The organism is Cryobacterium sp. Hb1, from assembly GCF_004403585.1.
Classification (GTDB): Bacteria; Actinomycetota; Actinomycetes; order Actinomycetales; family Microbacteriaceae; genus Cryobacterium; species Cryobacterium lyxosi.
The window spans coordinates 1-47,781 of record NZ_SOHI01000025.1; the positions used below are offsets into that span (position 1 = coordinate 1).

Consider the following 47,781-nt stretch of genomic DNA (forward strand, 5'->3'; position numbering starts at 1 on the left):
CGCACCTTTGGGGTACGTATAGATACATTACGGCCACCACACCCACCCGTCAAAACGCCCCCCACCCGGGCGTGTCGCACCACCAGCATCCGCTCCCCCGCACGTGAAAAACCGGGCCCACGTTATGAACGTGGGCCCGGTTTACATCCTGGGCCCAGGGACGGGGCCCAGGCCCCGTCCCTGAAAACAGGGGCTAGTAGCGGTAGTGGTCTACTTTGTAGGGACCTTCTACCGGAATGCCCAGGTAGCCAGCTTGCTCGGGAGTGAGCACGGTCAGCTCGACGCCGAGAGCGTCGAGGTGCAGGCGGGCAACCTTCTCATCCAGCAACTTCGGCAGCACGTACACGCCAACAGGGTACTTCTCCGGCGAAACATACAGCTCAATCTGCGCGAGGACCTGATTGGTGAAGGAGTTGCTCATGACGAACGAGGGGTGACCGGTGGCGTTGCCCAGGTTCATCAGGCGCCCCTCCGACAGCACGAGCACGCTACGCCCGCTCGGCATGCGCCATTCGTCGACCTGCGGCTTGATCTGCACCTTGACCGCCCCCGGCAGCGACTCGAGCGCGGCCATATCGATCTCATTGTCGAAGTGGCCAACGTTGGCGACGATGGCGAGGTGCTTCATACGCAGCATGTGGTCGACACCGATGACGTTGAAGTTTCCGGTGCCACTGACGAAGATGTCGACCTGTTCGACGACGGAATCGAGGCGGGCGACCTGAAAACCGTCCATCGCGGCCTGGAGCGCGTTGATCGGGTCGATCTCGCTCACGATCACCCGAGCGCCCTGACCGCGCAGTGCTTCGGCGGCTCCCTTGCCAACGTCACCGTAGCCAGCGACGAAGACGACCTTGCCGCCGATCAGCACGTCCGTGGCCCGGTTGAGTCCGTCCGGCAGCGAGTGTCGAATGCCGTACTTGTTATCGAACTTGCTCTTGGTGACCGAGTCGTTCACGTTGATAGCCGGAAACAACAGTTGTTTGCCCGCGGCAAGCTCGTAGAGTCGGTGAACACCGGTGGTGGTCTCTTCGGTGACGCCCACGAGGTCGGCGGCCACCAAGGTCCAGCGGTCGCTCGATTCCGCGAGCGAGTGACGGAGGGCGGCGAGGATGACTCCGTATTCGTGGCTGTCCTCGGCAGCATCCGCTGGTACGGCGCCGGCCAGTTCGAACTCGCGACCTTTGTGTACGAGCATGGTGGCGTCGCCGCCGTCGTCGAGGATTAGGTTCGGGCCGGTCCACGCGGCTCCGGCCGCAGCCGCTTCGGCGCTCCAGTCGAAGATCTGCGACGTGCACCACCAGTAGTCCTCAAGGGTCTCCCCCTTCCAGGCGAACACGGGAACACCGGCCGGGGCATCGGCTGTGCCGGTGGGGCCCACCGCGATCGCGGCGGCCGCGTCGTCTTGCGTGGAGAAAATGTTGCAACTGGCCCAGCGCACTTGAGCACCGAGTGCAACGAGTGTCTCGATCAACACGGCGGTTTGCACGGTCATATGCAGCGATCCGGCGATGCGGGCGCCGGCCAGCGGCTTGGTCTCACCGAATTCGGTGCGCAGAGCCATCAGCCCGGGCATCTCGTTTTCGGCCAGGCGCAACTGGTGGCGGCCAGCCTCGGCTAGCGACACATCGGCGATCTTGTAGGTGAAGGTGGAGGGCACGGTGGGTGCGGCGACAGTCATGCAGCTATCTTGCCATTTCTCTCTGAACGACCCCCACATTGTTCGGCTGGTGCGTGGGCAGTCCACCCAGCGAACGGATGCCACCCCCACCAAGAATGTGTCACGGCAGCGTCGGGCTTTCGATGTCGGGATCGTCGGCCAGAAGCCGGTGTCGTATGAGGTGCCAGCCACGCGGAGCACTCGTCCGCTCCGCATGTCGAGAGCACAGGTCAAAGCTGTGTGGTTCCGCTTGAACGGAGAGCGGGCCGAGTACTGCCAGGGACTCCCCATAGTCAAAGGTGAGCGTGGCCACCGAGGGTTCGAGGCAGGCGACACGAGAACACGGGCGGAATGTCATTGCCTGTAAGGGTAGCCGCTTCCCGGCCGCCGTAGGATGGCAGCATGTCTCGATCCCGTCGTTCAGCAGCGCCCGAACCGACGGTGCGCGGTCGCGGACGCGACCGGCACGGCCGCGGCATCCGTAGTTCGGCGACCGGCCCGTTCCTGCCGCCACTGCGCACCCGCATCGACCTGTTTGACATGACGATCGCCAGCACAATCGAGTATTTGCGCGGCGTCTGGCCCGAAGAACTGGGCAAATCCGTGTTCGAGGTCGCCTCCGGACCGCCCTCGGTCATACCGGGCATTGGCGTGGAACGCTGGATGGTGACGCCGGAGACGAACCGCGTCGTGTTCTACCGCCTGCCGATCCAGCGACTGTCACGCCTGCACGAAAACGATGAGATACACCAGCGCATGATGATCGAGACCTGCGTCTTTCGCGGCGTCGCCGAACTCCTCGGCAAAGACCCCTGGGACCTCGCGCCGGATCGCTTCCGCCACTTCTAGGTATCGGTCCACGACCGGCGACCACCGTACGGGCGTCGCGGCACGTGTGCGAGATGGTGACCCGTGATCGAATCAGTGCCACTTCTGCATTGCCTGCCGCGAGCAGCAATCCGGCTCGACCGGCATCCGCTTTTCGGACCGATCCTTGCCATGACTGGGATCGCGGCCTGTCGACGCGATTAGCCGGCGTGTCCGCGTGTCTGGACGTTTGCTGTATTTAGTAACAGAAAGGTAACAGATCGGGGCAATTCCAAACCGATTCCGGGACGGAGCCGAACACCATTCAGACCCCAACACCACCTGCTCGATCTACGGAAAAGGATTCATCCCATGCGTATCTTCACCAAGGCCACCATCGGTTTCGCCTCTGCTGGAATTCTCATCGCCGGCCTCGCCGGCTGCTCGTCGGACGCCGGCACGACGACCCCGGCGCCCGCTTCGAGCTCAAGCTCGTCCAGCTCGGCCGAAGCCACGCCGACGCCGCTCGCCTCGATTCCCAGCCTCTCCGGTGTGGACACCGCCGTGCTGCTCGACGCCGACTTCGGCGCTGCACTGACGAGCCTCGGCCTGGCCGCTGGCACCGTCGGAACGGCCACCCTCGAAGAGGGCAGCCTGCACTTCCCGATCACCGGTGGCAACGTGGACTACTACGACCCGGCCGAAAGCTACCGCCCCTTCGTTCAGGGTTCCATTCAGCACGAGGGATCCGGATTCTCGCTGACCGCCGGCGACACCGTCGTCGAGCTGACCAACTTCACCATCGACCCAGGCACTTCGGAGCTCTTCGGTGACGTCTCGGTCAACGGGGAGTCCGCCGCGACCCAGGCCCTGCTGTTCGACCTCTACGGTTCCACCCTGGAGCCCCTCAAGATGGAAGGTGACAATGCCATCCTCACCGGCACCACGGTTCACATCTCCTCCGTCGCCGCCGGCCTGCTGAACTCCACGTTCAGCACCGACGCCGTCACTGACCAGATGCTCGTCGGCATCGCGACCATCACCGCCGCGACCAAGTAGTGGCTCGGCTCGTCACGAGCGAATAAACAGCACACAAAGATCGGGGCCCGCCACACGGCGGGCCCCGATCTTTGTGTGCGTAGGGCGGCTTACGGTTCGCGGCACGTAGTAGGAAAGCGGGCACCCGTTCGTACGAGTGCCCGCTTCCCTACCGAGTGCCACGACACGATTGGGCCACGACATGATTGGGCCCGACACGGCTGGGCCACGACACGATCAAGCCGCGGGATGCGCCAACGGGCGCTCAGCGCATCAAACGGATGCCGCCACCCGGCTGCGCAGCTCGTCGCGCACGCTCACGGCAAGGTCGGGGTGGTCGACGAAGACCCCGTCGATTCCGCTGCCCATGACCGCCGCGAACTCGTCGCGCCAGTGGCCGAAACTGGCCGGCTGATCCCCCCGGCGACACGACGCGGTAAGAAAAGCATTCTCGGGCCGCAGGGTCCAGCAGAAGATGTCCAGCCCGGCCGCGTGGGCGTCAGTAACGAGAGAAGAAATCACCAGGTCGCCGACGGCATCTGCCTGGATGATCAGGGATTTGTCTACGCTGATGCCGTCGACGGTGCTACTGAGGGCATCGAGACCGGTTGCGGTGAGGTAATCGGAGTAATACGGCGCTCCGGCGCCGAGACGGGCGACCTGATCGAGCGGCTGACCGGTTGCGGCGATCAGGAACACGCCTCGAGCGGTCATGCCGCGTGCCGCAATCTGCTCAAGCACGGTCGCTTCGAAGCTCTCGATGATGAGGCGGTCGTCGTCGGCGTTCCAACCGGCCGCGCGCACCTCGGCGACGAACAGCTCGTCGAGGGGCAGGCCGATCGAGGCGAAATAGGCGGCGTCCTTAATCTCCGCGACCATGCCGAGGGGGCGCCGACAGGTGTGTGATGCCTCGTCGATAAGCTCAAACAGGTCGCTCAACCTCATGATCGGGTATCGGTCGTCGTGCTGCGCATTCTGCGGGCGCACGTGCGCAAGACGCTCCCGGGCGCGCAGAGTGGCCAGTTCGGCCCAGGTGAAGTCTTCGGTGAACCAGCCAGTGAGGGTGTGACCGGCGAACTCCTTGGTCGTGCGGCGGCCGGTGAACTCGGCGCGAGAAGCGACATCCGTGGTGACGGAAATGTCGTTTTCGTGGCGCAGCACCAACACTCCATCTCGGGTGGCGACGATGTCGGGTTCGACCGAGTCGGCGCCGAGCTCGAACGCGAGGGCGTAGGCGGAACGGGTGTGTTCGGGGCGGTAGCCGCTGGCTCCGCGGTGACCGATGACAAGAGGGGACATCTGCACACCGTAACGCCGACGAGTGACGCCGACGGTCGGTCCAGGTGAACACCCGCTGAAGTTTTGACGCGGTGCAGGCGAACGCCACGCGACAACTGCGCGCATACGCGTAAATCGACCGATCGGCTATCGATACGTTGCCTAACCTGACAGAGTCTGCTGCTTGGCCGACGGCACTTTTCAGGGGGATTTACGCGCATGCCCACCATCGAGGACCTGCACCGCGGCACTGCGTCAGCGGTAGCGGCCCCGACGAACGTCACGACCCCGGCGCCGCGCCGCGCATTCACCCCGCGCAAGAAAAAGAAACCGTGGAAATCGTGGTTGCTGTTTCTTCTGTTCGCCGGGCCGAACGTGGCCCTGCTCATCGTCTTCACCTATAAGCCACTCCTGCAGTCGCTCTATTACTCGACCCTGCAGTGGAACCTAGGTTCGGCCTCGGCAATTCCGGTGGGTCTTGGCAACTACGTCACCTGGTTCAACGACCCCGGCACGGCTCGGGTCGTCACGGTCACCCTGATCTTCACCGTCGCGACCGTGGGCGGCGGCATGGTGATCGGCCTGCTGTTCGCGGTGTTGCTCAACCGCAAGCTGCACGGCCGCGGCGCCGCCCGCACCGTTATCGTTGCGCCGTATGTGCTCTCCGGGGTCGCGGTCGGCCTGCTTTGGCTGTTCGTTTTCGACCCGAACTTCGGCATCACCGCGGCGCTGCTCGACGCCATCGGCGTGGCCTCACCGCCCTGGTACAACGATCCTCAGTGGGCCCTGGTCATGGTCATCATCGTCTACCTCTGGAAAAACGTCGGCTACGTTGCGCTCATCTATCTGGCGGCCCTGCAGTCGGTGCCTCGAGACTTGCTCGAGGCGGCGTCGCTCGACGGCGCAACGCCGGTGCGCGCATTTCGCAACATCGTGCTGCCGCTGCTCGGCCCGACGACTTTCTTTCTGTCGATCACGACGCTGCTGAGCTCGTTGCAGTCTTTCGACATCATCCAGGCGATGACCAAGGGCGGACCGCTCGAGGGCACCACCACGATGATGTACCAGATCTATCAGGAAGGCTTTCAGGCCGGTCGAGCCGGATATTCTTCCGCGGTCGCGACGATTTTGTTCGCCGTCTTGCTCGTGGTCACTCTGATTCAAATGAAGTACGTCGAGAAACGAGTGCACTACTGATGTCCACGCCTACCTCGACCTCGCGTCGACGTACACCGCTTCAACTCGGCGGCTACCTCGGTCTGATCCTGGCCATCGCGATCATGATTCTGCCGCTGGTCTGGATGTTCCTCGCCGGGTTCAAGGAACGCGACGAGATTTACACGGTGCCGATCCAATGGCTGCCCGACAGCTACGACCTGTCGAACTATGCCGCAGCCCTGGCCGCCGTGCCGTTTGCGAACTTCTTTCTCAACAGCACCATCACCACGGTGATCGGTGCCGGGCTAAAAATGCTGCTCGGCCTGACCACCGCGTACGCTGTCGTCTTTCTGGAGTTTCCGTTCAAGAAGTTCGTCTTCGGTTTGGTGATCTTCGCCCTCCTGGTCCCGCAGCAGATCGTGATGATTCCCAACTTCACCCTTGTGGCCTCGCTCGGGTGGATCAACACATATCAGGGCATCATCGTGCCTGGTCTCGCCAGCGCCTTCGGCACCTTTCTGTTTCGCCAGCACTTTCTGACCCTGCCGATCTCCATTCTCGAAGCCGCAGCACTCGACGGAGCCAGTCACTGGACCCGCCTCTGGCGTTTCATCGTGCCCATCTCGGCACCAACCATCGCGGCGGTGGCTTTGATCTCGATCGTCTCCGAATGGAACGAATACCTCTGGCCGCTGCTCGTCGTCGACCGCTCCGACATGATGACACTGCCGGTAGGACTGACCCTGCTGCAAAACAACGACGGCGTCACCAACTGGGGCGTGCTGATGGCCGGAACCGTGCTGGTCACCGTGCCGGTGCTCATCGCGTTTTTTGCGCTACAAAAACGCATCATCGCCGGGCTGACCGCCGGCGGCGTAACCGGCTGACGCATCGGCATCCGGTTATTCAGCGGATGCCGCCCCTCAATTTTCCACTCGAGACCACCCCCACCAGGAGAGTTCTATGAACACGACGCCCTCGTTCACCATCAACCGCCGGCAGATCTTGAAGCTCGCCGCCGTGTTCGGCGCCACGGCCACCCTTGCCGCGTGCAGCGGACCGTCGCTGGGAGCGGGGGCCGGTGCCGCTGACGTCGCGGTAATGGACTGGACGGGCATCACACCAGCCAAGGAGATCACGTGGTGGAGCAACCACCCGGGAACCTCGAAGCTGATCGAGGAAGAGATCATCAAGCGCTTCCACGCCGAGAACCCGACGATCACGGTGAACCTGGTCACGGCCGGCGCCAACTATGACGAGATCGCGCAGAAGTTTCAGGCGGCGTCGGGCACCAACAGCGTGCCCGACCTCGTGCTGGCCAGCGATGTGTGGTGGTTTCGCTACATGATCAACGGGCAGATTCTTCCGATCGACGATCTTGCCCGGCACCTCGAGATCGACACCGCCGACTTCAACAAAACCCTGTACGACGACTACACCTTCACCGGCAATCACTGGGCCATCCCCTACGCCCGCTCGACGCCGCTGTTCTATTACAACAAGGCCGTCTGGGCCAAGGCCGGGCTGCCCGACCGCGCGCCCAAGACCTGGGACGAATTCGATGAGTGGGCACCGAAGATGCAGGCCGATGGCGGCGTGACCCCCCTCGGCCTCGGCAAGGGTGCGTCCTGGGCTGCGTGGTGGTTCTGCAACATGCTGTGGGGACAGGGCGGTGCCTACTCTGACGAGTGGACGATGACGCTTGACACCCCCGAAGCGATCGCCGCAGCGGACTACCTGCAGTCACTGATTTATGACAAGAAGGTCGCCACCGTAGCGGCTGTGGACCAGGTCGCCGACTTCGGCGCCGGCCTGACCGGCTGCATCATGGGCTCGACCGGCTCGCTCACCGGCATTTTGGAAGCCGCCACCTTCGAGGTCGGCACCGGCTTCCTGCCGGAAGGGCCCGAAGGCCAGGCCTGCCCGACCGGTGGAACCGGCATCGCCATCGCCGCCGACCGCACCCCGGAGCAGCAGTTGGCCGCAGGCATGTTCTTGAAGTTTCTGACCAACTCCGAGAACACGGCGTACTTCTCCTCGAACACCGGCTACATGCCGGTACGTACCTCCGCCCGCGACGGCGAGACGATGACCAAGGTCTACGCCGAGTTCCCGCAGTTTCGCACGGCCGTCGACCAGCTCGAGACCACCCGTTCACAGGACTGGGGCCGCGTCTTCGTGCCGAACGCCGACAAGGAGCTCACTACAGCGCTGGAGAAGATCATGCTGCAGCAGACCGACCCGGCCGAGGCTTTCGCTGTCGCGAGCACGGCGATCGCGACCTCGTTCGACGAGAACGTGAGCGCTTACCTGTAGTTTCGGAGTTTTGTGGAAGCGGGTCCGCCGAGCAGGCGGGCCCGCTTTTGTACATGTGGAGATGGTTTCCGGGCGTTCGGTGCTGATTTTAGGGTCGAAACTCACTGGGTCAGCAGAGCGACTGGCCCGCGATGCCGGTCAGGGCCTTCAGCGCCCGGCCGCCGTAGACGGCGCGAGTTCGGCCAGTTCCGCGTCCAGATCGTCGGCGAGAAGGAAGTCACGTTCTGTATCCGCGCCATGGCCTGTCACTCCGATGGCTCGATAGAATTCCGCAACCGCCCGGCGTCCATACGCCTCATGGTCGAAAGCGCTCGCGACGACATCTCCACGCAAAAAAGCGGTGAGGCCGGCCGCGAGACCTGCGTCGGTCTGCGGAACGATGAGACCGGCGGCCTGCGGCAGCGCATCGTGAACGGATGCGAAAGCCACGGTCACCACCGCGCGCCCCAAAACCAGCGCTTCCAGAATCACCATCGGGGCGCCCTCGTAGTCGCTCGACAGCACGAAGCAGTCCGCTGCCGCGAGCACAGGGTAGGGATTGGCGAGTGCTCCGGTCAGGGTGACCGCGGCCGACAGCTCCAGATCGACGATCAGCGCTGTGAGTTCGGCTTTCAGTGGCCCCGAGCCGACAATGACGAGCCGGGTGAACGGATTCCGAGCGTGCACGAGGGCGAACGCCCGAATCAGTCGGGTCTGGTTCTTCTCCGGAGAGAGGCGCCCGATGGTGACGAACGTGGTCGTGGCGGCGCTGCCCGCCATATTTTGGCGAGGCTGGTCGGCGGGGCAGCTGCCAGCGCCTGCCCAACCGTCGATCGGCCGGCCGAACGCATCCAGGTCAGCGGCAGACAGACCGGCGACGGGCAAGTCGACGGGTAGGACGACGCTGCTCAGATCGGCGGTCGTCGGCGACTCGATGCACGGCTGGGACACGTCAGCCGCGCCGCGCAGGATTCGTTCAACGTCGACGGTGTTGTGCGCGACGGTGAACTTGGAGCGCGGCGCATAAGCGGCGAGCGCTTCGGCGTTGATTTCGGAAAGCGCCGGCGACACGGAGACCAGGTGGTCGTACCGGTCGTAGCGGGCGAAGGTCTCGGTGAGGCCGCGCAGCATCCGCTTGACTCCCCCGATAGCGCGGTGGGCGTCGGCGCCGAGGTCATTGTGCAGCCAGATCGAGCGCACGGCGGGAGGCGAGTGCAGCAGTAATTCAGCCCAAAATGGACCGTAGCCGCTGAAATCCACGACGTGATCGAAACGGCTGTCGCCAAAGCAGCGGGTGAACTCCGCAGCGAAGTCGGCGTCAGCCGCGGAGGTAGCACGGGCGCCGGACGTGATGCGCGCTCCGAGCGCACCAGCCACGCGGTGGGCGTCGGCCCGGGCCGCGCGGCGACGAGCAAGCCGCTGCCTCACTCCGCCATTCATGCCGCCGATACGGGCGAACTGTCGCACTCGAGGGTCGATCAGGCGCTGGTTGGCACGGCGGGCCGGAGCGGCACTCTTCGCGAAGGTGACCGAGATGTCAAACCGGTCGTGGTCGATGGCGCCGAGCAGGTTGAGCGCGGCAGAGGTGATGCCGTTGGGCTTCATGCCGCCGAGATAGATGAGCACGGAGGTGCGGCTGGCGGCGGACGGCACGCGCAGCAGCGGACTGGGGTCGGCACCGCGAAAGACGATGTCGATCACGCGGGCACTCGCAGCGCCGTCATCCTGGCCGACATAGTCGTGTTGGGCGATTCGATAGCGCTCGGTGAAGGCCGGCAGCCTTCCATGGTCCGCGATTTGGCCAATGACCGCGACGACCTCCGCTACCGTGCGACAGACCGGGCCGGGCAGCTCAGTCGGCGCCAGGTAGAGCCCCCGGGTCTGCTCGAAGTCGGTGAGGTCGGGCGTGAAGAACACGATCGGCAGACCGGTCGCGAGAAAGTCGAAGAAGATGCTCGAGTAGTCCGTGACGAGCATGCCGGCGAGCCCGAGCACGACGTTGGTGGGCAAATCGTTCGGCACCAGAATCTGGGCGAGGTCCGCGCGGCCGGAGGCGAGTGCGTGCACAGCCTGGTGAGTTTTCAGCAACACGATATAGCGACTGCCGTCGATTCCGGCTTCGATTTGCCGAACGCGCTCGAGCAGGGCGTCGAGGTCGTCGTCGGGGTGGGCGAAGGAGGCGCCCTTCCACGTGGGGGCGTACAGCACGATCTCGCGGCCACCGGGGTTGAGCTGCGCGAGCCGGGAACGGGCGCTTTGGGATTCCGCCGCGTTGAGCGTCTGCCGGTCGATGCGGGGGTAGCCGGCCAGCAGCATCCGTCCGTGAAAGATGCCGTCGAGTTTGTAGGCGCGCTCATACATTTGACGGGCCATGAACGGGTTGGCAGCGAGCAGATAGTCGGCACTGACAAAGTTGCGCACGATGTTGGCGGTCCCGAAAGCGCCGTCGGCCATGTCGTAGCCCATGTGTTTGAGCGGCGTGCCGTGCCAGGTGTTGAGGTAGATCTGGCCGACTCGTTTGGAAAACTGCGGTGGAAAAGTGGCGTTGCTGATGAGGTAGCCGCTCGTGGCGAGTGCTCGGTAGTAGGCGGGTGAGCCGCTTTTCACAAAGCGCACCGTGCGATCGTGGCGAAATTCCCGGCGTGCCAAGCGCGGGTCCTTGAGCGCCCAGACATGCCGTAAGTGCCCCTGATCGGGCGTATTACGCAGTTGCCTGAACAGGGCCTCTGGGTTGCAGAGCAGCCCGGATCCGTTGAACGCTTCGTACAGCACGTGGTGCGGGCGGATCGGGCGGGTGCGCCAATAGGCGTGGACTTCGTAGCGTACCGCCCGACGGATACGGCCAACCAGCCTGGTGAGGCGGCGACGCGGCCCATCGCTCCAGCGTGACAGAACGGGCGCGAAGAGCAGCACGAGCATGCCCAGTTTGGCGGCGAGGCTTGAAGCAGGGGGCCCAGCGAGTTGGAAGGCGACGGGTTCAGTGTGGGGCCGGGGCGGCAGTGCGGGCACGGTCACAGCGCCGGGTACGCTGTCGGGAGGCTGAGGCCGCGCTCGGTGAGCACGGCGCGCAGCCGGGTGGGATAGTCGGTGATGATGCCGTCGACGCCCAGGTCGACGAGGGTGTGCATGAGCGCGGTCTCACTGACCGTCCACGGGATCACGGGCAGTCCGGCGGAATGGGCCTCGGCCATGAGCTCGGGCGTGACCGTCTTGAACACCGGCGACAGCGCGTCATAGCCCTTCGCGGCAGCTGCCCGGGCGACGGAGCCGTCGTAGTCGTCGATATCGATCCCACCGAGGTGCACGCTTCTGCCAGGCTGGCCCACTTCGAGCCAGTCGTCGTCCTGGGCAAGGGCGACAAGTCGCAGCTCGGGCGATATTCGCCGCACGAGGTCGAGGGAGGCCCAGTCGAAACTCTGCACGGTGATTCGGTCGGCACGGCCTGAGACCGCAATCGCGGCGACGACGGCGCGCGTGAGCGCCATCATTTCCCCTTCACCGGTTGGGCCGGGGGTTTCGATCTTGGTCTCGATGTTGAGCTGCACGGTGTCGGCCTGGTGAGCGTCGACGAGCGCGAACACGTCGGCCAATTCAACGATCATGTTGCCGGGCACGTTGTGCTGCTCCGGATAGCCGGGCAGCTGCTGGTATCCGCAGTCCAGCGTCTGAATCTGGGCAAGGGTCAGTTCACGCACGCGCGTGCCTGCATAGGGGAAGGCGGGGTCTTGGCGGAAGGCGGCCTCCGTGTCGCGGCATTTGCTCGTGGTGAGCACATCGTCGTGCCAGACGACGACGGCGTCATCGCGGGTGAGGTGCGTGTCGAGTTCGAGCGTGCTGACGCCGAGTTCGAGCGAGGCGGCGAAGGCGGCGAGGCTCTCCTCGGTGTGTTCGCCGCGCCCCCCACGATGGGACTGCAGGTCGAAGGCGGCGCTATCGTCGAGGGGCGCAGCTGCCCTGGCCGGTTCGGCGAGCGCCGACTCTCCCTGCGCCGCCACGACAGCCCCGCCAACCAGAACCGTACTGAGGGCGGCGGCCGCCGCGATGATCAAAATCTTGCGCATGCCGGCACTCTTTCGTGGATCGCAGTACGCCGAAAAGGCGCGCTGCTGCTCACGTTATGGAGCCGAGGTGACCGGCATCCGCCGCGCAGCCGTCAGGCGGATGAACTCTGTGTGAACACAAACGGGTGGCGCATCCGTTTCAAAACTCCGGGGCCGGCGCGACGCAGTGACATGGCGACGATCACGATGACCGCGATTGCGATCGACACCCGGGTGAGCTCTGGGTTCGGCACGAGCAGCCGCAGAGTGAGCGCCATCGGAACGAGCAGCCATTCCCAGCGGCCGCTGAGCGCCACGAACGGCAGCAGCAGCAGCGCATACCAGGGGTAGCGGGGGCTGAGCACGAGCAGGGTCACGCCGATCATGACCAGTTGCCCGACCCAGGGCCGGTTCTGGTCGGTGGTGAGAATCACCAGCACGGCGACCACGGCCAGGATCAGGCCGGCCACGATAATAGCGGATGACCCCGGCGCGACCAGAGACACCAGCGCGAACCGAGAGCCGTCCTGGTAACCCTCCTCGCTCAGGTAACCGGGCAGGTAGCCCAGCACCCCGATTCCGGTGGCCAGCACATAGGGCACATACAGCAGCGCAAAGCTGAGAACGGATGCCGCCACCATGCGCCAGCCACCCCGCTTGAGCAGGGCCGGCGCCGCCAGTACCGGGATGAGTTTGGTACCGATCGCTATTCCGAGCATGATGCCGCCGCGCCAGACCTTTCTGGTCGAGACCAGAAAAACGGCTGCGACGACGAAGATGACGCCGAGCATGTCGACGTGCGAGTTGGTGACGGCCTCGGTCGCCACGAGCGGACACCAGGCCCAGAGCGCCGCATTTTTTTCATCGAGGCCGCGGCGGCGCATTCCCACCAGCAGAATGACGGTGGTACCGAGGCTCAGCAGCAGCCCGGCGAGCTGCAACGGCCAGTAGGCGGGGCCGGGACCGGTGAGAAAACGTACACCGGCGAAGAAGATCTCGCTGGCCGGCGGGTAAATCGTGGGCACGGCCGTGCGGTTGAGGGCTGAGCAGAGCAGATCGCCGTCGGTCGTGCGGGCGCGCACAATGCGCTCGCCGATGCAGACTTCCGTGCCGGTGGCCGTGGTCTGGGGCGCCGGGAAGAGCCAGTCTGGTCTCAGGGAATCGAGGCGGGCATCCGCTGGTGTGAAGGCGTAGGGGCTGATGCCATTATTTTGTACGATGCCGTCCCACGCATAGCGAGCCGAGTCGGTGCTCGTGTTGGGTGGACCGACCATAGCCGCGCCGCCGATCAGCGCGGAGCCAGCCAGGATCAGAGCAACCACAGCCCTACCGTTGACGCGACGCAGCAGCCACCAGGCCAGGCCGAACAGGAGCCAGAGCGCACTGGTGACCAGCACGAGTGATATCTCGTCGCGGTCGGGTGCGAACAGGTGGAGGGTGCTGACGCTGAACGCGGTGAGGGCAGCGCTGAGCACGAGCAGTCCCGAGATCAGAATAAGTCGCACCAGACCATCCTCACCTACCTCTGCCCAATCGCGATATTTTCAAGGAAGCGCGAGGGAGAAACCTGCAGACTGTAAGACCTTTCGAGTGAACGCTCATCGCCCCCGGTGACGGTAGAGCAGGTCGAGATTCTGCGACCGGACAGCGAGGACGCTGCTTAGCCCCACCCTTCGGGTTCAGTGAGCACGATCAGCGAACTGAGGCAGCGGCCCACGAGAGTGCCGGAGGGCAAGCAACCACCGAAGCTGATCAGTTCGTCGATCACCGCGTCGACCGGCCGCGCCGTGCAACCGGGGCACCAGCCTTTGGCGACAAAACTGGCGCGCAGGGCTTCGATATAGTCATCTCGCGACAGACCGACAATATCGGCGACGATCGCCGTCGGTGTGCGGCCGTCTGAACTCATTCCAGTGAATGTGCGCCCACAGTCGCACGGCCCGTTGGGGTTGCGCTGGCTGACGGGGCAGGGATCGATCATCCAGACCAGCTCACCGGCGATGCACGCGTCTGGCTGGCCCGTGCTGGCCCGTCGTGCCGCTCTTTTCGCTCTGCTCGGAACCATCTCCGTCGCGACCAAAACCTTCATCGTGCTTCTCCTTAGTCTCGGCACGAGCCTCAGCGAGTAGATACCCATCACGCTAACGACACCCACCGACAGTGCGGTGGGTCAGGGAGCGAAACCTCCCGGCAATGGCCTCGATGCGCCCGGCCAGCCCGGCCAGCCCGAGGAAAAAATGATCCCAACCAGCGACTTTTCTGGGAAAAAGTTTGGCCATGTGCACACTGTAAGAAATTCACAGCGGTTTTAGGGACTGTGTGATGGTGAAATAGAGGTATGCGGCGATTGATGTATGAGGCCCAGCGAGCGCTGGCATCGCCGGTGCGCAATCCGCGGATGGCGACAGTGATCGGGCGGCTGCTCGGCGCCGCTTTTCTGATCTGCTTCGGCACCGGTCTGTACAGTCATTTTTTGCAGGAACCCCTCGACTGGATGCGATTTCCGACCCGACCGGAGTTTCTGTACCAGGTGACGCAGGGCACGCACATCATCGCGGGAATCGCCTGTTTTCCCCTGTTGCTGGCCAAGCTGTACATCGTTTTTCCCAAACTGTTCGCCTATCCCCCGGTACGCGGGCTCGTTCATTTTCTGGAACGGGCCTCGATCGCCCTTTTTGTAGGCGCCTCGCTCGTGCAGATCACGATGGGGCTGCTCAACACTTTCCAGTGGTATCCGTGGCCGTTTCCGTTTCGGCAGGTGCACTTCGCGCTCGGCTGGGCGCTGATCGGGTTGTTGGTTATTCATATCGGGGTGAAACTCCCGGCGATCACGCGGTACTGGAGCAAGGGTTCCTTAGACAGCGACCATCCGGAAGATGCGGTCTCGGTCGACCGGGCTTCCGACGCGGAGGCCGTGCGATTGTGGGGCAGCAGCCGGACCGGCGGCGTGACCGGACGCGTACTCGATTACATCGACGCGACGCCGCGCACCCTTACCGATAGCGTCAGTCGGCGCGGATTCCTCACGACGGTCGGCGTGGCCACCACTGCCGTCGTGGGCCTGACCGCTGGCCAGACCTTCACGCCGCTGAACGCAGTCAACCTCTTCGGGCCACGCAAGAAGGGCGTCGGCCAGCAGGGCGTTCCGGTGAACCGCACGAGCGAGCAGGCCAAGGTAGCGGATGCCGCCCTGGCTGCTGGGTGGACCCTCACCGTGGCGGTGGCCGGCACCGAACGCTCCTTCACCCGTTCCGAGTTACTGGCGCTGCCGCAGACCGAGGTTCAGCTTCCGATCGCCTGCGTCGAGGGTTGGAGCCAGATGGCTCACTGGCGCGGCGTGCGACTGAGCGACTTGGCCGATCTGCTGAGCGCCGACCCGGACACCTCGTTTCGTCTGATCAGCCTTGAAGAACGCGGCAGCTTCAGCAAAACCCAGATGGGTCGCGAGTATGTGCGGGACCCCCTCACCCTCGTCGCGCTCGAACTGAACGGTGAGACGCTCGACCTCGAGCACGGGTATCCTGCGCGCATGATCGCGCCGGGCCGCCCCGGCGTACTGCAGACCAAATGGCTCAGCCGAATCGAGGCGATCTGATGACGACGAGTAGAACGGGGCTGAATCCTCCGCCGGCCGGAATCCCGGCGTCGACCAGCCGACGGATGCGCAGCATCCGCCTGGCTCTGCTGGGTGTCGGCGTGCTGCTACTCGCCTGGGGCGCGTTTGTGATGTTCGATTCGGTGCGACTAACCCGCATACCGGGGGTCGCACTGTGGATTGCGGCGGCGATTGTGCTGCACGACGCGATTCTGGCGCCGATCGTGTTCGCGTTCGGGATCGCGCTTCGGCGTGCCGGTCGGCGCGTAACCGGCACGGTCATTGCGATCGTTCAAGGCGCAATAGTAGTCGGATCGATCGTGTCGCTGATCGCGGTGCCGACGCTCGTAGCGAAGAATTTCGCACCCGCGAATCCGACCGTGCTCCCGCTGAATTACGGACTGAACCTTGCGATCTTCTGGCTCCTGCTGGCCCTGGTCACCGTGGGGCTGTCGGTATGGGCGTTCCTGCGCTGGCGGAGCTCGGTCGAGGCCTTCCCGGATGACTCCGGGCGGTGACGTGTCGAGCTCCGGGCCCACCCTGTGGCCGTGGGCCAAGTTTATAGACCGGGCCCATGGACGGGGCCCAGGCCCCGTCCATGGGTGCAGGCCCCGTCCATGGGTGCAGGCCCCGTCCATGGGTGCGGACCCCGTCCATGGGTGCGGACCCCGTCCATGGGTGCAGGCTGGCAGCTAGGAGCGGGCCAGGCGGGCGAAGGAACGGCCGCCTCTGGTCCATTCGGCGACCTGCACCAGTCCGACCTTCGCGGCCCGACGGCACAGGGCGCTGACTCCGATTTCGGCCCACGGGAACGCGTCGCTCGTGTGTCCGGCGGCGTCGTGCAGGGTGCCTTCGTAGGCGAGGTCGTGCTCGGGGTCGCGGTGCACCTCAACGACGAGCACACCGTCGACGGCGAGCAGCGCCGCGCATCGGTCGAGCAGAACATCGGGATCGCCACCGATGCCGATGTTGCCATCGACGAGCAGCAGGGTCGCCCAGGTTCCCTCCAACGGAATGTCGTCGAAGACGGAGCGTTGCAGAACGGCGAGACCCGCCGCGAGGGCGATTCGCACGGCGGTCGGCGAAACGTCGATTCCGAGGGCGCTGAGTCCCGCGTCGAGGGCGGCTTGAATCATGCGGCCCGGTCCGCAGCCAATATCGAGCACCGGTCCGGCAGCCCCGTCAAGCAGGGAATGGTCGATCGGATCGGCTCCGGCGCTCCAGCGCCCGGCGTGCATTGTCGACACGCGCATCGGCGTGCCCGGGTCGGCACCGGCCCGATTGCCGTGGAGGTAGAGCACGTTGTCGTCGCTCTGCAACGCCTGGGCGTACGGTTCGGACCCGCCAGCTCCGAACGTGCTCGGGCGGCGAAAGCGTTCCGCGGTCGCGCGGTCCACGTTTTCGACTGTTCCGCTTGCCCACTGCTCCCACAGGCGAGGCGACACGAGGGTCACGAGCGCGCCCCGCTCAGGGCTGCTGGCAGAAAATCGGCGTTCTGCAGGCGAGCGGATGCCCGCACCCCCGCGAAAGCACGCGCGAAGCGCGTGCGGGGGGCGACCGAGGCGACGATGTGAGCATCCGTTATGGTGTCGATATCGGTGAGTGTCGGCAAAAGGCGCACGCTGAGCCCGGCCTCGTCGAGGCGTCGCAGCTGGTGGGCGCCGGTGTCGGAGCGGCTCATCGGGACACCCCGGAGCAGCGTTCCACTCGGGCTTTTCAGGGCGAGCGCCCAGAAGCCGCCGTCGTCGGCCGGGCCGAACCAGGCATCCGTTTCGTCGCCCCAGCCCGTGAATACGGGGGCGAGCAGCTCAGCACTGATCTGGGGGGTGTCCATTCCAAGCAGCAGAGTGGGCTCGGCGACGGTGTCAAAAATGGCAGCGAGGCGTTCGTCGAGGCCTCCAGCGCTCTGCGGCAAAATTTCCCACGCGGAGGCCTCCACGGGCGCAGTCACGCCATCAAACGCCAGAATGTGGCGCGTTGCCGGCAGTTGTGACGCAACGGCGAGAGTGTCAGCGAGGCTGGCAGCGGCGAGTTCAGCCGCCTGCTCGAGCGAGAGCGGCGGGTGCAGCCGAGTCTTGACTTTGCCGGGCAGGCATTCCTTGGCAATGACGACGATCGCGGTCATGAGCGGGCCTCGTTCCGGATGCTGGGGTCGATGTTGGCGGCAGCGGCTGGTCTTCTGCGGTCGGTACTGAGCAGCGCGGACATGTCTTTGATGGCGGTGAGGGTGCCGCGCACGGTTCCGGTCACTTTGCTGCGGCCGACGCGCGGTGCATAAGGCGTATCGACTTCACGGATGCGCCAGTTGGCCGCTGCGGCGCCGAGAAACATCTCCAGCGGATACCCGCTACGGCGATCGATGAGGTCGAGGGCGAGAAGGTGGTCTCGGCGCGCCGCTCGCATAGGGCCAAGGTCATGAATATTCACACCTGTTATTCGGCGCAGTCGCCAGGAAAGATAGGTATTTGCTAGACGGGCATGCGGAGGCCAGGCGTTGCGGGTGGTGGGGCGGCGGCGTCCAAGCACGAGATCAGCCTCGTCAGCGCTGATCGGGTCGACCACGAGCGGCAGGTCGCGGGGATCCATCGAGGCGTCGGCGTCGCAGAATGCCACGATCGGAGCCGTGGCCGCCAGGAGACCGGCGTGGGCGGCGGCACCGAATCCGCGGCGATTTTCGTGCACGACCTGCGCGCCGAGACTACGGGCGATTGCGGCCGATCCGTCGGTCGAGCCGTTGTCGACAACGATCGCGCGGTAGCCGACCGGCATGCGTTCGAGAATCCACGGCAGGGCATGCACTTCGTTCAGGCAGGGCAACACAACGTCCACCCGAAAATTGATCATTAGGCGAACTTAGGCGGGATGTCTGGGTTTGCGGGGTGAAAGATATTACGAAGCACGGAAGAAAGCTGGGGAACCCGTCTGGAGAGTGTTCCTCGGCGGGCGGATGACAGTGCCGGGTGGGCGCGAAACGCTTGCGCCCACCCGGCGACCGAGCCCCGGTTCCAAATTCGGGCTCGCCCCAGTGCGTTCCAAAGGCAAAGGCATCCGCTCGGCTGGTGCGCGCGCGTCGGCAGCGCGCTTAGTCTGGGGGGGTGCCTCCCACCCAACATTTCGCACCACCCCAAACGGATGCCCCCGCTGGCCGCCGCGTGCTCGTCATCGAGGACGACCCGATGGTATCCGAGGTGGTCGGGCGGTACCTGCGCGCCGCCGGATTCGTCGTGGATGAAGCCACCGACGGGCTCGCCGGCCTGCGTCAGGCCGAAATCGCCCTGCCCGATCTGGTGGTGCTGGACCGTATGCTGCCGCTGCTGGATGGTATCGAGGTGTGCCGGCGGATCCGCGTGAACTGGGGCGCGTTACCGGTGATCATGCTGACCGCGCTCGGCGAAGAGGAACACCGCATCGAGGGCCTCGAAGCTGGCGCCGATGACTATCTGGTCAAGCCGTTCTCGCCGCGGGAACTCGTGCTGCGGGTGGAGTCGGTGCTGCGACGAAGCAACACCGAGTACATTCCGGAGGGGATTCTCGATGTCGGCGAATTCTCGCTCAACCTGGCCGCGCACGATATTCGACTGCGCGGCCAGCCGCTCGTGCTCACCGCCCGCGAGTTCGATCTGCTCGCCTATCTCATCTGGCGGCCGTCGAAGGTACTGACCCGCGAGGAGTTGCTCCGGTCGGTCTGGGGTTGGGAATTCGGCGACCTGTCCACGGTGACCGTGCACGTGCGGCGGTTGCGGGAGAAGATCGAGGCCGACCCGGCGCATCCGCTTCTCGTCACGACGGTGTGGGGGGTCGGATACCGGTTCGATCCGGTTCCGCTCGGCGCCAGCGAAAGCAGCGTTGACGAGAGCAGCGTTGACGAAGGGTCTCGATGAGCGCTGAGATGTTTGCGACCGTCGTTGGCATCGCACTCGGGTGCGCGCTCGTCGTGGGGGCGCTCGCCCTGCTGACACTGCGCCTGCTGTCGCGGGGGTCGCTCGTGATTCAGGTGGTCATTGTCGCGTTCGCGACCATTGTGTCGGTGGTCAGCGGAACGTCCGCGGTGGCGTCGCTGATGTATATCTCGGCGCACGACCTGAACATGTTCTATACGGTGGCCGTCGTCGCCGGGATCGTGTCGCTCGTGATGGCCGCGGTGCTGGGGCGCTCACTTGCGCGCGACAACCAGTATTTTCGGGCCGCGGCAGCAAGCATCGGCCGCGGCGAAGCCGTCACATCCCCGGAGCGGCATACGAGTACGGAGTTCGCCTCGCTCGCCGGGGAACTGGCCGAGACGGCCGATCGACTGACCGAATCCCGCAAGCGGGAGGAACGCATGGAGGCGTCTCGCCGTGAAATTGTGGCGTGGATCTCGCACGACCTCCGCACGCCCCTCGCCGGTATTCGCGCCATGGCCGAGGCCCTCGAAGACGGCATGGCGCCAGACCCCCAGCGCTACTACGTGCAGATCCGGGGGCAGGTCGACCGGCTCAGCGGCATGGTCGATGACCTGTTCGAGCTGTCCAAGATCCACGCCGGAACCCTCCAGCTCCACCTCGAACGGGTCGCCCTGTATGACTTGATCAGCGACACAATCGCCGATCTCGCGCCGGTCGCCCTCGCAAAATCCCTCCACCTGCGGTTCGAAGGCGAGCGCGGTCTCACGCTGCAGGCGGATGCCCGCGAGCTCGCCCGCGCGGTCGGTAACCTGGTCATGAACGCTATTCAGCATTCCCCGGCCGGGAGCGCTATCGTCGTCTCGGTCACCGCGCACGTCGACGGGCGGGCGGTGATCTCGGTCGTCGATGCGGCCGGAGGTATTCCCGAGCGGGACCTTGGCCGGGTGTTCGAGGCCGGCTGGCGAGCGAGCGAGCCGCGCACCGCGTCCGGGGCCGGCGCCGGCCACAGCAGCGGTGCCGGGTTGGGCCTTGCGATCGTCGAGGGAATCGTGCGAGCTCATGCTGGGCAGGTGACCGTGACCAATGTTGGGAACGGATGCCGGTTTGAGCTGCTGTTGCCGCAGCATCCGTTGGGGTGACGGCGTCGGTTGCTCATGCAGCCAAACGAGGTGCGACGCACTCGGGTACGCCCGAAAAAATGAGCGACAGCCTGTGAAAATCCCCCGGATTGCCTGAATCGGCCCCCGGGTGCATTTGCGGGCCGCGGTCAGGGGCGCACTGCTGCGCGCAGCGGAGCCGTGGCAAACTCCCGCATACCGTCTTCGAACGAGACCTGAGCCGACCAGCCGAGTTCGGTGCGCAAGCGCTCGGAGGACGCGGTGATGTGCCGCACATCGCCGAGCCGATACTGCCCGGTCACGATCGGGGCCAGGCCGCCCGCCGTCGCAGCAGCGAGGGCGGTGGCCATGTCGCCGATGGTGTGCACAATTCCGCTGCCCACGTTGAATGGGCGCACACCTCCGGAATGCGCGGATCCCTCCCAAGCGGTGAACTCCAGCGCGGCCACGTTGGCCGCGGCAACATCTCGCACATGCACGAAGTCGCGGCGCTGGCGCCCGTCTTCGTAGACCCGCGGGGCCTCACCGCGCTCGATCGCCGACCGGAACAGTGACGCAACTCCCGCATAGGGCGTGTTCTGCGGCATGCCCGGACCATAGACATTGTGGTACCGCAGGGCGGCAACACGCCCGCCGGTCGATCGAGCCCAGGCCGTGGCGAGGTATTCCTGGCCGAGTTTGCTGCTCGCGTAAACGTTGCGCGGGTCGAGCGGATCAGTTTCAGTCACCAAAACGGGTTCGAGCGCCTGCCCGGTCTCGGGATCGAGGGGGTCGAAGCGTCCGGCGTCGAGGTCGCTCGCGAGGCGCGGGCCCGGCCGGGTGGGTCCGTTCGGACCACGGTAGCTGCCCTCGCCGTAGACCACCATGGACGAAGCCAAAACCAGGCGAGAGATGCCACTCTCGGTCATCGCGGCCAGCAACACCGCCGTTCCGACCTCGTTGCTGTGCACATAGTCGGGGGCATCGGCAAAGTCGACGCCGAGGCCCACCTTGGCGGCTTGGTGGCACACCACGTCGATGCCGGCGAGGGAGCGGGCGACCGTGGCAGGGTCGGTGACATCGCCGTGCACGAACTCCACGCGCGGGTCGAGCCGCGCCGGCCGAGCGTTCCCGGCCCCGAGCCCACGTTCCGAACCCGGAACGTGGGGAAGCACCGAGGCAGGGCCGTGCACGTCGGCGCGCAGGGAGTCGAGCACGCGCACCGTGTAGCCGTGGGCAAGAGCAGCATCGACGATCGCGGACCCGATGAAGCCTGCGCCCCCGGTGATGAGCACGACGGTCACGCGATCTCCGATGCCACGCCACGTGCCAGCACGGCGTCGACCTCGGCCGGGTCGATGAGCTCGCGCGGGATGAAGTCCGTCGGCAGGGCACGCAGGATCCCGTCGATCGCGGCCAGGATGCGTGGCTGGGCGTCGTGTAGGCGACGGAACACGGCCGACGCGGTGACGGCATCCGTCTCGCTGGAGGTTGTGATGACGAACGGCGTGGGGCTGCCGGCGTCGGCGTCGGCGACCGGGGCCAGACCGGCGTCGGCGTCGGTTACGAACGACAGGTTGACCGTGGCCATGTTGAGTTCGCCGGCCAGCACGATCTCGGGGTAGGCGGTCATGTTGACGATGTCCGCGCCGATCGACCGGAACCAGACCGACTCGGCCCGGGTCGAGAAGCGCGGGCCCTGAATGACGACGACGGTTCCGGTCGGCGCGAAGTTCTCGTCGAGGTCCTCGAGCGCGCGCACGGCATAGCCGCGCAGCGACGGGTCGAACGGGTCGGCGGCGGGGAGGTGCTGCACCGATTCCCGGTCGTAGAACGTGTCGGGGCGACCGCTCGTGCGGTCGATGAACTGGTCGGTGACCACGAGCAGCCCCGGCGCGTACTCCGGAGTGACGCCGCCGACGGCCGACGAGGAGATGATCGCGCGCACTCCGATCGAGGCGAGGGCCCAGATATTGGCACGGTAGTTGATCCGGTGCGGAGCGACACTGTGGCCACTGCCGTGCCGCGGCAGGAACGCGACGCGGCGACCGGCGCGCAGGCCGATCGTGACCGGAGCGGTTCCGTAGGGCGTCTGCACCTGGTGCGTCACGGCGCCGGATGGGTCGATGAGTTCGTAGAGTCCGGAGCCGCCGATCACGGCGATCTCCGCCCGGGCGGTCGGGTCGGCCACAGGGTCAGCCAAAGAATCGACCACGGGGTCGACCATTGAGGCAGTCGGGTCAAGCGTCACAAGCGGCTCCCAGCGGGTTACAAGTCGAGTGTTCAGTGTGCCATCGAAAGCTGCATGCCGCGGCAGCCCGCCGCTGCCACACAGGCTCCTCACACGTTCCGGGCCTGGGCCCCGTCCACGGGCCCAGGTTATAAACTGGGCCCGCGGTCCGGGCCCAGGCCCCGTCCACGGAAAACTAGTGCGTGTAGACGCGGATCGAGGACGCCAGCGGCCCGGGCGGGTTGAGCGCGAAGGACGACAGCACCCCGTCCCCGGAATAGTCCACGAGCGCCCAGAGTTCCGAACCACCGCTCACGACGTAGGTCGCTCCGCTAGACACCGGTACCGTGGCGCTGGATCNATAGTCCACGAGCGCCCAGAGTTCCGAACCACCGCTCACGACGTAGGTCGCTCCGCTAGACACCGGTACCGTGGCGCTGGATCCGGCGTCGATCTGGAGGTCGACCGGGGTGCCTTGGATGGGCGTGAGGGTGAGTGCGGCATCCGCTGCCCCGCCGTTGACCAGGTGCAGGGTCGGCGATGGACCGGCGGCCACGGCTACGGCGAAGGAACCGATCAGCGGTGCCGAGGCAGAGAACCAGCCGAAGTCCTTTCCGCCGGCACTGTCGGTGGCGGTGCGCGCGGCCGCAACGATCGGCTCGTCGGAGCGCAGGTGCACGGAGAAGCTGCCCACAGCCAACGGCGCTAGCGGAATCTCGGTGGCGATGCCGGGTTCGACGTCCACCTGGGTCGACGTTCCCTCTGTAGAGCCATCGGCACTCGTCACTCCGATCTGCACCGTCGCCGCGCTGGAGCCCGGCACGAATACCCGAATCGACGGGGTGTCGGCGTTGAAACCCTCGCCCGTCGTGACTGTCTCAGCGCTGACGGCCGCCATCACGCGCACCCCGGCAATGATCTGGTTGGTGGCGGGCGTCGCGGTGACGCCGACGATCTCGACTCCGCCCGGTTCGATACCCTGGATGCTGCTCTGCTCCAGTGACGCAGCCACCTGGCCACCGCGCGATGACACCTGCAGCACCGGCGACTTCAGGTTCGGCGCGAGGCCGGCCAGTGAGATGACCCGCTGCTCACCCGGCTGCACCAGAATGCCGGTCGCTCCGGGCGCGTCAACGAGGCCGCTCTCGCCGAAGACCATCACGTCGACGGTCGCGAGCACGGGGGTCGGGTTGCTCAGCAGCAGCAGGCTGGTGCTTCCGATATCGGTCGACCCACCGACGATCCAGCTATCGCTGACCGCTTCAGCGCAGGCAGCGACGGCGAGTCCGCCAATGGTGTCGGTGGCGGCAACCTGCGACTGGCTGCCAGCCACAAATGGCGGCACGGTGGCACCATTCTGCACGGGCACGGTCAACACCAACGGCGGCTGACGACTGTTCGAATCGTCGACCGCGGTGATCTCGGTCACCTGCGGCCGAATCTGTTCCAGCGACACCACGTCAACGGCGCCATACACAGCGGATGCCGCCCCCACACTCGACGCGGACTGCGCCTGCGTCGAGTCCTCGGCGAGGGTCAAAAGCGGCCCGGGGCAGACCCGCTGCTGCTCGCTCGGCAGGGGCAGGATCTCGCTGGATTGCGGGCCGCGTTCGATGGTCGGCAGGGTCACAAGCGTGGCCGCGCCGAGCGTTGCAACGACGACGGCGATGCCGACGAGGCCGAGCACACCACGTCCGGCCCGGCCGCCGATGCGGGCAAGTTGGCTCTTATCGGGCATTGTCGTCCTCCACGGAATCGGCGGTGCCACCATCAGGTGCTTCCAGTTTGGTGCCGACGCCGGTCTCCCGGTCTATCGCGAGGTCGGCTTCGAGGTCGGTGCCGAGAGGCACGTCCCGATCGGTATTCAGGTCAGACGCAACCGGTCCCTTCCGCCGCCGCACCCGTTTGGGCTTCTGTTTGGCGTCAGCGCGGGCCGCCCGGCGTATCGCGTCACGATTAGCCTGCCGCACGGCTTCACGGCCGGCGCCGATGGGCAGCGACAACAACACCGCGCTTCCCACTACGGCGAAGGCGATGAGCAGGGTCACAAACCCGAAGACGCCGCCAGCACGAGCCGGTATGGGCGTGGACGCCGCAGTATCCGTTTCACCGAACTGCCACAGGCGGCCGAACTCGGTGTCGCCGACCGGAGCGAGCGCCGAATTGCCATCGAGGGCGGTTTCGGTGCGCAATGCGGTGTCGGCGGCGTCGATGCTGGAACCGGCCGGCTGCAAGACGATAAAGCGGATGCCCAACTCGGCCAGGTCCGCGCTGGCGTCGCGTCCGCTGCGGGAAGCGAGGTTGCCGGCAAGCTCCGTGAGCATTTTCTCACGGACGCTGAGGGTCTGGTCCGTGCTGTCCAGAGTGGATTGTTGGTTCAGGGTGGCGCCAACGCCGCGCTCGATCGACGCGAGCAGGCCACCGTCGACCTGCGGAGTGAGCTTGAGCGTGCCGACCCGGTTGTCGATCTGGGCTTCAGCGGCGACGAAGGCCGGCTGCGTCTGCCCGGTTCCCTCGCGCACGACCGCGGAGCCGACGTGCAGTGAACCAATAAGCGGGAGTACCACCACGGCCAGGGCGAGAGCTGCGACAACGCCGGGCATCGACGCGAACCGGCGCAGCGAGCGCAGACCGATAATGAGGGCGCCGATCAGGCCGAGCCAGTACAGGCTGAGGCCGGCACCTGACCAGACGCGCACCGGTTCGGCTCCGATCGCGGCGAGCACAAGCTGGTTGGCGACGAGGGCTGTGCCCAAGCCAAGCAGCGCGACCAGCCAGGCACCGCTGGCCAGGCGCGCGCCGGGCAGCAGCAGCGCCAGCAGGGCGAGCACGGCCAGAGGCGCGAGCAGGATGGGCACGAACAGTTGCGGGTCGAAGCCGACGATCCCGAACCGGTCGAGCACAGCCGCCCAGCCGTCAGAGCCGGGCAGCCCGAGCAGCAGTTGCAGGGTCGGTGCGTGCCCGCTCGGCACGGGCAAGCCCGGGTCAGCGACGAGGGTCAGCCAGTCACCGCGCAGGCCCCGGTCGAGAATGAGCGGCAGCGCCAGAGCGAGCGCCGGCATCGGAATACCGATGAAGCGCATCACCCGACGGCCAGCCAGGGCCACGCTGAACAGCCAGCCCACGAGCAGTGCCGGGGCCAGCGAGGGCGCGCAGGCCGCAACGGCAGCGAACAGCAGGGCAGCAGATGCCGACGCCGACCAGGTGCGCGCGGCGGCGAACCAGGCGAAGAACAGCCAGGGCAGCAGCAGGTGCACGAGAATCGCGGCGGGGCGTCCGGTGGCGAGGGCGATCAGAAACGTCGGGGCCAGCACCCAGAGTGCTGCGGCCAGGGCCCGCAGGCTGCCGCGGTCGGTCAGTCGGGTTGCAGCCATCCACGCGCCGATTGCTGCGAGCGGAAAGGCCAGGGCGTAGACCAGCACGAGCGCGAACGAGGGCGACCAGAACGCGATCGAGCCGAGCACGGCTACGACCGCGGCAAAGGGGTCGGCCGCTCCGACGAAGCCGAGTCCGAGGTCGCGCCAGCCGTAGCCGACGCTCGCCCACAGTTCGGGCAGGCTCGGTGAAAGCGGCAACAGGCCACCGCCGGTCAGGGTGTCGGCGCCGAGCAACGGCACCATCATGATGATTCCCACAACGGCCGCGGCCAGCATGGTCCAGGCGCCGCCGCCGGAGAAGAATCGAATTTCGGGCCGTTCGCCGTGCAGGCCGAACAGGCTCGCTTCACGCTTGAGCGCGTGCCGTCGGCGCACTTCCGCTGAGGGAACCCGCAGGGTCGCAATGGCATCCCAGCCGAGAGTTCGGGTCTTGGCGAAGGAACGGCGGGCATTGCCGACGCGCATTCCGTTGAAAGCGGCGCCGAATGCCGCAGCGAATTCGCCGACAATCGCGCCCGGTTCTTTGCGCAGCAGTTGCCCGATCGATCGGAGAAAGGCGAGCGGCAGTAGAGACAGCCAGTGAAAAACCAGGGTCCAGGCCGGAGCGTAGACCAGGCGGCGATGCAGTTGGGCCGAGCGTTCGGCCCGTACCCGACGGCGACGGAGGCGCCCCCGCGAGGACTGGTTTGGTCCGGCAACACCGTCACCGGCCGATGCCACGCGAGCAGCCGGAACGACCGACACCCGATACCCGGCCAGGCGCACGCGCACGCAGAAGTCGAGCGAGTCGTCCACGGTCGGGAGAGCCGGGTCGAATCCCCCGAGCTGCTCCCAGACCATGTGGCGCACGAGCAGACCGCCGGCGCTGACGGCGAGCACGTCGCTCAGGCCGTCGTGCTGGCCCTGGTCGAGTTCGCTCTCGACCAGGCTGACGGTGGTACCGGTCGGCGTCATCGACTCGCCGAAGTTGTGGATATATTCGCCGGCGATCCACTCCATCGCCTTGGGTCCGGCGACGGCTACCGAAGGGGCGATCTCGAGTGCATCAACGAGCACCTCGAGCGCAGTCGGATCGGGCGCGCTGTCCTGGGCGAGCAGCCAGAGCAGCTCGCGATCGTGCGTGGGCGGCGGCGTCACGCGCACGGCGGCAGCGATCGCCTGTCCAAAGTGCAGATCGGCGTCGGCGGCAATGAACTGCGTCGGCCCGAATTCGGCGAGCAGTTGCGCGGTCGCATCGCTCGAGCCGCAGTCAACGGTGATGACAATGTCGGGTTTACGGGTCTGTAGCGACAGCGCCTTGAGAGTTCGCTCAAGGTGTTTCGCGCCGTTTCGGGCGACAAGGATGGCGGTGACTCTCGGTTGCATAACAGAACCAGCCTAGGTCGGGATCGGCGGGCGGCCCTGAACCGAGAGGGCGCGCCTCGAATATTGGCTGGGCGGATGCCGCAATTTCCGTTCACACATCGCGTCGCGACAACGATCCGATCAGGAATCCGCTTGGGGATGCCGAGCGTCACCCAACGAGCGAACGCTAAGCGCGCTTACGCAGTTTCCGGCGCTCGCGCTCGGACAGGCCGCCCCAGATGCCGAACCGTTCGTCATTACCGAGCGCATACTCGAGGCACTGGTTACGAACCTCGCAGCCGGAGCAGATTTTCTTAGCGTCGCGTGTGGAACCACCCTTTTCGGGAAAGAACGCTTCGGGGTCGGTCTGCGCGCAGAGCGAGTCGGCCTGCCAGGCCAACAGGTTTTCGTCACCGAGATCTTGTCGTATTCCCGGAACACCGAGGGTGACGGGGTCAACGAACCAGTCCTCTGGTACTCCGGAACGATAGTCAGGTATAGCCATATCGTCTCCCAGCGCTCGCTCCGCACCGTTTAGTGCTGTATCTAATTACACCGGTGTAATTCGATAACGTCAAGTCGCGGATCGTAAACCCTCAATACGGGCTGGAGGGTTACGACGCGCCGACGGTGACGATGAATTCGCACGTTCGAGGGCAGCAAGAGTGATGCAATGTTGCGAACGTAGCACGATCAGGCCCGGAGTCGGCGTGTCGCTGCCCTCAGCGCACGAAGGCGCGCGAGGAATCCCAGGCGCTCTGCACCATCTGCTCGAGGGTGTGGCTCATGCTCCAGCGCAGATCACGGGCCGCGAGCGCGCCGGAGGCCACGATGCGATCCGGATCACCGGCGCGGCGTGGGCCGATCTCTGGCACGAAGTCGATACCGGTGACTCGGCGCACGCTCGCCATGATTTCACCGACCGAGACGCCGTCGCCACTGCCGAGGTTGTAGACCGGCTCGATCGCGTCGCCGGCGTCGAGGCGGCGGGCTGCGGCGACGTGCGAGAGCGCGAGGTCGGCCACGTGGATGTAATCGCGCACGCAGGTTCCGTCGGGCGTGGCATAGTCGTTGCCGTTGATGCGCGGGATGCGCCCATCGAGCAGCGCGGCGAAGATCAGAGGAAAGAGGTTGTGCGGGCTGGTGTCGCACAGGGAGCGGTCACCGGAGCCGACGACGTTGAAGTAACGCAGCGAGGTGTGGCGCAGCCCGGTTGCGACGGCCTGATCGCGCAGCAGCCATTCGCCGATCAGCTTGGATTCGCCGTAGGGCGACTCCGGGTTCTTCGGCGTGTCTTCGGTGACGAGGTCCGTGCGCGGCGTGCCGTAGACGGCAGCGCTCGATGAGAACACGATACGGTCGATCTCGGCCGAGTTCATGGCGGCGAGCAGCGTGGCGGTGGCCGTCACATTCTGTTCGTAGGTGTGTAACGGGCGCTGCACCGAGACGCCGGCGTACTTGAATCCGGCAACATGCACGACGCCGCTCACGTGATGCTCGCGAAAGGCCTGCGACAGGGTTCCACCGTCGAGCACATTCGCCCGAATGAACGGGACCCCGGCCGGTACAAACGACTCGTGGCCGCTCGAGAGGTCATCGAGCACGACCACGTCGAGGCCTTCAGCCTGGAACGCACGCACCACGTGGGATCCGATGTAGCCCGCTCCGCCGGTTACCAACCATGCCATGACGCCCCGTTCGTTCGTGCGACACTCGGGTGCGCCACCGCTACAGGCTAGCGCCAGCGAACCGCGGCATCATACTCGTCGACCATCAGGGGTGCTCTTCGGCCGGAGCTATCGCGCCGAATGGCGCGAATCGTGCCAACGATAGCGGTGACGGCGAGGGCTGTAAGGAGGAAAAAGAGAATGAACATGGCAGAAATTCTATGAATTGTGCTTTTCTGCCGCGAGTGGCAGAGTCGTCACTGTTTGATACATTCCTGCCAATGTTGACGAGAGGATGCTCATGCTCCAGAAGATCGTCTGCGTCACCCTCCCGGGTCTGGCGCCGTTTGAATTCGGCGTGATCTGCGAGGTGTTCGGTATCGACCGCAGCGCCCAGGGCGGGCCCTTGTTCGACTTTCACGTCGTGGCCGCCGAACCCGGACCGATCCGCACCAAGATCGGCTTCGACATCGTCGTGCACGACAACCTGTCAGCCGCGGCCGATGCCGACCTCATCGCCATTCCCGGCTACGAACAAGGCGAGTCCGTCGACCCGCGCGTGCTGCAGGTGGTGCGCGACGCTGAAGCCCGCGGCGCCTGGGTGCTCAGCGTCTGCAGCGGTGCATTCGTGCTCGCCCAGGCCGGCATCCTCAATGGCCGCCGCAGCACCACCCACTGGATGTACACCGACGCCCTCGCCCGCTCGTTTCCCGAGACGGCCGTCGACCCCGATGTTCTGTTCGTCGACGACAGCCACGTCGTCACCGGGGCCGGCACCGCCGCGGGCATCGACGCCGCGCTGCACATCGTGCGCACCGAACTCGGCGTGACGGCCGCCAACGTCATCGCCCGCCGCATGGTCGTGCCGCCGCAGCGCGACGGCGGGCAGTCGCAGTACATCGAAGCATCGGTCGTCGACTGCCAGACCGAATCCTTCGCCGCCGTCACCGAGTGGATGCTGCGCCACCTCGACCAGGACTTACCGGTCGACCTGCTCGCCCGCAAGTCGCTCATGTCGCCGCGCACCTTCGCGCGCCGGTTTCGTGCCGAGCTCGGCACGACGCCCACCCGCTGGCTCAACCGGCAGCGATTGCTGCGGGCGCAGGAACTACTCGAAGACTCCTCGCGCAGCCTCGAAGCAATCGCCGTCGATACCGGTTTCGGCGGAGCCGCCGTGATGCGTCACCACTTTCTGCAGGTGCTGCACACCACCCCCACTGCCTACCGCCGTGCCTTCGGCCCCCGCAGGGTCGGCTAGCCGATCGGGCGTGCCGATGTTCGTCGAAAACCAGGCTACGCACCGGGCATCGCGAGAAAGACCTCGCCGGTGCCGGCGAACGTCAGGGTGCCCTCATCCGGCGTGATGTATACGGCCTCGCCGTGCTTGAGCGGTCGCGACGACGCGCCGCCCGCGATGAGAAATCCGCCGGCCGTGCAGATCGCGATGGCCGGGCCGGTGAGGGTGACCTGTCGCATCGTGACGGGCGCCGGCGACGCGGCGTCGGCATCCGCGTGAATGCGCACGAGCTCGAAGTCGGCAACCCCGGGCCGATACCGTGAGACGCCGTCCGCGAGAATGATCGGAGCGAGGACCGGCGACGTCGCCGGAGTGAAGTCGAGCACCGCGAGCAGCTCCTCGATGTCGATGTGTTTGGGGGTGAGCCCGCCGCGCAACACGTTGTCGGAGGCGGCCATCACCTCCACGCCGAGTCCGGACAGATACGCGTGGATGCTGCCGGCCGGCAGATACAACACCTCACCACGCTTCAGGGAAACCCGGTTCAGCAGCAAAGCGAGCACGATTCCGGGGTCGCCGGGGTACTCGGCGGCGAGCACGCGCACCGCCGCCAGCTCATTCGCGTAGCCGATGATTGCTCCCCCTCCGGCTAGGAACTTGGCGTGCTGGGCGAGCAGGACCACCCGTTCGACCAGCCATTTCACCTCGCCGGAGTCGCCTCCGCGGCCGTCACGCAACAGCCAGTCCACGGTGTCGCGCAGGCCCTCGGCCAAGTGTTGCTCGAGCAGGTCGATGGCGGCGGCCTGCGGGTTCTCGTTCGCGAGGTCGAGCAGGCGCAGCTCGGCGATGATGCCGCGCACCTCGGCGAGCGGGCGGAACCCGCAGAGCGCTTCAAACGTGTCGCTGAGCGCAAAGAGAAGTTCGGGCTTGTGGAAAGGGTCGCGGTAGTTGCGGTTACCGGCGTCGACGGCGATTCCGGCCTCGTTCTCAAGCGCGAACCCCGCACGGGCCTGTTCGGTCGTCGGGTGCGCCTGCAGCGACAGCGGGCGTCCCGCGGCCAAAATCTTCAGGAGGAACGGCAGGCGCGGGGCAGTCGTGGCCGCGTCGGCGGTATCCGTTTGCCGCGTCGCCCAGTCCGCTCCGAGTGCCACCGTCGGCGAAGCCGCGATCCAGCCAGCGAGGTCGGTGGAACCGCCCGCCTGCTCCGCATCCTCAATCACCGATGGAGAGCCAGCGTGGGCCCCGAGCCAGAGCTCGGCTTCCGGCCCGCCCGACGGCGTATGACCGAGCAGATCGGCGATGGCATGTGTGGAGCCCCAGGCGTAATCGCGCGGGGTATTGGTGATGCCCACAAACATTTTCGACTCCTTCGTACGCTGTTTAGACCAAACTACCAACCGACTTCAATCATCCAGCCAACGACCCTAGGCTGGCGGCTAGACCGGTTGCGTATCGACCGCCTATTTTGCAACGGAGCATCCATGACCTTTGAACTACTCGGCAGCGACATCTTCGGCTATGAAAATCTTCTCACCGCGCCCGAGCAGGGGGCCATCCTGAAGCTGCGCGCCTACCTCGACCAGGAGGTTCGCCCCATCGCGAACGGATGCTGGGAGCGCGCCGAATTCCCCGCCCAGATCATCAAGCCGCTCGCCGAGCTCGGCCTGTATTCCTTCGGCTGGGACGAAACGAAACCCTTCACGAATTCGGCCGTGTTCCGTGGCTTCGCGGCGTTGGAACTGGCGCGAGTGGATGCATCCGTTGCCACCTTCGTCGGTGTGCAGAACGGGCTGTCGGCCGGGTCGATTGCGGCCTGCGGCTCTGCCGAGCAGCGCGCCGAGTGGATTCCGCGCCTCGCCTCGGGCGAGGTCGTGGGAGCGTTCGGGCTGACCGAGCCGCTCTCCGGCTCCGATGCGGCGCAGGGCCTGCGCACCACTGCCACCCGCACGGGCGACACCTGGACCTTGAACGGCGCCAAGCGCTGGATCGGCAACGCCACCTTCAGCGACGTGACCATCATCTGGGCCAAGGACACCGCCGACAACCAGGTCAAGGGCTTCATCGTTCCCACCGACACCGCCGGCTACGCGGCCACCAAGATCGAGGGCAAGATCAGCCTGCGCACGGTGCAGAACGCCGACGTGACCCTGACCGACGTGGTCGTGCCCGAGACCCTGCGCCTGCAGAACGCCAACTCGTTCAAGGACACCGCCAAGGTGCTGCGGGCCACGCGCGCTGAGGTGTCCTGGGCGGCCGTCGGCAACGCTATCGGCGCCTACGATGCGGCCGTCGCCTATTCGAAAAAGCGCGAACAGTTCGGCAAAGCCATCGGCGGTCACCAGCTCGTGCAGGATCTGCTGGTGAAGAGCCTCGGCAACATCACCGCGAGCCTCGGCATGGTCGTGCGGGTGTCGCAGCTGCAAGACGAAGGCGTGCAGCGCGACGAGCACTCCGCGCTGACCAAGGCCTACACGACCAGCCGCATGCGGGAGAGCGTGGCGTGGTGCCGCGAGCTGTTCGGCGGCAACGGCGTGACCCTCGAGTACAACGTAGCGCGGCACTTCGCCGACGCCGAGGCCATCTACTCCTACGAGGGAACCCAGGAGATGAACACCCTCATCGTAGGTCGCACCATCACCGGCCAGGCTGCCTTCGTCTGAGCTGATGCCAACGGCCCCGAACCCACACCCGGGGGTGCGCCCGCGCCCGGGCCCGGGATACGGTGTCGGAATGAGACCACAGCAGCGCGGCCCGGCGTGACCACCGAGCAGGGGCTCGACGCGATCATCGTCGGATCCGGCCCGAATGGCCTTGCCGCCGCCGTCACCCTCGCCCGCGCCGGCCTCAGGGTGCGCGTCTACGAGCGCAACCCGCAGATTGGCGGCGGGGCGGCGACCGCCGAACTCACCCTGCCCGGGTTCCGCCACGACGTGGGGAGCGCCGTGCATCCGCTCGCGCTCGCCTCCGAGTTCTTTCAGAAGTTCGGCCTCAAGGACCGCATCGAACTTAAAGTTCCCGAGATCTCCTTCGGGCATCCGCTGCCCGGTGGCTGCGCCGGCGTCGCCTGGCAGGATATCGAACGCACTGCCACCGGCCTCGGGCGCGACGGTCCGGCCTGGCTGCGGCTGCTGGGCCCGCTCGTGCAGAATATCAACGCCATCGCCGAGCTCACCGGGGATGCGCTGCTGCGCGTACCGCGGCATCCGCTGATGCTGGCCCGCTTCGGGCTGCGCACCCTCGAGCAGGGCAGCCCGGCCTGGAACTGGCGCTTTTCCGGCGTGACCGCGCCGGCGCTGCTCACCGGAACGTTCGCCCACTCGATCGGGCGGCTGCCCAGCCCCTCCACCGCCGGTGCCGGGCTCACCCTCGCCGCGCACGCGCACGCTCGGGGCTGGCCCATTCCGATCGGAGGAAGCGGCGCCATCGTGCAGGCTCTCGCCGACGATCTGCTCGCGCACGGTGGCGAAATCGTGACGGATGCCGACATCACCAGCCTGAAAGAGCTGCCGCCGGCCCGCATCGTGCTGCTTGACGTGACGCCGCGCGCCCTCGTCGACCTCGCCGACGGGGCATTGCCCGTTCGCTACGCCGCATCGCTCAGGAGCTTTCGCTACGGTAACGCGGTCGCCAAGGTGGATTTCGCGCTTTCCGAACCGGTTCCCTTCACCGCGGCCGACCTGCGGCGAGCGCCGACCCTGCACGTGGGCGGCACCCGCGCCGACCAGGCCCGCGCCGAGAACGCCGTCGCCCGCGGACGGCACGCTGAGTTCCCCTATGTGCTCGCCGCGCAGCCGAGCATTCTCGACGCCACTCGCGCTCCCGCCGGAAAACACACGCTTTGGGCCTACACGCACGTTCCGGCGGGCTCCACCCACGACCAGACCGAGCAGATCACCCGGCAGATCGAACGCTTCGCCCCGGGATTTCGCGACACCATCCTCGCCTCTTACAGCCAGACCGCCGCGCAAATGCAGAACCACAATCCCAATCACGTCGGCGGCGACATCGCGGCCGGAGCGATCAGTATGACCCAGCTCGTGCGCCGCCCGGTGCTCTCAAGCGACCCGTGGCGTACCCCACTCGCCGGTGTCTACCTGTGCTCCTCGTCGACTTCTCCCGGCCCAGGCGTGCACGGCATGTGCGGCTACCGCGCCGCCCTGAGCGCCCTGGCCCACGAATACAACGTCGTTGAGCCGCCGGACCTCACTCCCCGCGAGGGCAACTAAGGTCCATCCCACTGCCGAGTCGCCCACGAAACGTCACGTGCCGCGCATAACTCCTGCAATTTGAAGCTGTTGGGACAGACACCCGCGTAATTCCGGGCAAGTCGTGTGAACATCAATGGGAATTGCAGGAGTTATGCGCCTTCGCCCGTAGAGACCAGCCTGATCGGAGGCCGCTCATTGACCACTCAGCCACCCCGAAAACCCGAACAGGTCTTCGCGGCGCGCACAAAGCGGATGCCCCGTGCGCCGGAGCGAAGACGCCGCCGCCGACCCAGCCCGCCTCGATCCCACTCCCCTGAACGGCCTGGCATCGGCTACCGCAACACGGAGACCCTCCGCCGCCTCGTCTACCCGGCCGAGGACCACGCCGACCAGCGGCGCGGAACCCGGCGCACCAACACCGGTAATCTGAAACCATGTCCGCCGTGCAGAGTCGCCTCGTCATTCGACTCTTCGCGACCTTCGTCTGGTTCACCGTTCTGGCCGGCCAGTTCTGGCGCAACCTCGGCGGCTGGTGGGGCTTCGGCGCCATCGCCGTGATCGTCGTCGTCGGCAGCATCATCGGCCTCGGCACCCAACGCGCCAATGCCCGCAATCGCGCCGCAGTGAACGCCGCAGTGAACGCCGCAGTGAACGCCGCAGCATCAGACGACACCCCCACCGACCGCGACATCGCCCGGGGCCACACCTACCAGGCTGCGCTGGCCCCGCCCCTGAACTGGCGCAAGTTCCCCAAGACCATCACCGCGTTCTTGCTATTGGCCACCCTGTCGATCGCGTGGTCGTACTACCCGGGGGCATCCGCTCTCGGAATCACCCTGCAACTCATCACCACCCTCGCCGCCCTGTTTCTGGCCGTCACCCTCACCTGGCCGGAGCTGCTGCGCACCCTGGCCGCCGCGCTGCGCTGGGTGCTCGCGCTGAGCCTCGTGTTCGAGCTGTTCGTGGCCATTGTCGTACAACACGAAGTGCTGCCCTTCTTCGTCGATTACGGCACCGACGACGTGCCGAAGGCGTTCTATTGGAGCCGGGGCCTGCTGCTGGATGGCGGCCCGATCGAGGGCATCGTCGCCAATCGCAACCTGCTCGGATTCGTCGCGCTAACAGCCATCATCGTCTTCATCGTGCAACTGAAGGCCCGCACAGTCAGGCGCAACTCCGGCCTGGTCTGGCTGGCGCTGGCCGTCGGCATGCTGCTGCTCACCCGCTCCGCCACGGTCACCGTGTCGCTCGTCGCGGTCGTCGCCGCCCTGATCTTCGCGCTCTGGGCGAGACGGCTGCACGATCAGCACCGACGGCCGCTGTATGTCGTGGCGGCGGCATCCGTTCTGACGGTGGGAGCAGCCCTCGCCCTGTTCTCCTCGCAGCTGTTCGGGCTGCTTGGTCGCAGCGACGACCTCACCGGCCGCTTCGATATTTGGGCCAGCGTCACCCAGCTCGCCCTGGAACGACCGGTGTTCGGCTGGGGCTGGGTGAGCTACTGGGTGCCGTGGGTGGAACCGTTCAACGGCCTCGCCGTGCGCAAGGGCGTCACCTACCTGCAGGCGCACAACGCCTGGCTCGATGTCTGGCTGCAACTCGGCATCGTCGGCGTGATTCTGTTCGCCGCGCTGGTCGGCTCGACCCTGTGGCGGGCCTGGTTTCTTGCCGTCGACCGACCGCGTCTCGGCGTGAAAGACACCGAACCGTTCGCCGTGTCGGCCCTGCTGCCGCTGCTGCTGCTCGCCGCGCTGATCGCGCAAAGCATCGCCGAAAGCCGACTGCTGATCGAGAGTGGCTGGGTGATTCTCATCGTGCTGGCCGTGGTCACCAAGCGGCAGCAGCACGCGCCAAGGCCGATGCCCTGACGCCAGCGCGGTAAATTAGAGGATGCCCACCCTGCCCGACGCCCTGCGGCGCGTGCTGGCGTCGCCGAAATTCGCGGCCGCGCTCACGCTCGCCATTCTGGCCACCGCGTTTGGCACCCACCTGCTGCGCAGCGTGGTGGGCTGGCCCGGGCTCATCGGCATTCTCGGCGGCCTCATCGTGCTGGCCGTGCTCTCACTGCTCGCCCGCCGCCCGATCGTGGAGTGGCACGGTCTGTTGCCCATCTCGATCATCGTGTTCGTGGCTTGGTGCGCGCTTTCCGGCGTGTGGAGCGGCTATGTCTCCGAGACCATCATCGGCGTCAGTTACCAGATCACCGTGGGGTTCCTCGCTATCTACGTGGCCCTCGTGCGCGACACGTTCCAGGTCGTGCGCGCCACCGGCGACGTGCTGCGGGCGCTGCTCGCACTCTCCATCGTGCTCGAAGTGCTCTCGGGGCTGCTGCTTGACCTGCCGATCGCTTTTCTGGGTGTGGCCGGCAACATCGACCAGCTCGGACCGATTCAGGGCGTGTTCGGCTCCCGCAACGTGTTTGGGCTCATCACCCTCATCGCCGCCGTCACCTTCTACGTGGAGCTCCGCGCCCGGTCCATTCCGCGCGGCCTCGGCATCGGCTCCATGTGGCTGGCCGGCATCTGCCTGGTGCTCACCCGCTCCCCCGTCATCGTGGTCGTCGCCATCTGCGTCACCGTCGCCGCACTCGCTCTGTACCGCCTGCGCCGCGCCCCCGTCGACGGCCGACGGATGCTGCAGCTCGGCCTCCTGAGCGCGGCTCTCGTCGCCGCCGGCGCAGCCTGGCTCGGACGCATCACCATCATCGACGCCCTCAACGCCGGCAGCGAGTTCGAGGTTCGCTACTCGCTCTGGAGCGAGATGTGGCGGCTGGTGGAGCTGCATCCGCTCGAGGGCTGGGGCTGGGCCGGATTCTGGCCCCAGGACGTCACGCCCTACGGTTGGATTGAATTCACCACCGGACGCCTGCACGCTACCGGGCTCAACGCCTACCTCGACGTGTACTTTCAGGTGGGGCTGATTGGCTTTCTCGCCTTTCTCGCCCTGGTGCTGCTGGCCTTCGTGCGTTCCTGGCTGCTCGCCTCGAACAAGCGCTCGCTGGCGTATGTCTGGGCGCCGCTCATTCTGGTCACCCTGCTGGTGACCAGCGCCGCGGAGAGCACCATTCTGTTCGAGTTCGGCTGGCTGCTGCTGGTGATCTGCTCGGTCAAGGCCGCGCAGGGCCTGAGCTGGCGCAACGCCCTGCCGCACAAGCCCCACCCCGACGCGCCGTAGGCGCTGCGTCAGCTGGTTTCAGGATCGCGCTGATGCTTGCAATCGCAATGTGAGCGCGTTCCTGCTGGCCAGCGAGACCCTGAGCGGCCACCCCCGCCCTTCCACTGGCTATGCGGAGAAGCGTGGGACTGCGCGTTCAACGATGCCGATAAGCAGCGCCTGCACATCGCCCGCGGCTCCGATCAGGGCTTGCTCAGCGCTTAGCTGAACCCAATTGCCTGCGATGACGGTATCAAGGGTGCAGAACCCGGAATATACATGGCACCCGAACGTAGCCCGTTCGGCACCGATAACGGATACGGCCTGGACCGTGCCGTCAGCCGTCATGAATACAGAAGATCGGTCATAACCCCATTCCCCGCCTGGCAGCGCGGTGATGTATAGCGGCCAAGTCTGACCCGTGCTCTCGGGAACCCACATGCATCGGTCAACCCCGACAATCGTCCAGGCGGCATTGTCGATGCCCCACCCTTCGCCGTCGTTCCCATCGCTGATTAAAACTTCTTCAGCCGTGCCGAATTCGGATCGAAATTCATCTGCGGTGGCGTATACCGAACAGTCAGCGGGGAGTATGCCGGTCGAGGCCGGCGCAACCCACAATTTTTCGGGGGCTGGAGCGTTCCGTACCGCGCTGACAATTTCAGCGATCAGAGGGGCCACATGTTCGCTAACCGCGTCATTGCTCAGACTCGGATTCACGTCTATTCCCTGCGCGATGAATTCGATCCAGCTCTCACCGACGAAAATGTTCACCCAGCAGGCTGATTCCGCACCACGACCCAGGCAGGAAACGTGCGAGGCCTCGCCGTAGGTTGACGCGGGCCCTGATACGACTTCCGCAGTGTTTCGCGCGTAGGCCGCCCACTGGGTGCTTGCCTCGGGCAGCACCTGAAGACTCACAGAACTCTGTGTGGCGCCATCGCCGCTCGCCAGGCATGAGACGCCGCCGAGCTGACTCACGGCATACCCTAACGGCGTGGCCGACTGCGGTCTCACCATCAGGTCCGTCGTCAGGGTTGCTCTGTTCAATACACTGGCCACCAATCCTGCGGGCATTACGTCATCACAGGACAGGCCCAATCGCGAGGCTGGCTCCGATACTGGAGCGGCGCTCGCCGCAGCTGTGGACTCAGGCGAGCGATCAGCTGCCTCGATGGCCCCAGGCCCGGGCGCGCACCCCACCAACACAACTGTCGCCGCAATAAGAACACAAATATTCAGTCCCCGCACTGATTTCTCCAATTTTCACTACCTTGAACAGGCTGCGACCGAAATACGTATCGCTGCGACAGAAGGTTGCTCAGGTACGCCAAGCTGCCAGCGCCACCGAATCCGAATCCGAGCCTATACCTCACGCCGATAAGGCAGTCCGGCTGGCCGACGGGCCCCAGTATTTGAACCGCTGAAGCCCGCTCGGTATCGTCCAATGGAGACTCGGTGCCCGATTTCTAGCATCGTCGTGCGCGCCACCGGCGACGTGTCGAGCAGGCGCTGAGCCGCGGCCAGCGACCGCTGCCCGATCAGCACCTCAGCTTTGGGTGAAGCATCGAACGCGGCGCGGCAATCGCCCAAAGAGGCGACCCGCTCGGCCGCCCGGCGAAGCACATTAGCGAGGTTGTGCATACCCAATTCCGCCACCAAATAACAGAAAACCGAGCAATACTCGTAATCTGTAGAGACATAGTCAAATCTAAATCTGGGGAGGACTGGGCTTCTCATCTCCACCCCGACCAACTCTTTCAACGTCCAGCAAGCGTAAGCAATTCTGCGGCTCCGTCCCTGTGCCTTCAATTCCTACGCCTCCTCCACTAGCGACCAGGCTCGTACAATCGCTCATCGCGATTTACGAAACAACAGCGCCAAGGTACTTCGAGCCGTACGCCACGGTGAGACACTCCAGGTCACCAATCATGGCGAAGTCGTCTCGGTGCTATCGCCACCGCCCCTGGCACCGCTCTGCGGTATTCGGCACCGTCCGCACTGATTCACAGAGGGTGTTAAGGCCTGCCGCTCTTCCCTGTTGTCGTGAGCACCCAGTCCGCCCTGGACAAGCTGCGCGCCGAACGTTGATCACCTCCCTAGATACCTCTGCCGTCGCAAAGCTGCTAGCGGACGAGGCGGAGACCAGTACACTCGGGTACACCTTGACGCCAGGGTCGGGGGCGGGGCGCTAATCTCGTCTCAATGTTTCTCCTGAAAACCGAACTGTGGCGCATGGCGAAACAAACAGGAATAGCGCAGACCGCGGTCACTCACATGCTCTCCCGATTGGCCATGCTGGACATGGACCGGAGTGTCTCTCGCGATGCCGGACTTCTCACGGGTCCCAGTCTGCGAAGTCGGGACGCCCTTCACATCGCTGCCGCGCTCCACGCAGGCGCGAACGTGTCCATCACGTACGATGCTCGCTAACAGGAGGCAGCCGAGGCCGTCGGCCTGCGCGTGCGAACCCCCCGGACGGAGCTAGCGTCTCTTCAGTGAGATGCAGCCTTTCCAGTTTCCGTCCTTCAGCAGCGGATGCAACAACCCATCGAGTAAGCGCCGCCATAAAGCGGATGCCGTCACGGAGCCTCGTCGGGCATGTTGACCATGCCCTCGAGCTCGCCCTCGGTCACCCGCACCATGCTGCCGAACAGCGTCCACTCCACGTTCCCAGCGGTGCCGCCGACAATGCAGTTGCTCGCGCCCACATCCACCAGATCGGGTTCACGATTGCCGTGGGACGCCTCGACGTACACGCCGTCCTCCCGCAGCGCCACAAACGAGTCGGCGAAGGTCACGAGGCTCGCATCGCCCTCACAGAACCCAATGGTCTAGGCTCTGCAGAGGGCGTAGGCGTCGACCGATGCGAGCGGGCTGTCGGCCGTTCGAGCCGCCGGTACCGGTACCGGCGTGATGGTGGGAACGGGAACCGGCTCGGCGCTCTCCGTCGCGTTAGGCGTCGCGGGCGTCGACACGCACCCCGCCAGCCCAAGAGAGACCGCGCACAGAGCTCCGGCCAAGATCTTTCCTGTGCTGCGCGAACGGTTCACGCTGCCACCTTCCATTCAGCCACGACCATGGAACATCACTTCCAGCATTCGTACAAGGCGGGCGTGCCCTCCAGATCGCACCCGGTCCGCAGCGCACGATATAGCTTGCGGACGTCCCGGGAAGGTTTCACTGGCGACCCGCCAGTCGTCACCGTCGAGCCGTTCGAGACCTCGCTGCGGCAGCTCGACTGGCTAGGTCGTTTCTGAACCAGGTGCATGGCTTCATCCGCCACGGTGTTGCACTCGGCACAGTAGCGCCCCCCGATCAGGGGCAGTCAGCGGCATTTAGGTGCAATACAAAAGGCAATAGAGTGATCAGATGACTAAAATTCGGCCCGAGCAAATCGGCCACAGGTCTCTGTTACGCCGGGGGCGCAGCACCAAGCCGTTGCAATACACGTTTCTGGCCGTCGCGGCTGGGGTCGCCGGAGTCGCCTGCTTTCTCGCCCTGACACCATGACCGTGACCCGTCCCGCCACTTTCTGGGCGAGCGCCGCGACGATTACCCTGGCCCTCGCTTTCTCGGCACCTCCACCGGCATTAGCCCTGACCGAGCCTCCCGAAGACACTCCTAGTGCTGTCACCGCGGACCCGACGCCATCCCGCACCGAGGAACCGGCTGTCGTTCCGAACCAGACGCCGGAGCCGACACCAGACCCAACGCCGGATTTGACGCCAGACCCATCGCCAGAAGTCGAATACACTGGCACCGACACACCGAGCAACTCACCGACGACACCGATTGACACCACGACCCCGCCGGCCGAAATAGACTCCGCGCCGAGCTCGTGGTTCTACGTGCCGCCGGCGTCAACCCGCCGCTCGACCTCCGTGGAGAAAAAAGCGAAGACCGCCACGCCCACTTCCACGCTTGAACCGAAGGCTGTCGTCGAGGTCGTTCCCACGGCGGTGCCGAGCTCGACGCCCACTCACGAAACCGTGATCACCGAAGTTGACTACACGACTCCGACCTCAGCCGGGGCGTCAACCCTCGCCATTACTGCTCTCAGTGCCAGTCTCGTACTCGCTGCCCTGCTCGGCGCCTGGGCGCTGCTCTACAAGCTGCGCCTCGCCAACAGCCGCGCGATCACGCCCTTTCAGCGCCGCTAGACCAAGCGCAGCTTGAGCACACGATTCTAGCCAGCTGTCCGCTCAACCCATCGAGATTCGGTGATCACCCTGGCACCACCGAGGACCACGATGCGCCTCAGGTTCAGCCGGGACTGTCTCTTAAACGGTGTTTCCGGCCTGACGCGTCGGACGTGGGCCTGGTGGGAAGGGTACCGTGATGACGACACCTGATACTGTCACGAAGCAGACGAAATCTGAGACCACCCCTGAGGCGGTGGCAGCGAAAGAATGGGTGCGCTTGGCTAGAGAGCAGGGGCGGGCTGCTGGGTCAGATCACGAACACATTTCTTGAGGCGGCGCTGAATGGGGTAATGACCGATCACCTCGGCCATGAGAACAACCGTGCCCCGGACGAGCGCGACGACTCGAACGTGCGCAACGAGACCCGCACCAAAACGGTCATTAGTCCCACGACGGGGCCTGTGACGATCCAGGTGCGCCGTGACCGGGACGGCACGTTCACTCCGGTGATCGTGCCGAAACGACATCGCCGACTGACGGGGATCAATGGGATCGTGCTGTCGTCGTATGCCCGCGGCCTCACAACGGGCGAGATCAGCGCTCACTTCAACCAAACCTATGGCGCGCAAGTATCAAGAGAAACCATCTCCCGCGGCACCGACAAGGTGATCGAGGAGATGCAGACGTCGCAGTCACGTCCATTGGACAGCGGGCAGTTTCTACTAGTCGCCGCGAATCCCGAGCAGGGAGAAACCAAGGGCCAGATTCGCACCTAACAAGATACCGGCAGCTGTTAAGCGTCGCTACGTCGAATTGATTCGGGAGGGCCTGTCGGGATCTAAGGTAGCCCGACAGGTCGGAGTTTCGCTCAACTGCGGATCGTTGTCGTTCATCAATGCTGGCAGTCTGATTGTCGTCGAACGTGTCGCCACTAGTACTCGTTATTTCTCTCAGAACGATCGAATCGAAATCGGCGATGGCCTCGCTGCAGGCGAGGGCGTGAAAGGGATCGCCGCCCGGATTGGGAAAAGCTTCCAGAGCGCCTATCGAGAGATTGCACGCAACCGCAAGTCCGACGGCTCATACCGACCCTCGTTCGCCCACGCGGTGAAACTTGCGAAGCGATGGTCGCCGGGTCAGGTCACAAGATGGCTCCGACGTCGATACCCGCGCACGCTGACGTGGCACATCTGTGCTGAGACGATCTACGACGGTGTGTATCGCGGGCTGACCGTCGTGGAGATGCCCGTCGTGGGGATGCCCGTCGTGGGGATGCCCGTGATCCTGCTCACGAGACGTAAGTACCGGCACCATCGGGGGCACGGGAGATCCAAAGACGGATACCACTCCAACCGTCGATGCCGCTCGCGCAGCTCTGGATGAGATGACCGAGGGCTGGGGGAAGAAATACGGTGCGATCACCGGGTGCTGGGAGTCGGCGTGGGAAAAATATACCCCGTTCCTGTCCTAAAACCCCGAGTCGCCAGGTGATCTGCTCTACCAATGCGATCAATCCGCTCAACGCCCGGTATCGGTAAGCGGTGCGCGCTCGAGGAGATCTCCCCACCGAGCAAGCGGCTCTAGAGTGCCTCTATCGCGTCACTCGCAGCCTCGATCCCACCGGTGTGGGCCGAGCCCGGTGGACGATGCGGTGGAAGCCAGCTCTCAACGCGCTTGCCATCACCTTCCAAGACCGCTGGCCGACCGCAGAATCCTACTAATGAAAAAACGCTGGAAACACCGTTCGCGAGACGTCCCCCTGAGCGATGACACCAGTCGTAGCCCATAGATCTGATCACCAAGGCTTGGCGGCGTTCGCCATGCTCGGGTGCAGGATCAGCTCATCGGGGTCACGCCCCTTGGCGTGTACGGAGCCGCCCGAGGTTTGGCAGACGTGAGCGCCGTGCAGGAGCCGGTCAACGCTCACTGTCGCCGGGTTTTCGGCATGACCTCATCAAACCCGGCGGGATAAAGATTTGAGCTGACCGCGGTGGATCGCGCGCACGTTCCCTTCGGGCAAAGCCGATATAGGCAACAGGTCCTGATCTCAGAGATGAATCACCTTGAGCCCATCATCCGGATGGCCGAGCTCAACACCGCAAAGGCCCTCGCGCGGAAGACCCGCACAAACACCGGATTCCGGTGCGCAAATCGGCGCCTACCTGATCCTGCGATATGCGATCAAAGAATGACTCTGCGTAATACCGACACATATCACTTCAAGCCGCCCGTACTGGGGCCCTTGAGCGCATGCGCTGCCGACGTCACCCCCAAAGTTCGAACCCGCCCACGGAAATGCTGCAGCTGGAACCCGGCCTAGTTACACTCCGATAAGCTCAATGAGGCAGCACACACGTGGTCGAACGTCGTGGCATTGACTGGAATTCGATGCAAGGGGTCCTTGATGCCGACTGAATGGTGCCGTCTTTCGCGCAGCTGCTGTGGACACTATGACGCGTCCCCGCAGACCGGCAACTAATGCAAAAACGAAGAGAGCATACAGCAATTGACTAAAAGACCCCGCTCCGCTTACATAGTCGGCTATTATGGAATGTCCAACTACGGCGACGACCTTTTTTGTGAAGTTTGGCTAGCTCGAGGCGATGTCCTCCTTCCAGGACTGGACATACACATAGTTGGCCATAATCCCAGAATTGGAGCCCGCGTATTTTCGTCAAACACCCGGGTTGGAAGTATTTGGCGCGCAGCAATGGGGATCAACGCCGTGCTTCGTGCTCACATAATCGTGCTCGGTGGCGGCTCGGTATTGTCCGATATTAGCGGTGTTCGTCGCCTCCAATGGCGTTTCTCCAAATGTACTCGGACAGCGTTCCAATCCCTCGGAGTATCCGTCGGACCGTTCACCACAGAAGAACATCGAAATACTGTTTCAGCTTTCCTGAATGACAATGAGCGAGTAGTAGTTCGAGATAAGACTTCTGTCGATTCAGGGCTGACAATGGATCTTCCTCAAGAAATTGGAATGGGTGGTGATCTGGCGGCTCTACATCCTCGCGCTGGCATCCGGCATCGCGTGAGCGATGGCGTTAAGAGTGATCGACGGGTTGTTGGTCTGGCCCTTTGCAGAACTGTAGGGTTCGGCAATGAAGCAACTGACCGTTTGGTCCGAGCTCTCGCAATCGCCTTGGACTCGACTCGCACCATGGGAATCACTGACCACATCACGGTTATTTCGCTCAACGGACATTCGCTCCATGGCGACGAGGAGATTTCTACGCGAGCCGTGAATTTACTCCTCCAACTTGGCCTTAACGTCAACCTCGTTCGCTATGGCGATTTAGGGGTAGTTAGCACTTGGACGTTGCTAGCATCTTTCGATGCTGTCGTCGCAGTCCGATTACACGGTGCCATTAGCGCCTATCTTGCTTACGTACCATTTGTGCTTGTGGAATATCACCAAAAATGCACGGACTTCTCCATCGATATTGGTCAAGATCCGAAGCTAGTGCTAGATTCGACACGCAATCAGGAGCAAATGGAGCGCAGCATTACTACGTTGCTAACGGACGCACCTTCGCCCCTACTGGCTCCGCTCGATTACATCCTCCGAGCCGAGCGAGCGTATCTCCCTAGTATGAAAATGGGCGAGTAGCACCCGCCATAACATAAGCCTATTTGGCTTTTGAGGCGGGGGCTTGCGTCGAGATACGCGCTGCTCGCCGGTATTGAAGGGTTGGCATACCTATAGCTCAATTCGGGAGGCCGTGCCGAGTGATGCCTGTTCGGTTGGCCTAGATGTATACGCCTTAACCATTGTCATTAGCGCGTTAGATGTGCCTGTTGGCGGAGTTCTGCGGCACACGTTCGGGTTTGAGATATCCAAAGTGATTAAGTTGCTCTCCCCCTTCAGGAGCGGACTCGATCGAGGGCCGCCTGGCCAATAACGCCGGGATCATCAACCTCGGTCACATCGACATGCGTCGGCACCGTAACGATCAGGCCCGCGCCCACAACGCCTAATGGGAGTAACACCGGACTGGCCCGGACGCCGAGCCAGGCTCCCCCGTTACCTTGTAGGTAGCCCTTGAAGCTTTGCTTCTGAGGGGTGTTGGCCTGTTAGGCCCGGCATGGTTGCTGCCCCCAGTCGTTAATGATCCGGGGGGGTGTTGTCACCGGGCCTGACTGGTATTGGGTGATCGCTAATAGGGGCTCGACTGGAATTAGCTTCTTGGCCGAACGTAACGTGGATGCCGCGACTTGATGCCGTGGACAGGCCAACCGATCCGCATGGCTGACGGGAAACTCATGATTGAGAATTACGACAGCGTTGACGTGTTCATAGGCGTTGACGTTGGAAAAAGTGAACATCACGCGGTCGCTCTCGACCGCTCAAGGAAGCGACTTTACGACAAAGCGCTCCCCAACGACGAGGCCAGATTGCGGGCCGTGATCCAGAAGCTCAAGGTCCGCCGCACCGTGCTCTTGGTCGTTGACCAGCCCGAAACCGTCGGCGCGCTGCCGGTGGCTGTCGCGTATGCCGAAGGCATTCTCGTGGGCTATCTGCCTGGACTCGCGATGCGGCGCATCGCCGACTTGCACGCCGGCGAAGCGAAGACGGATGCCCGTGACGCGGCGATCATCGCCGAAGCTGCGCGCACTCTGCCGCACGCCCTCCGCCCGATCCACCTCGAAGACCAGCAGGTCGCGGAGCTGTCGGTGCTGTGCGGATTCGCACGATGACATCGTCGGCCAGATGACCGCGACGAGCAACCGGATCCGGGGGCTGCTGATGCAAATCCATCCAGCGTTGGAGAGGGTTCTGGGCCCGCACCTCGACCACCCAGCTGTCGTGGACCTCCTCCAGAAATACCCGATCCCGACCGCGCTGAAAGCCGTAGGGAAGGCGCGGCTCGGCAATCGCCTGATCAAGCTCGCCCCGCGCATGGGGCGCCGTTTGGCCGAGGAAATCTTCCAAGCTTTGTCCGAGCAGACGGTGGTTGTTGGCGGCACGCACGCGACTCGGGCCGTGCTGCCGCGTCTCGCCGAGCAGCTGGGGACGCTTCGTCGCCAACGCGCCGAGATCGCCGTCGAGGTCGCCGAGCTCGTCGCGGCGAATCCTTTGGAACCGATCATCAGGAGCATGCCCGGCGTTGGCGTCAGGACTGCCGCCCGCTTCATCACCGAGATCACTGGCAAAGAGTTCGCGACTGCCGGCCACCTCGCCTCCTACGCCGGCCTGGCACCCGTCACCCGGCATTCCGGCACTTCGATCCGCGGCGAGCATCCCTCGCGGCGCGGCAACAAAATCCTCAAGCGCACGCTGTTCCTGTCCGCTTTCACCGCCCTCAGTGACCCCATCTCACGCAGGTACTACGACCGCAAGATCGCCCAAGGCAAACGCCACAACCAAGCCCTCATCACACTCGCCCGACGCCGCTGTGACGTTCTATTCGCCATGCTCCGTGACGGCACCCTCTACCAAGCCGACCACCAACTCGCCGCTTGACAAGAACTGTGAGTCTTGGGGTGGCTGGTCCGGGACTGGCTGGCAGAGTTGGTGTTGGTCGCTCCACCGTGGTCGTGACTCATGACAAAACTGGCCCTCGCGGG

The 47,781-nt window shown here is 65.0% G+C and carries 46 protein-coding genes and 1 pseudogene; 25 read left to right on the top strand and 22 right to left on the bottom strand.

Going from position 1 to position 47,781, the window contains the following annotated elements:
• Positions 1-193 precede the first annotated feature (193 nt).
• Together ahcY and E3T38_RS09160 are read right to left on the bottom strand one after the other, a co-directional pair.
• On the bottom strand, positions 194-1,681 hold the full coding sequence (gene ahcY / locus E3T38_RS09155; RefSeq protein WP_134547971.1) for an adenosylhomocysteinase: 1,488 nt from the start codon (positions 1,679-1,681) through the stop codon (positions 194-196).
• 100 nt (positions 1,682-1,781) lie between these two features.
• Positions 1,782-2,018, bottom strand: a complete 237-nt coding sequence (locus E3T38_RS09160; protein ID WP_104199771.1) for a DUF3499 family protein — start codon at positions 2,016-2,018, stop codon at positions 1,782-1,784.
• Positions 2,019-2,062: 44 nt separating this feature from the next.
• Here E3T38_RS09160 and E3T38_RS09165 point away from each other — a divergent pair, with 44 nt between their 5' ends.
• Both E3T38_RS09165 and E3T38_RS09170 read left to right on the top strand, forming a co-directional pair.
• Complete coding sequence (locus E3T38_RS09165) at positions 2,063-2,509, top strand: metallopeptidase family protein (RefSeq protein WP_104196569.1); 447 nt, start codon at positions 2,063-2,065, stop codon at positions 2,507-2,509.
• A 330-nt stretch (positions 2,510-2,839) separates the two neighbouring features.
• Positions 2,840-3,526 (top strand): hypothetical protein, encoded by a 687-nt coding sequence (locus E3T38_RS09170; protein WP_104199772.1) that lies wholly within the window; start codon positions 2,840-2,842, stop codon positions 3,524-3,526.
• 252 nt (positions 3,527-3,778) lie between these two features.
• On the opposite strand, the gene E3T38_RS09175 is transcribed toward E3T38_RS09170, so the two are convergent.
• Complete coding sequence (locus E3T38_RS09175; protein WP_134547972.1) at positions 3,779-4,804, bottom strand: glycerophosphodiester phosphodiesterase family protein; 1,026 nt, start codon at positions 4,802-4,804, stop codon at positions 3,779-3,781.
• A gap of 198 nt (positions 4,805-5,002) precedes the next feature.
• Between E3T38_RS09175 and E3T38_RS09180 the strand changes: the two genes are divergently transcribed.
• The 3 genes from E3T38_RS09180 (at position 5,003) to E3T38_RS09190 (ending at position 8,257) form a co-directional block, all read left to right on the top strand.
• Complete coding sequence (locus E3T38_RS09180; RefSeq protein WP_134547973.1) at positions 5,003-5,980, top strand: carbohydrate ABC transporter permease; 978 nt, start codon at positions 5,003-5,005, stop codon at positions 5,978-5,980.
• Positions 5,980-6,828 (top strand): carbohydrate ABC transporter permease, encoded by an 849-nt coding sequence (locus E3T38_RS09185; RefSeq protein WP_104199775.1) that lies wholly within the window; start codon positions 5,980-5,982, stop codon positions 6,826-6,828. The genes E3T38_RS09180 and E3T38_RS09185 overlap by 1 nt, the downstream gene beginning before the upstream one ends.
• Before the next feature lie 76 nt (positions 6,829-6,904).
• A complete protein-coding gene (locus tag E3T38_RS09190; protein ID WP_134547974.1) occupies positions 6,905-8,257 on the top strand; it encodes an ABC transporter substrate-binding protein in 1,353 nt (450 codons plus the stop codon).
• A 147-nt stretch (positions 8,258-8,404) separates the two neighbouring features.
• On the opposite strand, the gene E3T38_RS09195 is transcribed toward E3T38_RS09190, so the two are convergent.
• From E3T38_RS09195 to E3T38_RS09210, 4 genes are all read right to left on the bottom strand, one after another.
• Positions 8,405-11,251, bottom strand: a complete 2,847-nt coding sequence (locus tag E3T38_RS09195) for a glycosyltransferase (protein ID WP_134547975.1) — start codon at positions 11,249-11,251, stop codon at positions 8,405-8,407.
• Positions 11,248-12,297, bottom strand: a complete 1,050-nt coding sequence (locus E3T38_RS09200; protein WP_134547976.1) for a glycerophosphodiester phosphodiesterase family protein — start codon at positions 12,295-12,297, stop codon at positions 11,248-11,250. The genes E3T38_RS09195 and E3T38_RS09200 overlap by 4 nt, the downstream gene beginning before the upstream one ends.
• A 92-nt stretch (positions 12,298-12,389) precedes the next feature.
• Positions 12,390-13,781 (bottom strand): glycosyltransferase family 87 protein, encoded by a 1,392-nt coding sequence (locus E3T38_RS09205; protein WP_134547977.1) that lies wholly within the window; start codon positions 13,779-13,781, stop codon positions 12,390-12,392.
• A gap of 155 nt (positions 13,782-13,936) precedes the next feature.
• On the bottom strand, positions 13,937-14,185 hold the full coding sequence (locus E3T38_RS09210; RefSeq protein ID WP_134547978.1) for a hypothetical protein: 249 nt from the start codon (positions 14,183-14,185) through the stop codon (positions 13,937-13,939).
• A 4-nt stretch (positions 14,186-14,189) separates the two neighbouring features.
• Between E3T38_RS09210 and E3T38_RS09215 the strand changes: the two genes are divergently transcribed.
• Positions 14,190-14,405 (top strand): hypothetical protein, encoded by a 216-nt coding sequence (locus tag E3T38_RS09215; RefSeq protein WP_134547979.1) that lies wholly within the window; start codon positions 14,190-14,192, stop codon positions 14,403-14,405.
• A gap of 12 nt (positions 14,406-14,417) precedes the next feature.
• Here E3T38_RS09215 and E3T38_RS16725 read toward each other — a convergent pair whose 3' ends face one another.
• Positions 14,418-14,555, bottom strand: a complete 138-nt coding sequence (locus tag E3T38_RS16725; protein ID WP_166805484.1) for a hypothetical protein — start codon at positions 14,553-14,555, stop codon at positions 14,418-14,420.
• Positions 14,556-14,614: 59 nt separating this feature from the next.
• Here E3T38_RS16725 and E3T38_RS09220 point away from each other — a divergent pair, with 59 nt between their 5' ends.
• Together E3T38_RS09220 and E3T38_RS09225 are read left to right on the top strand one after the other, a co-directional pair.
• Positions 14,615-15,871, top strand: coding sequence for a molybdopterin-dependent oxidoreductase (locus E3T38_RS09220; RefSeq protein WP_134547980.1), 1,257 nt, complete (start codon positions 14,615-14,617; stop codon positions 15,869-15,871).
• Complete coding sequence (locus tag E3T38_RS09225; protein ID WP_134547981.1) at positions 15,871-16,389, top strand: hypothetical protein; 519 nt, start codon at positions 15,871-15,873, stop codon at positions 16,387-16,389. Before E3T38_RS09220 ends, E3T38_RS09225 begins: the two co-directional genes overlap by 1 nt.
• A 174-nt stretch (positions 16,390-16,563) precedes the next feature.
• Here the strand turns inward: E3T38_RS09225 and E3T38_RS09230 are convergent, their stop codons facing one another.
• The 3 genes from E3T38_RS09230 to E3T38_RS09240 are packed head-to-tail and all read right to left on the bottom strand — an operon-like array spanning position 16,564 to position 18,715.
• The gene (locus tag E3T38_RS09230) at positions 16,564-17,325 is read right to left on the bottom strand and encodes a bifunctional 2-polyprenyl-6-hydroxyphenol methylase/3-demethylubiquinol 3-O-methyltransferase UbiG (protein ID WP_241984397.1); all 762 of its coding nucleotides are present in this window, start codon (positions 17,323-17,325) and stop codon (positions 16,564-16,566) included.
• Positions 17,322-17,996 carry a DUF2064 domain-containing protein gene (locus E3T38_RS09235; RefSeq protein ID WP_134547982.1) on the bottom strand — a complete coding sequence of 225 codons (675 nt, stop codon included), beginning with the start codon at positions 17,994-17,996 and terminating at the stop codon, positions 17,322-17,324. Before E3T38_RS09235 ends, E3T38_RS09230 begins: the two co-directional genes overlap by 4 nt.
• Positions 17,993-18,715: a glycosyltransferase family 2 protein gene (locus E3T38_RS09240; protein WP_134547983.1), complete on the bottom strand. Its 723-nt coding sequence runs from the start codon at positions 18,713-18,715 to the stop codon at positions 17,993-17,995. The genes E3T38_RS09235 and E3T38_RS09240 overlap by 4 nt, the downstream gene beginning before the upstream one ends.
• 251 nt (positions 18,716-18,966) lie before the next feature.
• Here E3T38_RS09240 and E3T38_RS09245 point away from each other — a divergent pair, with 251 nt between their 5' ends.
• Positions 18,967-19,752 carry a response regulator transcription factor gene (locus tag E3T38_RS09245; protein WP_241984398.1) on the top strand — a complete coding sequence of 262 codons (786 nt, stop codon included), beginning with the start codon at positions 18,967-18,969 and terminating at the stop codon, positions 19,750-19,752.
• Positions 19,749-20,894, top strand: a complete 1,146-nt coding sequence (locus E3T38_RS09250) for a sensor histidine kinase KdpD (protein WP_134547984.1) — start codon at positions 19,749-19,751, stop codon at positions 20,892-20,894. The genes E3T38_RS09245 and E3T38_RS09250 overlap by 4 nt, the downstream gene beginning before the upstream one ends.
• Before the next feature lie 128 nt (positions 20,895-21,022).
• Here E3T38_RS09250 and E3T38_RS09255 read toward each other — a convergent pair whose 3' ends face one another.
• From E3T38_RS09255 to E3T38_RS16730, 7 genes are all read right to left on the bottom strand, one after another.
• Positions 21,023-22,156, bottom strand: coding sequence for an NAD(P)-dependent oxidoreductase (locus E3T38_RS09255; protein ID WP_134547985.1), 1,134 nt, complete (start codon positions 22,154-22,156; stop codon positions 21,023-21,025).
• Positions 22,153-23,103 (bottom strand): MTAP family purine nucleoside phosphorylase, encoded by a 951-nt coding sequence (locus E3T38_RS09260; RefSeq protein ID WP_241984399.1) that lies wholly within the window; start codon positions 23,101-23,103, stop codon positions 22,153-22,155. The genes E3T38_RS09255 and E3T38_RS09260 overlap by 4 nt, the downstream gene beginning before the upstream one ends.
• A gap of 175 nt (positions 23,104-23,278) precedes the next feature.
• Positions 23,279-24,820, bottom strand: coding sequence for a DUF5719 family protein (locus tag E3T38_RS17110; protein ID WP_134547986.1), 1,542 nt, complete (start codon positions 24,818-24,820; stop codon positions 23,279-23,281).
• Complete coding sequence (locus E3T38_RS09270) at positions 24,810-27,824, bottom strand: glycosyltransferase family 2 protein (RefSeq protein ID WP_134547987.1); 3,015 nt, start codon at positions 27,822-27,824, stop codon at positions 24,810-24,812. The genes E3T38_RS17110 and E3T38_RS09270 overlap by 11 nt, the downstream gene beginning before the upstream one ends.
• A gap of 166 nt (positions 27,825-27,990) precedes the next feature.
• Entirely contained in the window at positions 27,991-28,308 is a 318-nt protein-coding gene (locus E3T38_RS09275) for a WhiB family transcriptional regulator (protein ID WP_104127507.1), read from the bottom strand.
• Between the two features lie 217 nt (positions 28,309-28,525).
• Positions 28,526-29,491 carry a UDP-glucose 4-epimerase GalE gene (gene galE, locus E3T38_RS09280; protein WP_134547988.1) on the bottom strand — a complete coding sequence of 322 codons (966 nt, stop codon included), beginning with the start codon at positions 29,489-29,491 and terminating at the stop codon, positions 28,526-28,528.
• 47 nt (positions 29,492-29,538) lie between these two features.
• A complete protein-coding gene (locus tag E3T38_RS16730; RefSeq protein ID WP_166805485.1) occupies positions 29,539-29,679 on the bottom strand; it encodes a hypothetical protein in 141 nt (46 codons plus the stop codon).
• 92 nt (positions 29,680-29,771) lie between these two features.
• On the opposite strand from E3T38_RS16730, the gene E3T38_RS09285 reads away from it, so the two are divergent.
• Complete coding sequence (locus E3T38_RS09285; protein WP_134547989.1) at positions 29,772-30,728, top strand: GlxA family transcriptional regulator; 957 nt, start codon at positions 29,772-29,774, stop codon at positions 30,726-30,728.
• A 35-nt stretch (positions 30,729-30,763) separates the two neighbouring features.
• On the opposite strand, the gene manA is transcribed toward E3T38_RS09285, so the two are convergent.
• A complete protein-coding gene (gene manA / locus E3T38_RS09290; protein WP_134547990.1) occupies positions 30,764-32,065 on the bottom strand; it encodes a mannose-6-phosphate isomerase, class I in 1,302 nt (433 codons plus the stop codon).
• 123 nt (positions 32,066-32,188) lie between these two features.
• Here manA and E3T38_RS09295 point away from each other — a divergent pair, with 123 nt between their 5' ends.
• The 4 genes from E3T38_RS09295 to E3T38_RS09310 all read left to right on the top strand — a co-directional run bounded on the left by E3T38_RS09295 (position 32,189) and on the right by E3T38_RS09310 (position 38,086).
• Positions 32,189-33,367: an acyl-CoA dehydrogenase family protein gene (locus E3T38_RS09295; RefSeq protein WP_134547991.1), complete on the top strand. Its 1,179-nt coding sequence runs from the start codon at positions 32,189-32,191 to the stop codon at positions 33,365-33,367.
• 96 nt (positions 33,368-33,463) lie between these two features.
• Positions 33,464-34,933, top strand: a complete 1,470-nt coding sequence (locus E3T38_RS09300; RefSeq protein ID WP_134547992.1) for an NAD(P)/FAD-dependent oxidoreductase — start codon at positions 33,464-33,466, stop codon at positions 34,931-34,933.
• A 416-nt stretch (positions 34,934-35,349) separates the two neighbouring features.
• A complete protein-coding gene (locus tag E3T38_RS09305) occupies positions 35,350-36,780 on the top strand; it encodes an O-antigen ligase (RefSeq protein ID WP_134547993.1) in 1,431 nt (476 codons plus the stop codon).
• 22 nt (positions 36,781-36,802) lie between these two features.
• Positions 36,803-38,086 carry an O-antigen ligase gene (locus E3T38_RS09310; protein ID WP_134547994.1) on the top strand — a complete coding sequence of 428 codons (1,284 nt, stop codon included), beginning with the start codon at positions 36,803-36,805 and terminating at the stop codon, positions 38,084-38,086.
• Positions 38,087-38,194: 108 nt separating this feature from the next.
• Here E3T38_RS09310 and E3T38_RS09315 read toward each other — a convergent pair whose 3' ends face one another.
• Complete coding sequence (locus tag E3T38_RS09315; protein WP_134547995.1) at positions 38,195-38,839, bottom strand: hypothetical protein; 645 nt, start codon at positions 38,837-38,839, stop codon at positions 38,195-38,197.
• Between the two features lie 1,075 nt (positions 38,840-39,914).
• On the opposite strand from E3T38_RS09315, the gene E3T38_RS17490 reads away from it, so the two are divergent.
• Positions 39,915-40,070, top strand: coding sequence for a type II toxin-antitoxin system Phd/YefM family antitoxin (locus E3T38_RS17490; protein WP_370449014.1), 156 nt, complete (start codon positions 39,915-39,917; stop codon positions 40,068-40,070).
• Between the two features lie 230 nt (positions 40,071-40,300).
• On the top strand, positions 40,301-40,498 hold the full coding sequence (locus tag E3T38_RS17495) for a hypothetical protein (protein WP_370449015.1): 198 nt from the start codon (positions 40,301-40,303) through the stop codon (positions 40,496-40,498).
• Positions 40,499-40,647: 149 nt separating this feature from the next.
• Here E3T38_RS17495 and E3T38_RS09330 read toward each other — a convergent pair whose 3' ends face one another.
• Both E3T38_RS09330 and E3T38_RS09335 read right to left on the bottom strand, forming a co-directional pair.
• Positions 40,648-40,866, bottom strand: coding sequence for a hypothetical protein (locus E3T38_RS09330; protein WP_134547997.1), 219 nt, complete (start codon positions 40,864-40,866; stop codon positions 40,648-40,650).
• 33 nt (positions 40,867-40,899) lie between these two features.
• Positions 40,900-41,118: a hypothetical protein gene (locus E3T38_RS09335; RefSeq protein ID WP_134547998.1), complete on the bottom strand. Its 219-nt coding sequence runs from the start codon at positions 41,116-41,118 to the stop codon at positions 40,900-40,902.
• 319 nt (positions 41,119-41,437) lie between these two features.
• Between E3T38_RS09335 and E3T38_RS16735 the strand changes: the two genes are divergently transcribed.
• The 8 genes and pseudogenes from E3T38_RS16735 to E3T38_RS09375 all read left to right on the top strand — a co-directional run bounded on the left by E3T38_RS16735 (position 41,438) and on the right by E3T38_RS09375 (position 47,677).
• Positions 41,438-41,578, top strand: a complete 141-nt coding sequence (locus E3T38_RS16735; protein WP_166805486.1) for a hypothetical protein — start codon at positions 41,438-41,440, stop codon at positions 41,576-41,578.
• Positions 41,575-42,228: a hypothetical protein gene (locus E3T38_RS09340; protein ID WP_134547999.1), complete on the top strand. Its 654-nt coding sequence runs from the start codon at positions 41,575-41,577 to the stop codon at positions 42,226-42,228. The genes E3T38_RS16735 and E3T38_RS09340 overlap by 4 nt, the downstream gene beginning before the upstream one ends.
• A gap of 320 nt (positions 42,229-42,548) precedes the next feature.
• The gene (locus E3T38_RS09345) at positions 42,549-42,986 is read left to right on the top strand and encodes a transposase (protein ID WP_241984402.1); all 438 of its coding nucleotides are present in this window, start codon (positions 42,549-42,551) and stop codon (positions 42,984-42,986) included.
• Between the two features lie 106 nt (positions 42,987-43,092).
• Positions 43,093-43,593: a helix-turn-helix domain-containing protein gene (locus tag E3T38_RS17500; protein ID WP_166805487.1), complete on the top strand. Its 501-nt coding sequence runs from the start codon at positions 43,093-43,095 to the stop codon at positions 43,591-43,593.
• Positions 43,553-43,931: pseudogene (locus E3T38_RS09355) on the top strand (transposase); the annotation flags it as partial. The gene E3T38_RS17500 and the pseudogene E3T38_RS09355, both read left to right, overlap by 41 nt.
• An 830-nt stretch (positions 43,932-44,761) precedes the next feature.
• Complete coding sequence (locus E3T38_RS09365) at positions 44,762-45,823, top strand: polysaccharide pyruvyl transferase family protein (RefSeq protein ID WP_134548001.1); 1,062 nt, start codon at positions 44,762-44,764, stop codon at positions 45,821-45,823.
• Between the two features lie 653 nt (positions 45,824-46,476).
• Complete coding sequence (locus tag E3T38_RS17120) at positions 46,477-46,911, top strand: IS110 family transposase (protein ID WP_241984400.1); 435 nt, start codon at positions 46,477-46,479, stop codon at positions 46,909-46,911.
• Positions 46,796-47,677 (top strand): IS110 family transposase, encoded by an 882-nt coding sequence (locus E3T38_RS09375; protein WP_241984401.1) that lies wholly within the window; start codon positions 46,796-46,798, stop codon positions 47,675-47,677. The genes E3T38_RS17120 and E3T38_RS09375 overlap by 116 nt, the downstream gene beginning before the upstream one ends.
• The last annotated feature ends 104 nt before the right edge of the window (positions 47,678-47,781 follow it).

What these genes read in the sequence shown, in the direction of transcription:
- E3T38_RS09305 (WP_134547993.1), top strand. Translation starts at nt 35,350, where the DNA reads ATGTCCGCCGTGCAGAGTCGCCTCGTCATTCGACTCTTCGCGACCTTC.
- E3T38_RS09310 (WP_134547994.1), top strand. Translation starts at nt 36,803, where the DNA reads ATGCCCACCCTGCCCGACGCCCTGCGGCGCGTGCTGGCGTCGCCGAAA.
- E3T38_RS09165 (WP_104196569.1), top strand. Translation starts at nt 2,063, where the DNA reads ATGTCTCGATCCCGTCGTTCAGCAGCGCCCGAACCGACGGTGCGCGGT.
- E3T38_RS09250 (WP_134547984.1), top strand. Translation starts at nt 19,749, where the DNA reads ATGAGCGCTGAGATGTTTGCGACCGTCGTTGGCATCGCACTCGGGTGC.
- E3T38_RS09225 (WP_134547981.1), top strand. Translation starts at nt 15,871, where the DNA reads ATGACGACGAGTAGAACGGGGCTGAATCCTCCGCCGGCCGGAATCCCG.
- E3T38_RS17495 (WP_370449015.1), top strand. Translation starts at nt 40,301, where the DNA reads ATGGCGAAACAAACAGGAATAGCGCAGACCGCGGTCACTCACATGCTC.
- E3T38_RS09160 (WP_104199771.1), bottom strand. Translation starts at nt 2,018, where the DNA reads ATGACATTCCGCCCGTGTTCTCGTGTCGCCTGCCTCGAACCCTCGGTG.
- ahcY (WP_134547971.1), bottom strand. Translation starts at nt 1,681, where the DNA reads ATGACTGTCGCCGCACCCACCGTGCCCTCCACCTTCACCTACAAGATC.
- galE (WP_134547988.1), bottom strand. Translation starts at nt 29,491, where the DNA reads ATGGCATGGTTGGTAACCGGCGGAGCGGGCTACATCGGATCCCACGTG.
- E3T38_RS09240 (WP_134547983.1), bottom strand. Translation starts at nt 18,715, where the DNA reads ATGATCAATTTTCGGGTGGACGTTGTGTTGCCCTGCCTGAACGAAGTG.
- E3T38_RS09295 (WP_134547991.1), top strand. Translation starts at nt 32,189, where the DNA reads ATGACCTTTGAACTACTCGGCAGCGACATCTTCGGCTATGAAAATCTT.
- E3T38_RS09235 (WP_134547982.1), bottom strand. Translation starts at nt 17,996, where the DNA reads ATGACCGCGATCGTCGTCATTGCCAAGGAATGCCTGCCCGGCAAAGTC.
- E3T38_RS16735 (WP_166805486.1), top strand. Translation starts at nt 41,438, where the DNA reads ATGACTAAAATTCGGCCCGAGCAAATCGGCCACAGGTCTCTGTTACGC.
- E3T38_RS09180 (WP_134547973.1), top strand. Translation starts at nt 5,003, where the DNA reads ATGCCCACCATCGAGGACCTGCACCGCGGCACTGCGTCAGCGGTAGCG.
- E3T38_RS09175 (WP_134547972.1), bottom strand. Translation starts at nt 4,804, where the DNA reads ATGTCCCCTCTTGTCATCGGTCACCGCGGAGCCAGCGGCTACCGCCCC.
- E3T38_RS09275 (WP_104127507.1), bottom strand. Translation starts at nt 28,308, where the DNA reads ATGGCTATACCTGACTATCGTTCCGGAGTACCAGAGGACTGGTTCGTT.
- E3T38_RS09220 (WP_134547980.1), top strand. Translation starts at nt 14,615, where the DNA reads ATGCGGCGATTGATGTATGAGGCCCAGCGAGCGCTGGCATCGCCGGTG.
- E3T38_RS09210 (WP_134547978.1), bottom strand. Translation starts at nt 14,185, where the DNA reads ATGAGTTCAGACGGCCGCACACCGACGGCGATCGTCGCCGATATTGTC.
- E3T38_RS17120 (WP_241984400.1), top strand. Translation starts at nt 46,477, where the DNA reads ATGATTGAGAATTACGACAGCGTTGACGTGTTCATAGGCGTTGACGTT.
- E3T38_RS09285 (WP_134547989.1), top strand. Translation starts at nt 29,772, where the DNA reads ATGCTCCAGAAGATCGTCTGCGTCACCCTCCCGGGTCTGGCGCCGTTT.
- E3T38_RS09365 (WP_134548001.1), top strand. Translation starts at nt 44,762, where the DNA reads ATGTCCAACTACGGCGACGACCTTTTTTGTGAAGTTTGGCTAGCTCGA.
- E3T38_RS16730 (WP_166805485.1), bottom strand. Translation starts at nt 29,679, where the DNA reads ATGTTCATTCTCTTTTTCCTCCTTACAGCCCTCGCCGTCACCGCTATC.
- E3T38_RS09340 (WP_134547999.1), top strand. Translation starts at nt 41,575, where the DNA reads ATGACCGTGACCCGTCCCGCCACTTTCTGGGCGAGCGCCGCGACGATT.
- E3T38_RS09185 (WP_104199775.1), top strand. Translation starts at nt 5,980, where the DNA reads ATGTCCACGCCTACCTCGACCTCGCGTCGACGTACACCGCTTCAACTC.
- E3T38_RS09200 (WP_134547976.1), bottom strand. Translation starts at nt 12,297, where the DNA reads ATGCGCAAGATTTTGATCATCGCGGCGGCCGCCGCCCTCAGTACGGTT.
- E3T38_RS09170 (WP_104199772.1), top strand. Translation starts at nt 2,840, where the DNA reads ATGCGTATCTTCACCAAGGCCACCATCGGTTTCGCCTCTGCTGGAATT.
- E3T38_RS09190 (WP_134547974.1), top strand. Translation starts at nt 6,905, where the DNA reads ATGAACACGACGCCCTCGTTCACCATCAACCGCCGGCAGATCTTGAAG.
- E3T38_RS09270 (WP_134547987.1), bottom strand. Translation starts at nt 27,824, where the DNA reads ATGCAACCGAGAGTCACCGCCATCCTTGTCGCCCGAAACGGCGCGAAA.
- manA (WP_134547990.1), bottom strand. Translation starts at nt 32,065, where the DNA reads ATGTTTGTGGGCATCACCAATACCCCGCGCGATTACGCCTGGGGCTCC.
- E3T38_RS16725 (WP_166805484.1), bottom strand. Translation starts at nt 14,555, where the DNA reads ATGGCCAAACTTTTTCCCAGAAAAGTCGCTGGTTGGGATCATTTTTTC.